53 protein-coding genes (2 of these 53 cut by a window edge) are annotated in these 56,374 nt (G+C 64.7%); 41 read left to right on the top strand and 12 right to left on the bottom strand.

The annotated features are described in order from the left end of the window. The 14 genes from L0U82_RS15715 to pyrF form a co-directional block, all read left to right on the top strand. On the top strand, window positions 1–1,626 hold the 3' portion of the coding sequence (locus tag L0U82_RS15715; RefSeq protein ID WP_233832141.1) for a ribonuclease catalytic domain-containing protein. The gene continues 525 nt to the left of window position 1, outside the view; only the last 1,626 of its 2,151 coding nucleotides appear in the window; the start codon falls outside the window, past its left edge; the stop codon is at window positions 1,624–1,626. Then, complete coding sequence (aroE, locus tag L0U82_RS15710) at window positions 1,623–2,486, top strand: shikimate dehydrogenase (protein WP_233832140.1); 864 nt, start codon at window positions 1,623–1,625, stop codon at window positions 2,484–2,486. The genes L0U82_RS15715 and aroE overlap by 4 nt, the downstream gene beginning before the upstream one ends. 63 nt (window positions 2,487–2,549) lie before the next feature. Further along, entirely contained in the window at window positions 2,550–3,284 is a 735-nt protein-coding gene (mtgA, locus tag L0U82_RS15705) for a monofunctional biosynthetic peptidoglycan transglycosylase (RefSeq protein ID WP_233832139.1), read from the top strand. Window positions 3,285–3,721: 437 nt separating this feature from the next. Beyond that, on the top strand, window positions 3,722–4,747 hold the full coding sequence (locus L0U82_RS15700) for an IclR family transcriptional regulator (protein ID WP_233832137.1): 1,026 nt from the start codon (window positions 3,722–3,724) through the stop codon (window positions 4,745–4,747). Continuing rightward, a complete protein-coding gene (locus tag L0U82_RS15695; RefSeq protein WP_233832136.1) occupies window positions 4,744–5,883 on the top strand; it encodes a 2-dehydro-3-deoxygalactonokinase in 1,140 nt (379 codons plus the stop codon). The genes L0U82_RS15700 and L0U82_RS15695 overlap by 4 nt, the downstream gene beginning before the upstream one ends. A 53-nt stretch (window positions 5,884–5,936) precedes the next feature. Continuing rightward, on the top strand, window positions 5,937–6,617 hold the full coding sequence (locus L0U82_RS15690) for a 2-dehydro-3-deoxy-6-phosphogalactonate aldolase (protein WP_233832135.1): 681 nt from the start codon (window positions 5,937–5,939) through the stop codon (window positions 6,615–6,617). Next, window positions 6,614–7,390: an SDR family oxidoreductase gene (locus tag L0U82_RS15685; protein ID WP_233832134.1), complete on the top strand. Its 777-nt coding sequence runs from the start codon at window positions 6,614–6,616 to the stop codon at window positions 7,388–7,390. Before L0U82_RS15690 ends, L0U82_RS15685 begins: the two co-directional genes overlap by 4 nt. Window positions 7,391–7,557: 167 nt before the next feature. Further along, window positions 7,558–8,556, top strand: a complete 999-nt coding sequence (locus L0U82_RS15680; RefSeq protein ID WP_233832132.1) for an arabinose ABC transporter substrate-binding protein — start codon at window positions 7,558–7,560, stop codon at window positions 8,554–8,556. A 103-nt stretch (window positions 8,557–8,659) separates the two neighbouring features. Beyond that, a complete protein-coding gene (araG, locus tag L0U82_RS15675) occupies window positions 8,660–10,228 on the top strand; it encodes an L-arabinose ABC transporter ATP-binding protein AraG (RefSeq protein ID WP_233832130.1) in 1,569 nt (522 codons plus the stop codon). A 52-nt stretch (window positions 10,229–10,280) separates the two neighbouring features. Further along, complete coding sequence (gene araH, locus L0U82_RS15670; RefSeq protein ID WP_233832129.1) at window positions 10,281–11,297, top strand: L-arabinose ABC transporter permease AraH; 1,017 nt, start codon at window positions 10,281–10,283, stop codon at window positions 11,295–11,297. A gap of 64 nt (window positions 11,298–11,361) precedes the next feature. Beyond that, window positions 11,362–12,162 (top strand): SDR family NAD(P)-dependent oxidoreductase, encoded by an 801-nt coding sequence (locus L0U82_RS15665; RefSeq protein WP_233832128.1) that lies wholly within the window; start codon window positions 11,362–11,364, stop codon window positions 12,160–12,162. Then, on the top strand, window positions 12,159–13,088 hold the full coding sequence (locus L0U82_RS15660; RefSeq protein WP_442793622.1) for an SMP-30/gluconolactonase/LRE family protein: 930 nt from the start codon (window positions 12,159–12,161) through the stop codon (window positions 13,086–13,088). The genes L0U82_RS15665 and L0U82_RS15660 overlap by 4 nt, the downstream gene beginning before the upstream one ends. 222 nt (window positions 13,089–13,310) lie before the next feature. Further along, window positions 13,311–14,372 carry an aldose 1-epimerase gene (locus L0U82_RS15655; protein WP_233832126.1) on the top strand — a complete coding sequence of 354 codons (1,062 nt, stop codon included), beginning with the start codon at window positions 13,311–13,313 and terminating at the stop codon, window positions 14,370–14,372. A gap of 262 nt (window positions 14,373–14,634) precedes the next feature. Then, complete coding sequence (gene pyrF, locus L0U82_RS15650; protein WP_233832125.1) at window positions 14,635–15,450, top strand: orotidine-5'-phosphate decarboxylase; 816 nt, start codon at window positions 14,635–14,637, stop codon at window positions 15,448–15,450. On the opposite strand, the gene L0U82_RS15645 is transcribed toward pyrF, so the two are convergent. From L0U82_RS15645 to thiL, 4 genes are all read right to left on the bottom strand, one after another. Then, window positions 15,447–15,980 (bottom strand): cupin domain-containing protein, encoded by a 534-nt coding sequence (locus L0U82_RS15645; RefSeq protein WP_233832123.1) that lies wholly within the window; start codon window positions 15,978–15,980, stop codon window positions 15,447–15,449. The two genes, pyrF and L0U82_RS15645, sit on opposite strands and share 4 nt — an antisense overlap. 46 nt (window positions 15,981–16,026) lie before the next feature. Then, window positions 16,027–16,527, bottom strand: a complete 501-nt coding sequence (locus L0U82_RS15640; RefSeq protein ID WP_233832122.1) for a CinA family protein — start codon at window positions 16,525–16,527, stop codon at window positions 16,027–16,029. Between the two features lie 72 nt (window positions 16,528–16,599). Next, window positions 16,600–17,151, bottom strand: a complete 552-nt coding sequence (locus L0U82_RS15635; protein ID WP_233832121.1) for a phosphatidylglycerophosphatase A family protein — start codon at window positions 17,149–17,151, stop codon at window positions 16,600–16,602. After that, window positions 17,141–18,142 (bottom strand): thiamine-phosphate kinase, encoded by a 1,002-nt coding sequence (thiL, locus tag L0U82_RS15630; protein WP_233832119.1) that lies wholly within the window; start codon window positions 18,140–18,142, stop codon window positions 17,141–17,143. Before thiL ends, L0U82_RS15635 begins: the two co-directional genes overlap by 11 nt. A gap of 124 nt (window positions 18,143–18,266) precedes the next feature. On the opposite strand from thiL, the gene L0U82_RS15625 reads away from it, so the two are divergent. The 3 genes from L0U82_RS15625 (at window position 18,267) to L0U82_RS15615 (ending at window position 22,019) form a co-directional block, all read left to right on the top strand. Continuing rightward, a complete protein-coding gene (locus L0U82_RS15625) occupies window positions 18,267–20,606 on the top strand; it encodes an NADP-dependent malic enzyme (RefSeq protein WP_233832117.1) in 2,340 nt (779 codons plus the stop codon). A gap of 422 nt (window positions 20,607–21,028) precedes the next feature. Further along, window positions 21,029–21,442 carry a ribonuclease gene (locus tag L0U82_RS15620; protein WP_233832115.1) on the top strand — a complete coding sequence of 138 codons (414 nt, stop codon included), beginning with the start codon at window positions 21,029–21,031 and terminating at the stop codon, window positions 21,440–21,442. 16 nt (window positions 21,443–21,458) lie between these two features. Beyond that, window positions 21,459–22,019 carry a barstar family protein gene (locus L0U82_RS15615; RefSeq protein ID WP_233832114.1) on the top strand — a complete coding sequence of 187 codons (561 nt, stop codon included), beginning with the start codon at window positions 21,459–21,461 and terminating at the stop codon, window positions 22,017–22,019. Window positions 22,020–22,189: 170 nt separating this feature from the next. Here the strand turns inward: L0U82_RS15615 and L0U82_RS15610 are convergent, their stop codons facing one another. The 3 genes from L0U82_RS15610 to speE all read right to left on the bottom strand — a co-directional run bounded on the left by L0U82_RS15610 (window position 22,190) and on the right by speE (window position 24,406). Beyond that, on the bottom strand, window positions 22,190–22,930 hold the full coding sequence (locus tag L0U82_RS15610) for a 16S rRNA (uracil(1498)-N(3))-methyltransferase (protein ID WP_233832112.1): 741 nt from the start codon (window positions 22,928–22,930) through the stop codon (window positions 22,190–22,192). A 19-nt stretch (window positions 22,931–22,949) separates the two neighbouring features. Next, complete coding sequence (locus tag L0U82_RS15605) at window positions 22,950–23,363, bottom strand: VOC family protein (RefSeq protein ID WP_233832110.1); 414 nt, start codon at window positions 23,361–23,363, stop codon at window positions 22,950–22,952. Window positions 23,364–23,521: 158 nt separating this feature from the next. Then, a complete protein-coding gene (gene speE / locus L0U82_RS15600) occupies window positions 23,522–24,406 on the bottom strand; it encodes a polyamine aminopropyltransferase (protein WP_233832109.1) in 885 nt (294 codons plus the stop codon). Between the two features lie 326 nt (window positions 24,407–24,732). On the opposite strand from speE, the gene tkt reads away from it, so the two are divergent. Both tkt and gap read left to right on the top strand, forming a co-directional pair. Next, complete coding sequence (tkt, locus tag L0U82_RS15595; RefSeq protein WP_233832107.1) at window positions 24,733–26,754, top strand: transketolase; 2,022 nt, start codon at window positions 24,733–24,735, stop codon at window positions 26,752–26,754. 107 nt (window positions 26,755–26,861) lie between these two features. Next, entirely contained in the window at window positions 26,862–27,872 is a 1,011-nt protein-coding gene (gene gap / locus L0U82_RS15590; protein ID WP_233832105.1) for a type I glyceraldehyde-3-phosphate dehydrogenase, read from the top strand. 84 nt (window positions 27,873–27,956) lie between these two features. On the opposite strand, the gene L0U82_RS15585 is transcribed toward gap, so the two are convergent. Further along, window positions 27,957–28,643 (bottom strand): FadR/GntR family transcriptional regulator, encoded by a 687-nt coding sequence (locus tag L0U82_RS15585; protein ID WP_233832104.1) that lies wholly within the window; start codon window positions 28,641–28,643, stop codon window positions 27,957–27,959. 236 nt (window positions 28,644–28,879) lie between these two features. Between L0U82_RS15585 and L0U82_RS15580 the strand changes: the two genes are divergently transcribed. From L0U82_RS15580 to L0U82_RS15570, 3 genes are all read left to right on the top strand, one after another. After that, entirely contained in the window at window positions 28,880–30,208 is a 1,329-nt protein-coding gene (locus tag L0U82_RS15580; RefSeq protein WP_233832102.1) for a C4-dicarboxylate transporter DctA, read from the top strand. A gap of 132 nt (window positions 30,209–30,340) precedes the next feature. Next, window positions 30,341–31,363, top strand: coding sequence for an allantoicase (gene alc / locus L0U82_RS15575; protein WP_233832100.1), 1,023 nt, complete (start codon window positions 30,341–30,343; stop codon window positions 31,361–31,363). 24 nt (window positions 31,364–31,387) lie between these two features. After that, window positions 31,388–31,900 carry an ureidoglycolate lyase gene (locus L0U82_RS15570; protein ID WP_233832099.1) on the top strand — a complete coding sequence of 171 codons (513 nt, stop codon included), beginning with the start codon at window positions 31,388–31,390 and terminating at the stop codon, window positions 31,898–31,900. A gap of 108 nt (window positions 31,901–32,008) precedes the next feature. Here the strand turns inward: L0U82_RS15570 and fur are convergent, their stop codons facing one another. Further along, complete coding sequence (gene fur, locus L0U82_RS15565) at window positions 32,009–32,437, bottom strand: ferric iron uptake transcriptional regulator (protein ID WP_179734383.1); 429 nt, start codon at window positions 32,435–32,437, stop codon at window positions 32,009–32,011. 154 nt (window positions 32,438–32,591) lie between these two features. On the opposite strand from fur, the gene L0U82_RS15560 reads away from it, so the two are divergent. The 9 genes from L0U82_RS15560 to L0U82_RS15520 all read left to right on the top strand — a co-directional run bounded on the left by L0U82_RS15560 (window position 32,592) and on the right by L0U82_RS15520 (window position 42,563). After that, window positions 32,592–33,431, top strand: coding sequence for an outer membrane protein assembly factor BamE (locus L0U82_RS15560; RefSeq protein ID WP_233832098.1), 840 nt, complete (start codon window positions 32,592–32,594; stop codon window positions 33,429–33,431). A 398-nt stretch (window positions 33,432–33,829) separates the two neighbouring features. Then, a complete protein-coding gene (gene dapB / locus L0U82_RS15555) occupies window positions 33,830–34,627 on the top strand; it encodes a 4-hydroxy-tetrahydrodipicolinate reductase (protein ID WP_233832096.1) in 798 nt (265 codons plus the stop codon). Between the two features lie 78 nt (window positions 34,628–34,705). After that, complete coding sequence (locus L0U82_RS15550; protein ID WP_233832095.1) at window positions 34,706–35,428, top strand: MotA/TolQ/ExbB proton channel family protein; 723 nt, start codon at window positions 34,706–34,708, stop codon at window positions 35,426–35,428. Between the two features lie 84 nt (window positions 35,429–35,512). Further along, window positions 35,513–35,944, top strand: coding sequence for an ExbD/TolR family protein (locus L0U82_RS15545; protein ID WP_233832093.1), 432 nt, complete (start codon window positions 35,513–35,515; stop codon window positions 35,942–35,944). A gap of 190 nt (window positions 35,945–36,134) precedes the next feature. Then, window positions 36,135–38,726 (top strand): leucine--tRNA ligase, encoded by a 2,592-nt coding sequence (gene leuS, locus L0U82_RS15540; protein WP_233832091.1) that lies wholly within the window; start codon window positions 36,135–36,137, stop codon window positions 38,724–38,726. 89 nt (window positions 38,727–38,815) lie between these two features. Next, window positions 38,816–39,367, top strand: a complete 552-nt coding sequence (locus L0U82_RS15535; RefSeq protein WP_233832090.1) for an LPS-assembly lipoprotein LptE — start codon at window positions 38,816–38,818, stop codon at window positions 39,365–39,367. A gap of 80 nt (window positions 39,368–39,447) precedes the next feature. Further along, window positions 39,448–40,569: a DNA polymerase III subunit delta gene (holA, locus tag L0U82_RS15530; RefSeq protein WP_233832088.1), complete on the top strand. Its 1,122-nt coding sequence runs from the start codon at window positions 39,448–39,450 to the stop codon at window positions 40,567–40,569. 268 nt (window positions 40,570–40,837) lie between these two features. Next, window positions 40,838–42,109: a glutamate-5-semialdehyde dehydrogenase gene (locus tag L0U82_RS15525; RefSeq protein ID WP_233832086.1), complete on the top strand. Its 1,272-nt coding sequence runs from the start codon at window positions 40,838–40,840 to the stop codon at window positions 42,107–42,109. 37 nt (window positions 42,110–42,146) lie between these two features. Then, window positions 42,147–42,563, top strand: coding sequence for a CopD family protein (locus L0U82_RS15520; protein ID WP_233832084.1), 417 nt, complete (start codon window positions 42,147–42,149; stop codon window positions 42,561–42,563). A gap of 155 nt (window positions 42,564–42,718) precedes the next feature. Here the strand turns inward: L0U82_RS15520 and L0U82_RS15515 are convergent, their stop codons facing one another. After that, entirely contained in the window at window positions 42,719–43,564 is an 846-nt protein-coding gene (locus L0U82_RS15515) for a MurR/RpiR family transcriptional regulator (protein WP_233832083.1), read from the bottom strand. Window positions 43,565–43,881: 317 nt separating this feature from the next. Between L0U82_RS15515 and edd the strand changes: the two genes are divergently transcribed. The 4 genes from edd (at window position 43,882) to L0U82_RS15495 (ending at window position 48,638) form a co-directional block, all read left to right on the top strand. After that, window positions 43,882–45,852, top strand: coding sequence for a phosphogluconate dehydratase (gene edd / locus L0U82_RS15510; RefSeq protein ID WP_233832081.1), 1,971 nt, complete (start codon window positions 43,882–43,884; stop codon window positions 45,850–45,852). 2 nt (window positions 45,853–45,854) lie between these two features. Beyond that, a complete protein-coding gene (gene eda / locus L0U82_RS15505) occupies window positions 45,855–46,496 on the top strand; it encodes a bifunctional 4-hydroxy-2-oxoglutarate aldolase/2-dehydro-3-deoxy-phosphogluconate aldolase (RefSeq protein WP_233832079.1) in 642 nt (213 codons plus the stop codon). Window positions 46,497–46,750: 254 nt separating this feature from the next. Beyond that, complete coding sequence (locus L0U82_RS15500; RefSeq protein ID WP_233832077.1) at window positions 46,751–48,133, top strand: GntT/GntP/DsdX family permease; 1,383 nt, start codon at window positions 46,751–46,753, stop codon at window positions 48,131–48,133. A 10-nt stretch (window positions 48,134–48,143) separates the two neighbouring features. After that, window positions 48,144–48,638 carry a gluconokinase gene (locus L0U82_RS15495; RefSeq protein WP_233832075.1) on the top strand — a complete coding sequence of 165 codons (495 nt, stop codon included), beginning with the start codon at window positions 48,144–48,146 and terminating at the stop codon, window positions 48,636–48,638. A gap of 124 nt (window positions 48,639–48,762) precedes the next feature. Here L0U82_RS15495 and purB read toward each other — a convergent pair whose 3' ends face one another. Then, window positions 48,763–50,151: an adenylosuccinate lyase gene (purB, locus tag L0U82_RS15490; protein WP_233832074.1), complete on the bottom strand. Its 1,389-nt coding sequence runs from the start codon at window positions 50,149–50,151 to the stop codon at window positions 48,763–48,765. 161 nt (window positions 50,152–50,312) lie between these two features. Here purB and L0U82_RS15485 point away from each other — a divergent pair, with 161 nt between their 5' ends. The 6 genes from L0U82_RS15485 to L0U82_RS15460 all read left to right on the top strand — a co-directional run bounded on the left by L0U82_RS15485 (window position 50,313) and on the right by L0U82_RS15460 (window position 56,084). Next, window positions 50,313–51,269 (top strand): LysR family transcriptional regulator, encoded by a 957-nt coding sequence (locus L0U82_RS15485; RefSeq protein ID WP_233832072.1) that lies wholly within the window; start codon window positions 50,313–50,315, stop codon window positions 51,267–51,269. Window positions 51,270–51,418: 149 nt separating this feature from the next. Then, window positions 51,419–52,732: a Glu/Leu/Phe/Val family dehydrogenase gene (locus L0U82_RS15480; protein WP_233832070.1), complete on the top strand. Its 1,314-nt coding sequence runs from the start codon at window positions 51,419–51,421 to the stop codon at window positions 52,730–52,732. A gap of 226 nt (window positions 52,733–52,958) precedes the next feature. Beyond that, window positions 52,959–53,852, top strand: a complete 894-nt coding sequence (locus L0U82_RS15475; RefSeq protein ID WP_233832068.1) for a glutamate/aspartate ABC transporter substrate-binding protein — start codon at window positions 52,959–52,961, stop codon at window positions 53,850–53,852. A 92-nt stretch (window positions 53,853–53,944) separates the two neighbouring features. Then, a complete protein-coding gene (locus L0U82_RS15470; protein ID WP_233832066.1) occupies window positions 53,945–54,685 on the top strand; it encodes an amino acid ABC transporter permease in 741 nt (246 codons plus the stop codon). Further along, window positions 54,685–55,362: a glutamate/aspartate ABC transporter permease GltK gene (gene gltK, locus L0U82_RS15465; protein WP_233832064.1), complete on the top strand. Its 678-nt coding sequence runs from the start codon at window positions 54,685–54,687 to the stop codon at window positions 55,360–55,362. The genes L0U82_RS15470 and gltK overlap by 1 nt, the downstream gene beginning before the upstream one ends. Continuing rightward, complete coding sequence (locus tag L0U82_RS15460) at window positions 55,359–56,084, top strand: amino acid ABC transporter ATP-binding protein (RefSeq protein ID WP_233832062.1); 726 nt, start codon at window positions 55,359–55,361, stop codon at window positions 56,082–56,084. Before gltK ends, L0U82_RS15460 begins: the two co-directional genes overlap by 4 nt. Before the next feature lie 138 nt (window positions 56,085–56,222). Here the strand turns inward: L0U82_RS15460 and L0U82_RS15455 are convergent, their stop codons facing one another. Beyond that, window positions 56,223–56,374 carry the 3' end of a class II glutamine amidotransferase gene (locus L0U82_RS15455; protein WP_233832060.1) on the bottom strand. It continues 808 nt past the right edge of the window, so the window shows 152 of its 960 coding nt (coding positions 809–960); the start codon falls outside the window, past its right edge; the stop codon is at window positions 56,223–56,225.

Below are 56,374 nucleotides of genomic sequence, written 5' to 3'. Positions count from 1 at the left end.
ACGATCGAATACAAGGCGCTCGAGGGCGCCGCCGCCGCGCGCGGCATTTCGCAGGCGCGGCTGATGCTCGAATGCGGCGCGATCGCGTCGCCGCGCGCGCTGCACGAGGCGAAATTCCTGTCCGAATTCTTCCCGCACGGCACCGGCTTTCCGCCGGTCGCCGCCGCGAACGTGCCGGACGATCTGCCGCAAGTCGATGTCCAGGCATTTTCGATCGACGACATCACCACCACCGAAATCGACGACGCGTTCTCGGTCGAGCATCTGGCCGACGGCCGCGTGCGCATCGGCGTGCACATCGCCGCGCCGGCGCTCGGTATCCAGCGTGGCGATGAAGTCGACGCGATCGCGCGCGCGCGTTTGTCCACGGTCTATATGCCCGGCGACAAGATCACGATGCTGCCCGACAGCGTCGTCGAAACTTTTACGCTCGCCGAGGGCGGCTATCGCCCGGCGCTGTCGCTGTATGTGATCGTCAATCGGGAAACCCAGGAAATCGTCGCGAGCGAAACGCGCGCCGAACGCGTGTTCGTGAAGAGCAATCTGCGTCACAACACGCTCGATGAGGTCGTCACCGAAGCGTCGCTCGCCGACGGCAGCGGCGAATATCCGCATAAGGACGACATCGCGGTGCTGTGGCCGTTTGCGCAGGCGCTGTTCGAAAAGCGTCAGACCGCGCGTGCCGGCTACGGTCTGCGCCGCGAAGTGCAGCGCAACACCGACTTCAATTTCTACGTGGACGGCGAGCACATCACGATCACGCCGCGTCGGCGCGGCTCGCCGCTCGACACGATCGTCGCCGAACTGGCGATTCTCGCGAACTCGTCGTGGGGCGCGTTTCTGCACGATCACGGCGTGCCCGGCATCTACCGCACGCAGCGCGCATTCGGCACGCCGAGCGGCCCGAAGCGCACCCGCATGCAGACCAACGCGGCGCCGCACGAAGGTCTCGGCGTCACGCAGTACGCGTGGAGCACGTCGCCGCTGCGCCGCTACGTCGACCTCGTGAACCAGTGGCAGCTGATCGCGTGCGTGCAGCACGGCGTGACCGCGAAGCTCGCCGCGCCGTTCAAGCCGAAAGACGCCGACCTGTTCGCGGTCGTGCAGGGCTTCGACGATACCTACTCCGCGTATGCCGACTATCAGCGCCGCATGGAGTACTTCTGGTGCCTGCGCTGGCTCAAGCAGGAGAACCGCAAGCAGGTGGTCGCGTCGGTCGTGAAGGACGATCTGGTGCGTCTCGAAGAGATCCCGCTGCTGCTGCACGTGCCGGCCCTCGGCGTGCATGCGCGCGGCACGCGCTTGCAGATGGAAGTGATGTCGATCGACGAACTGACGATCGAAGCGTCGGTGCGTCTGCTGCACGTGCTCGACGCGCCGGCCGTGACGAGCGGCGCTGAAGCCGAAGAAGCGGATGACGGCGAAGACGAAGAACTGCTCGACGCCGCCGACGACAGCGCCGAAGGCGAAGCGGAGGCGCAGGCCGAAGCGCAGACTGGCGACGACCCTGCCGGCAGTTCGACTGAAGACACCAACGGCGAGACAGGCAACACAAGCGGCAACCCCCAGCCCGACGCCGCAAGCACGTCCGACGACGAACAACACGTGACGGAGCCGGGACGATGAGCGGAAACGAAGCACGCGAGCGCTACGCGGTCATCGGCAATCCGGTTGGCCACAGCAAGTCGCCGTTCATTCACAGCCGCTTCGCCGCGCAAACCGGCGAGCCGGTCGACTACGGTCATCTGCTGGCGCCGGTCGATGCATTCGTGCCGCACGTGCGCGCGTTCATCGAAGCAGGCGGCCGTGGTCTGAACGTGACCGTGCCGTTCAAGCTCGACGCGCATGCGTTCGCGACCACGCTGTCGCCGCGCGCGGCGGCGGCCGGCGCGGTGAATACGCTGCGGGTCGATGCCGACGGTATCTACGGCGACAACACCGACGGCTTCGGCCTCGTGCGCGACATCGAGGTGAATCTCGGCGTGCCGCTGAAGGGTGCGCGCATCCTGCTTCTCGGCGCGGGCGGCGCCGCGCGCGGCGTGGTGCTGCCGATGCTCGATCGCGCGCCGCATTCGCTGACCATCGTCAATCGCACGGCCGAGAAGGCCGATGCGCTGGTCGACCAGTTCGCGCAGGCCGCGCGCGACGCGCAGTGCCGTCTCACCGGCGGCAGCGCGCGCGCGATCGAGGCGGCCCAGTACGACGTGATCGTCAACGCGACCGCCGGCAGCCTCGACGCGGCGCTGCCGGAGTGCGACGAGCGCGCGTTCGGCAACGGCACGCTCGCGTACGACATGATGTACGGCGCGCATCCGACGGTCTTCATGGAGCACGCGGCGAAGCTCGGCGCGCGCGGCGCCGACGGTCTCGGCATGCTGGTCGAACAGGCTGCGGAATCGTTCTACGTGTGGCGCGGCGTGCGCCCAGACGGCGCGCCGGTGCTCGCCGAATTGCGCGCGCTGCTGAGCGCGCCGTCGCCCGCGTAACGCCGGCGTTTCGTTTGATCCGATCACCTTGCGGCACTTACCCATCCGAGGACTGGACGCACGATGACAGCGACGCGGCGCGCAGGCAGCTCGCGCGGCCAGGCCGGCCCGCTGCGCTGGCTCGTCTATCTGATCGCGGTGGTGGCGATCGCGTGGCTCGCAACGCAGGCGTTCTACTTCGCGCAGATCGCGATCTGGAACGTCGTCAATCCGGGCTCGACCGCGTTCATGCGCTCGGACGCGTGGCGTCTGTCGCAGGATCGGCCGGATCTGTCGGTGCAGCGCACGTGGGTGCCGTACGAGCAGATTTCGCGCAACCTGAAGCGCGCGATCATCGCGTCCGAGGACGCGAACTTCGTCAACAACAACGGCTACGAAACCGACGCGATCCTGCAGGCGTGGGAGCGCAACAAGGCGAAGGGCAAGATCGTGCGCGGCGGCTCGACGATTACCCAGCAGCTCGCGCGCAATCTGTTTCTGTCGCGCGAGAAGAGTTATATCCGCAAAGGCCAGGAGCTGATCATCACGTGGATGCTCGAAACGCTGATGGACAAGCAGCGGATCTTCGAGATTTATCTGAATTCGGTCGAGTGGGGCAACGGTGTGTACGGCGCCGAGGCGGCCGCGCAGTATTACTACAAGACCTCGGCCGCCAAACTCACCGCCGCGCAGTCGGCGCGTCTCGCGGTGATGTTGCCGCGGCCGAAATACTTCGATGAACACCGCAATTCCGCGTATCTGACGCAGCGGTCGCGCGTGATCGCGCGGCGCATGGGCGCGGCCGAACTGCCGGACTGAACACGGGTGTGTTGTTGACGCGGCCCAACCCCAAGCTCTTGTACCTCACCCATTGAAGCCCGCCACGAGCGGGCTTTTTTGCGTCCTATCCACGCCCTATTGGCGTCCAAATCGACGCCCTATCAAGCCACGCCCCGTATCACTAAACCCTTGATCGGTAACTAAAATCCTACTATATGGACTCAACATTCACATATTGGTGATTCTCAAAAGTCGCCCTACAATCCAACCCAACACGCACCGCGAGTCAGGGCGCCGAGGCCCTCGAACGACGCGGATAGCGACAGAAAAAAACCGGAGACGAGGCGAACCATGTCAGGCAGCCAACGACAGCGGCCGCGCAAACTCGGCATCGCATGCGTGCCCGCCGCACGCATTTCCAAGCTTGTTTCCGGCCCCGCGCGCTACGCGCAAAAACCATTCGAAAGCGAATCGCCATGAACAAAGCGATGCCGACTCACGAGCTCAGCACGGCCGATGCCGCCGAGTTGCCGAATACCGCGACCAACACCGCATCCGACATCGCTGCCGGCACGAGGCCGCGCGATGCAGCCCCCGTCACGCATGCCGCCGCCAGCACTGCCGCCACCGCGCGGGCATCGCGCCCGATCTCACGCGCCGCGACCGTCGACGGGCTCGGTCTGCCCGTCACGCTGCTGGAGATCACGCCGCAACAGGCCGGCACGCAGACGCTGCTGCGCGGTCTGGCGATTCTCGAAGCCGCGGCCGCCGGCGTGCGCGATCTGCGCAGCTTCGGCGCCGCGCTCGGCACCACGCGCAGCACCACGCACCGGCTCGTCAGCAGCCTCGTGCAGGCGCGCTATCTGCGCCAGGTGCAGGGCGGCTATCTGCTCGGGCCGAAGCTGATCGAACTCGGCACGATCGCGCTCGAACAGATGCCGCTGACTGCGGTTGCACGCCCGCATCTCGAATCGCTTGCCGAGCAGACGCTCGACACGATCCACCTCGGCGTGCGCGACGGCGACGACGTGCTGTACATCGACAAGATCCCCGGCACGCGCGGCCTCGAAATGCGCTCGCGGGTCGGCCACCGGATGCCACTCGCATCGACCGGGATCGGCAAGGCGATGATGCTCGACCTCGCGCCGGATGCATGGCAGTCGCTGTTCGACGCCTCGCGCCGCGCGCTGGCCGGCGTGAGTTTCAAACCGGACAACCGACCTGACGCGCCGACCTTCATGCAGCGCATGACGAACTACGCGGCCGGCGGCTACACGTTCGATCTCGAAGAGAACGAGGCGGCGATCCGCTGCGTCGCGGCGCCGGTGCGCGATGCGTCCGGCGCGATCGTCGCGGCGTTGTCGGTCGCGAGCACGATTCCGTATATGCCGCTCGAACGCATGGACGAGCTGATTCCGGTCGTGCAGCGCGAGGCGCGCGCGATCTCGGAAGAACTCGGCTGGCGCGCTCCGCAGCCCGCCACGCGCAGGATCAAGCGATGAAACAGGCGGGCACCGCCACGCGGGCGGACCACCAGCAGGACAGCGCTACCGACGCGGGTCTGAAGGCCGGCGCGGCCGCCTCCGTCGACTCGTCGAGGGCCGCGCTGATTGCGCTCGACTGGGGCACGACGTCGCTGCGCGCCTATCTGTTCGACGCAAACGGCCGTGTGCTGGCGACGCGCGCATCGACGGCCGGCATCATGAATCTGCCACGCGACGCGGCCGACGGCGGCTTCGACGCCGCATTCGACGATGCGTGCGGCGTATGGCTCGACCAGGCGCGCGAGGTGCCGGTGATCGCGGCGGGGATGGTCGGCAGCGCGCAGGGCTGGCTCGAGGCGCCGTATGTCGACACACCCGCGAACGCCGATGCACTGGTGGCCGGCCTCGTCCGCGTGAAGGCGGCGAACGGCGCGACGCTGCATATCGTGCCTGGCGTGCTGCAACGGGGCGAATTACCGAACGTGATGCGCGGCGAGGAGACGCAGATTGTCGGCGCGCTCAGCGAACATGCATCCGATGCAAACAGTGCGAGTGCCGCGAACGGCGCGGGCGGTACAAGCGCCGCAAGCAAGCCGGCCGCCCCCAACACCCGCTCGCTGATCGGTCTGCCCGGCACGCACGCGAAATGGGCGGTCGTCGACGCCGGGCGTATCGAGCGTTTTCATACGTTTATGACCGGCGAGGTATTCGCCGCGCTGCGCGAACACACGATCCTCGGCCGCACGATGGTCACGCCCGATCGGCCGGATACCGCGGCCTTTCTGCGCGGCGTGAACATCGCGCGCGAGAAAGGTCAGGCGGGCATGCTCGCGACTGTATTCAGCACGCGCACGCTCGGCCTCACCGGTGAGCTGTCGAGCGAAGCTCAGCCCGATTACCTGTCGGGCCTGCTGATCGGACACGAACTGGCCGGTCTCGACGCGCTGCTCGCGCAGCAGCAAAGCTCGCTCGCACGGCAAAGCCTGCGGCTGATCGGCAACGACGCGCTGTGCGAACGCTATCGCGCGGCGCTCGCGCAATTCGGCTGCACCCAGGTGGAGCTGGTCAAGCACGCAACCGAACGCGGCCTGTGGCGCGTCGCCGTCGAAGCGGGGCTAGTCGAGCCGTCCGCTCACGCGGCGCGCGCGGGCTGACCGGTTAAAGGACGGCCGCGCCGCCCACGATGCTCAGGAAACAAGGAACCGACATGCAACCCCACATCAATCTGCCCGCTCCGTATATGCCGCACGCGGGTTTGATCACCGCGTTCGAAGCCTGTCCGCTGATCGCGATTCTGCGCGGCGTGACGCCCGCCGATGCGGCCGACCACGGTCAGGCGTTGTACGAAGCCGGCTTTCGCATCGTCGAAGTGCCGCTGAATTCGCCGCAGCCGTTCGACAGCATCACCGCGATCCGCAAGGCGCTGCCGGCGGATGCGATCGTCGGCGCGGGCACGGTGCTGCATCCGTCGTTCGTCGACGACGTGAAGTCGGCGGGCGGCGAACTGATCGTGATGCCGCATAGCGACCCGGACGTCGTGATCGCCGCGAAAGCGCGGGGCCTTGCCTGTTCGCCCGGCGTTGCGACGCCGAACGAGGCGTTCATCGCGCTGAAGAACGGCGCGGACGTGCTGAAGATGTTCCCCGCCGAGCAGCTCGGCTGCCAGGTCGTCAAGGCATGGCGCGCGGTGATCGCCGCGCAGGTGCCGCTGGTGCCGGTCGGCGGTATCACGCCGGACAACATGGGGCCGTTCCTCAGCGTCGGCGCGAACGGCTTCGGGCTCGGCTCGGCGCTGTACAAGCCGGGGCAGAGCGCGGCGGTGACCGCGTCGCATGCGAAGGCGTTCGTCAACGGTTTGCGGATCGCCCGCGCGGGCGCGAAGAAATGAACCGGCTTGCCGGCAAGGCCGCGTTGATCACCGGCGCCGGACGCGGCATCGGCGCGGCGATCGCGCTCGCGTTCGCACGCGAAGGTGCGGCGGTGGTGCTGGCGGAACTGGACATCGAGACGGCGCGGCGCACGGCCGCGCAGATCGAAGCGCAAACCGGCGCGCGGGTGCTCGCGATCGAAACCGACGTGACCCAGGCGGCGTCGGTGCAGCATGCGGTGAGCGAAGGCGAACGCGCCTTCGGCGCGCTCGACGTGCTGGTCAACAACGCCGGCATCAACGTGTTTTGCGATCCACTGACGATGACCGACGCCGACTGGCGGCGCTGCTTCGCGGTCGATCTGGACGGCGTGTGGAACGGTTGCCGCGCGGTGCTGCCGGGGATGGTCGAGCGCGGTGCGGGCAGCATCGTGAACATCGCGTCGACGCACGCATTCAAGATCATCCCGGGCTGCTTTCCGTACCCGGTCGCGAAGCACGGCGTGATTGGTCTGACGCGCGCGCTCGGCATCGAATACGCGCCGCGCAACGTGCGCGTCAACGCGATCGCGCCGGGCTATATCGAAACCCAGTTGACGCACGACTGGTGGAACGAACAGGCCGATCCAGCCGCCGCGAAACAGGCGACGCTCGATCTGCAGCCGATGAAGCGCATCGGCCGCCCGGAAGAAGTGGCGATGACCGCGCTGTTCCTCGCATCGGACGAGGCGCCGTTCATCAACGCGAGCTGTATCACCGTCGATGGCGGACGCTCGGCGCTGTATCACGACTGAATGTCGCGACCGAAACTCGCGACTAAGCGGCAACCCAGGGGCGCACGCCGGCTTGCCCGGCGGGCGTGAGCAGCACACCGGACGACGCGCTGGCCGCGTGTGTCAGACCGGTACAAGAAGACGCGGCCGATACCTTCTCGTTATCAATTAGTCAGGAGACACGCATCATGAAACGCAGAATTTTCCTCACGCTGGCAGCGGCCGCGGCGGGTGTTCTCTTTAACGCACCTGTTGTGCAGGCCGCCGATTCGGTCAAGATCGGCTTCCTCGTGAAGCAGCCGGAAGAACCGTGGTTCCAGGACGAATGGAAGTTCGCCGAGATCGCCGCCAAGGAGAAGGGCTTCACGCTCGTGAAGATCGGCGCGCCGTCGGGCGAGAAGGTGATGAGCGCGATCGATAACCTCGCCGCGCAGAAGGCGCAGGGCTTCGTGATCTGCACGCCCGACGTCAAGCTCGGGCCGGGCATCGTCGCGAAGGCGAAGGCCGATGGCCTGAAGATGATGACGGTGGACGACCGCCTCGTCGACGGCGCCGGCAAGCCGATCGCGTCGGTGCCGCATATGGGCATCTCGGCGTACAACATCGGCAAGCAGGTCGGCGACGGCATCGCCGCCGAAATCAAGAAGCGCGGCTGGGACATGAAGGACGTCGGCGCGATCGACGTGACCTACGAGCAACTGCCGACCGCGCATGACCGCACCAGCGGCGCGACCGACGCGCTGGTCGCCGCGGGCTTCCCGAAAGCGAACGTGATCGCCGCGCCGCAAGCGAAGACCGACACGGAAAACGCGTTCAACGCCGCCAACATCGCGCTGACGAAGAACCCGCAGTTCAAGCACTGGGTCGCCTATGCGCTGAACGACGAAGGCGTGCTCGGCGCTGTGCGCGCGGCGGAAGGCCGTGGCTTCAAGGCCGACAACATGATCGGCATCGGTATCGGCGGTTCGGACTCGGCACTGAATGAGTTCAAGAAGCCGCAGCCGACCGGCTTCTTCGGCACCGTGATCATCAGCCCGAAGCGCCACGGCGAGGAAACCTCGACGCTGATGTACGACTGGATCACGCAAGGCAAGGAGCCGCCGATGCTGACGCTGACGACCGGCATGCTGGCCACGCGCGACAACGTCGGCGAAGTGCGCGAGAAGATGGGTCTGGCGTCGAAGTAAGCGTGAAACCCGCGGTGACATGAAGTGCACCGCGGGCGAATGAAGATCTGCGGTAGACAGACGGGCCGTGCGCCGCGCGCGCGGCCCACATGAAGGAGGCGAAGTGTCAGCGACGCTACGTTTTGACAATATCGGCAAAGTCTTTCCAGGCGTGCGTGCGCTCGACGGTGTGTCCTTCGACGTCAACGCCGGCCAGGTCCATGGCCTGATGGGCGAAAACGGCGCGGGCAAATCGACGCTGCTGAAAATTCTCGGCGGCGAGTATCAGCCCGATTCCGGCCGCATGATGATCGACGGCAACGAGGTGCGCTTTCCGAGCGCGGCCGCGTCGATCGGCGCCGGTATCGCGGTGATTCACCAGGAACTGCAGTACGTGCCGGACCTGACGGTCGCGGAAAACCTGCTGCTCGGCCAGTTGCCCAATGCACTCGGCTGGGTCAACAAACGCGAGGCGAAGCGCTTCGTGCGCGAGCGGCTGGAAGCGATGGGTGTCGCGCTCGACCCGAACGCGAAGCTCAGGAAACTCTCCATCGCGCAGCGTCAGATGGTCGAAATCTGCAAGGCGCTGATGCGCAACGCGCGCGTGATCGCGCTCGACGAGCCGACCAGTTCACTGTCGCATCGCGAGACCGAGGTGCTGTTCAAGCTGGTGCGCGATCTGCGCGCCGACAACCGCGCGATGATCTATATCTCGCACCGGATGGACGAGATCTACGAGTTGTGCGACGCGTGCACGATTTTCCGCGACGGCCGCAAGGTCGCCTCGCATGCGACGCTCGCAGGCGTGTCGCGCGACACGATCGTCAGCGAGATGGTCGGGCGCGAGATTTCAGATATTTACAGCTACTCGGCGCGCCCGCTCGGCGAGGTGCGCTTCGCGGCGAAGGCAATCGAGGGCCATCCGCTCGCGCAGCCGGCGAGCTTCGAGGTGCGGCGCGGCGAGATCGTCGGCTTCTTTGGTCTGGTCGGCGCGGGGCGTAGCGAGCTGATGCACCTCGTGTATGGCGCCGAGCACCGCAAGGGCGGCGAGCTGATGCTCGACGGCAAGCCGATCAAGGTGCGCAGCGCCGGCGAGGCGATCAGACACGGCATCGTGCTGTGCCCGGAAGACCGCAAGGAAGAGGGCATCGTCGCGATGGCGAGCGTCGCGGAGAACATCAATATCAGTTGCCGCCGCCATTATCTGCGCGCGGGCGTGTTCCTCGATCGCAAGAAGGAAGCGCAGACGGCCGACCGTTTTATCAAGCTGCTGAAGATCAAGACGCCGCATCGGCGGCAGAAGATTCGCTTCCTGTCGGGCGGTAATCAGCAGAAGGCGATTCTGTCGCGCTGGCTCGCCGAGCCGGATCTGAAGGTCGTGATTCTCGACGAGCCGACGCGCGGTATCGACGTCGGCGCGAAGCACGAGATCTATAACGTGATCTATCAGCTTGCCGAACGCGGCTGCGCGATCGTGATGATTTCGTCCGAATTGCCCGAGGTGCTCGGCGTGTCCGATCGGATCGTCGTGATGCGCCAGGGCCGTATTTCTGGCGAGCTTGCGCGCAAGGACGCGACCGAGCAGTCGGTGTTGAGTCTCGCGCTGCCGCAAAGCTCGACCGCGCTGCCTGACGACCCAAACCCGGACACAAACCCGAACGCTGCCAACGACAGCACGCCGCACGCGGCCTGAACCTTATCTGGACGTGAGTCCGTAACCCGTGGGGAACGGGAGGAGTATTGAAATGCAAGCCAGAGAAAACCTCGCGCAGCAGGCCGCCAAGAGCGCGGCCGACGCGCTGATTCCGCAGAGCAGCGACAAGGCGAAATGGTGGCAGCAGATCACCGAGTACAGCCTGATCGTGATCTTCATCGTGATGTTCGTCACGATGTCGCTGACCGTCGATCACTTCTTCTCGATCGAGAACATGCTCGGTCTCGCGCTGTCGATCTCGCAGATCGGCATGGTCGCGTGCACGATGATGTTCTGTCTCGCGTCGCGCGACTTCGATCTTTCTGTCGGCTCGACGGTTGCGTTCGCGGGCGTGTTGTGCGCGATGGTGCTCAATGCGACCGGCAACACTTTCATCGCGATCGTCGCGGCGGTCGTCGCGGGCGGGGTGATCGGCTTCGTCAACGGCGCGGTGATCGCTTATCTGCGGATCAACGCGCTGATCACGACGCTCGCGACGATGGAAATCGTCCGCGGTCTCGGCTTTATCGTGTCGCACGGGCAGGCGGTCGGCGTGTCGTCGGATACGTTCATCGCGTTGGGCGGCTTGACGATGTTCGGCGTGTCGCTGCCGATCTGGGTCACGCTGGTCTGCTTCATCGTGTTCGGCGTGATGCTGAACCAGACCGTGTACGGCCGTAACACGCTCGCGATCGGCGGCAATCCGGAAGCGTCGCGGCTCGCCGGTATCAATGTGGAGCGCACGCGCGTCTACATCTTCCTGATTCAGGGCGCGGTCACCGCGCTGGCCGGCGTGATTCTCGCGTCGCGCATCACGTCGGGTCAGCCGAACGCCGCCGAAGGCTTCGAACTGAACGTGATCTCCGCGTGCGTGCTCGGCGGCGTGTCGCTGCTGGGCGGCCGCGCGACGATCTCCGGCGTCGTGATCGGCGTGCTGATCATGGGCACCGTCGAGAACGTGATGAACCTGCTGAATATCGACGCGTTCTATCAGTACCTCGTGCGCGGCGCGATCCTGCTCGCCGCCGTGCTGCTCGACCAGTTGAAGAACCGCGGCGCGCGCGACTGATTCGCGCTATTGCGCGCACCGCTGCGTCTTTCTCACCCCAACACGCTGATAAAGGAATCGAACGATGTCGTCTCCGGCCAATGCAAACGCCCGCCTCGCGGATACCGCCTACGCGCGCTATCCGAGTCTCGTCGACCGCACGGTGCTGATCACGGGCGGCGCGACCGGCATCGGCGCATCGTTCGTCGAGCACTTCGCCGCGCAGGGCGCACGCGTCGCGTTCTTCGATATCGACGCGAACGCCGGCGAAGCGCTCGCCGACCAGCTCGGCGATTCGAAGCACAAACCGCTGTTTCTGAGCTGCGATCTGACCGATATCGACGCGCTGCAAAAAGCGATCGCCGATGTGAAAGCGGCGCTGGGTCCGATCCAGGTGCTCGTCAACAACGCGGCGAACGACAAGCGCCATTCGATCGGCGACGTCACGCGCGAATCGTTCGACGCGGGCATCGCGGTCAATATCCGTCACCAGTTCTTCGCGGCGCAGGCGGTGATCGAAGACATGAAGGCCGCCAACAGCGGCTCGATCATCAACCTGGGCTCGGTTAGCTGGATGCTGAAGAACGGCGGCTATCCGGTGTACGTGATGTCGAAGTCGGCGGTGCAGGGTTTGACGCGCGGTCTCGCGCGCGACCTCGGCCACTTCAATATCCGCGTCAATACGCTGGTGCCGGGCTGGGTGATGACGGAGAAGCAGAAGCGCCTATGGCTCGACGACACCGGCCGCCGGCAGATCAAGGAAGGCCAGTGCATCGACGCTGAGCTGATGCCGTCCGACCTCGCGCGCATGGCGCTGTTCCTTGCCGCCGATGACAGCCGCATGATCACCGCGCAGGACGTGATCGTCGACGGAGGCTGGGCGTGACTGCCGGCGCGCGCAACCAGCAGGCCGCGCTGCTGCTCGACACCAAGTGCGAGCTCGGCGAAGGCGCGACCTGGTGCGCGCGCAGCGGCCGTTTCTACTGGACGGATATCGAAGGCGCGCGGCTGTGGCGCTACGATCCGGCCGATGGCCGCAGCGATTCTTTCAGCATGCCCGAGCGGCTCGCGACGTTTGCGCTGTGCGCGAATCCGCGCTATCTGTTGGTCGGACTCGCGTCGCAGCTGGCGTTTTTCGATCTGGAAACCGGCGGTACACAACGGATCGTCGATATTGAACCCGGTATCAATACGCGGGTTAACGACGGGCGCTGCGATCGCGAAGGGCGTTTCGTGTTCGGCACCAAGGACGAAAGCGGGCGCTTGCAGCCGGTTGCCGGTTTCTATCGGCTGAATCGCGATCTGTCGCTTGAACGGCTGCCGCTGCCCGCGCCGGCGATTTCGAACAGCATCGCGTTCAGCCCCGACGGCGCGACGATGTACTACTGTGACTCGCCGACGCGTGAAATCCGCGCGTGCGACTACCGCGCGGATGGCGGCATCGCGAACGATCGCGTGTTCACGCGTCTGACCGATGCGACCGGCATCCCCGACGGCTCGACCGTCGATAGCGACGGCGGTCTGTGGAATGCGCAATGGGGCGGCGCGCGGGTGGTGCGCTACGGCCCGGATGGTGTTGAAACCGAACGCGTCGACGTGCCGACCGCACAGCCGAGCTGCGTCGCGCTAGGTGGTCCGGCGCTCGGACGGGCCGACGGCGATGTGCAGCTCGATACGCTGTACATCACGAGCGCGTACGCGGAACTCGATGCGGCGGCGCGCGCGGCCGATACGCTCGCGGGCGGCGTGTTCGTCGCGACGCTCGCACGGCGCGGTGTGCCGGAACCGGTGTTTCAGGGCGCGCCCGTATAGCGCGCCATGACCCAGCAGCCCCTGCCGCGTGCCGGGGCTGCGATCATGAAGGTGACGTAGAAGCAGAAGTCGATGGCGCAGTTCCGAAGCAATGCGTTGGCAGTGAATCGGCAACAAATCGGCAGCATGCAGTTCGGACCCGAGGCGACCTGTCAGAAAAAATCGCCCACCACCCCCGTCAGCCCTGACGGCAATGTCCCAAGCCTCTCGATGGAGCCAGATATGACTGTTGCGAATCTCGTTTCAGCCTCATCCCCCACCTCGCAGAGCCGGCGCTCGCGACTTGCCGCGGCGGCCAACCCGGTGCTGGCGGGCCCGAGCACGTCGGCGGTCGCGCTTGGCGAAGGCAGCGCCGGCGATGTCGCGTGCATCACGCTCGCCAATGCGCAGTTGCGCCTCGATGTCGCGCCGACGCTCGGCGGCGGCGTGACCCGCTTCGACTGGCGCGACGACGGCGCGCTCACGCCGATCTTCCGGCGCTGCCGCCACGTCGGCCCGGACACGCAGCCGAACCAGCTCGCCTGCTATCCGCTGTTGCCGTATTCGAACCGGATCGGCGGCGGTCATTTCAGCGTCGCGGGGCGGCGCGTCGACGTGCCGCGTAATCGCGCGGACGAGCCGTTGCCGATTCACGGCGATGGCTGGATCGCCGCATGGCAGGTGGTCGAGGCGAGCCATGAGCACGTGCGTCTGACGCTCGATCGCCGCAATGGCAAACCGTACGCGTTCCGCGCGGCGCAGACCTATACGCTCGATGGCCCGACGCTCGTCGTCACGCTCGAAATCGAAAACACGGGGCGCGAGACGCTGCCGTTCGGGCTCGGTGTGCATCCGTTCTTCGTGCGCGACGCGGACACCGAGTTGTCGGCGGCGGCCGGCGGCCTGTGGCTGTCAGGCGACGACTGGCTGCCGGTGCGCCACGTGCCGGCGCCGCCCGCGTGGCAGTTCGGCGTCGCGTATCCGCTGCCGGAGGCGATCGTCAATCACGCGTTCACCGGCTGGAGCGGCCAGGCGGCGGTGGTGTGGCCGAAGCGCCGGCTGTCGCTGAATATCGCCGCCGATACCGACTATTACGTGCTGTATACGCCGCCCGGCGAAGACTTCTTCTGCTTCGAGCCGGTCGATCATCCGATCAACGCGATGAACCTCGCGGGCGGCGCGAGTGAAAACGGCATGACGCTGCTCAAGCGCGGCGAGCGTCTGACGCGGATGTTCCGCTTCACCGTCGAGCGCACGGGCTTGCGGTCGATGCCGGGCACGCGGGGCGGGCGGCGTAAGCAGTAGCGGTGTCGTGACGGGCGAAAGGGCGATCGCGCTGGCGGAGCGTGGCGGGTTGTGGCGGCTTGTGGCGGGTGATCGATGCGTAGGCGCTTGCGGCTTTGCGACCCGACGCATCGGTTCGCCGTTACCGCGGCACTGATCACCACGCGCGCGACGCGATTGTCACCGTTACGCTTTCACTCCCTTTCCTGGTGCAAACGAGCGTCATCTACTGGCAGGTAAAATACGCGCCACTTCCGACTACCGGCTCGCCGCGAGACATACCATGTCCAATTTCATCCAGACACTCAACGACGCCTGGCAGCGCACCAACTCGCTGCTGTGCGTTGGCCTCGATCCCGAGCCCAGCAAATTTCCCAGCGCGCTCGCGGGCCGCTCCGACGCTATTTTCGAGTTCTGCCGCACGATCGTCGATGCGACCGCGCGCTACGCGTCGGCATTCAAGCCGCAGATCGCCTACTTCGCCGCGCATCGCGCGGAAGACCAGCTCGAGCAGTTGATCGCTCACATCCACGCCAACCATCCGGGTCTGCCGGTGATTCTCGACGCGAAGCGCGGCGATATCGGCAGCACCGCCGAGCAGTACGCGCGCGAGGCGTTCGAGCGCTATCAGGCGGACGCGGTGACGGTCAATCCGTACATGGGTTTCGATTCGATCGAACCGTATCTCGAGCATCAAGGCAAGGGCGTGATCGTGCTGTGCCGGACGTCGAACGTCGGCGGCTCCGATCTGCAGTTTCTCGAAACCGGCGGCCGGCCGCTCTATCAGGTCGTCGCGCAACTGGCGGCGCAGAAGTGGAACGCGAGCGGCCAGCTTGCGCTGGTGGTCGGCGCGACTTTTCCGAAGGAAATCGAAATGGTGCGCGGGATCGTCGGCGATATGCCGCTGCTGATTCCGGGCATCGGCGCGCAAGGCGGCGACGTCGAGGCCACCGTGACCGCCGGCCGGACCGCGAACGGCACCGGCATGCTGATCAACTCGTCGCGCGCGATCATCTACGCGGGCAAGGGCGAGGATTTCGGCGAGGCGGCCGCGCAGGCCGCGAAGGAAACGCGCGACCGGATCAACGCGTTCCGCTAAACCACCGGCCCCAGCCGCTCGATCAACGCCGCATGCGCCGGATGCCGCGCCTTCAGCGCGTCGGCATCCGCGAGTTCGAATTCGCTGAACTCGAATCCCGGCGCCACCGTGCAGCCGACCAGCGCGAACGATGCCGGGTCGGCGCACTCCGCCGCGAACCACGAGCCCGCCGGCACGACGGCCTGATACACGGTACCGGGATGCGTGAGCGGATTGCCGAGCCGATGCGTGACGAGCGCGTCGGTTACACCAGTCACTCCGCCGTTTTCATCGAGCACATGGACGTGCAGCGGCTCGCCCGCATAGAAATGCCATACCTCGTCGGAGCGGATCCGATGCCACGCCGAATGCGCGCCGTCGCATAGCAGGTAATAAATCGCGGTCGACGCCGCGCGCGTGGCCGCCGTCTCGCCGTCGCGCAGCACGCGCGCGGCCGAACGATACGTTTCCGAGAAATAACCGCCTTCAGGATGCGGCTTCAGGTCGAAGCGGCGGATCAGTTCGTCCGCGACCGAGCGCGAGTCCGGCATGTGTTCGCCTTCGAAGAGTGACAGCAGATGAGGGATCCGACGCGGCTCAATGCTCGCGTTCGTCGAGCAGCGCGAGCACGCCGCGCAATGCGTGAGCGGCGGCCTGCACGCGAATCTGCTCGCGATCGCCCTTGAAAATCTTCGTTTCCACCGCCGTATGCAGCCGGTTGCTCCAGCCGAACGAGACCATGCCGACCGGCTTGGTTTCGGTGCCCCCGCCAGGTCCGGCGACCCCGGTGATCGATAGCGATACCTGCGCGCGGCTATTGCGCAGCGCGCCTTCGGCCATCGCGCGCGCGACCGGTTCGCTGACCGCGCCGTGCTTGTCGATCAGATCGGCCGGCACGCCGATCATTTCGCTTTTCGCCTGGTTCGAATACGTGACGAAACCGCGCTCGAACCAGCCGCTGCTGCCGGAAATGTCGGTGATCGCGGTCGCGACCATGCCCCCCGTGCAGGATTCGGCGGTGACGAGCATCAGGCGCTCGTCGCGCAGACGGTTGCTCACGCGGATCGCAAGCTGATGAACGACGGAATCGGTAGGCATGGCGTCAATCCGTAAAACGGGCCGGCCGCGAGGCACGGCAAACAGCGATGGCCTGGCGGCGGCGCGGCGAAACTACACCGACATGCGCCAGAGCGCGATCACGAGCAATGTAAAGAATGCGGCGATCAGGTCATCGAACATGATGCCGAAGCCACCTTTCAGACGGCGGTCGAAATAGCCGATCGGCGGCGGCTTGACCATGTCGAAGAAGCGAAACGTGACGAACGCCCATAGCTGGCCGGTGAGCGTGGCCGGCGTGACCATCAGCAGCACGAGCCAGAACGCGACGATTTCGTCCCACACGATCGCCGACGGATCCTCGATGCCGAGCCGTCTGGCGCTAAAGCCGCACAGCGCGATGCCGCCGAGGAAGCCGGCCGCGATCAGCGCGCCCCATTCGATCACAGTCAGATAACGGTTCAAAACCACGAACGACGCCCACGCGAACAGCGTGCCGACCGTCCCGGGCATCAGCGGCGACAGGCCGCTGCCGAAACCGAGCGCGAAGATATGTGATGGATGCGACAGCATGAAGCGCGCGCTCGCGCGGCGCGGCTGTCGCGGCGTGGGCGGCTGGCCGCCCAGAAAATCGTCGGCGGGGCCGAGCGAAGGGTCATTCTGCATGAAAGTGGTCGAAACCTTGCAACGTCAGAGTGAGCGGCGCGCCGGCGGCATTGCGCCAGGCGATGGCGGGACGATCGGTGCTCGCCGCGAGTGCGCTTATTGTACCGATGCGTGTGACCGGCACGGCGGCGTTGTGCGCCGCGGCTTGCACCGCTTCGCGCGCGGCGGTGGGCGCGGTGAAGCACAACTCGTAGTCGTCGCCGCCCGCGAGCGTGCAGCGCTGCTGGATCGCGGGCGCGAGGCGGCGCAGCGCGTCGGAGCGCGGTATCGCGTCCACGTCGACGCTCGCATTCACCGACGAGCGTTCGAGGATATGCAGCAGGTCGCCGGCGAGTCCGTCCGACAGATCGAGCGCGGCATGCGCGATGCCGCGCAGCGCGAGGCCCAGCGCGATGCGCGGTTCCGGACGCTCGAGCGCGGCGCGGAACGTGGCGGCGTCCGCGGCGTCGGCGGTCCACTCGCCGCGCTGCACGCCGAGCCCGGCGCGCGCATCGCCGAGCGTGCCGGACACCCAGATGTCGTCACCGGGCTGCGCGGCATCGCGACGCAGCGCCTGACGCGGCGGCACGCTACCGAAAACCGTAATGCACAGATTGAGCGGGCCGCTCGTCGTATCGCCGCCGATCAACTCGCAATCGTGGCGCTCGGCCAGTGCGAAGAGGCCGTCGCTGAACGCGGAGAGCCACGCTTCGTCGGCTTTCGGCAGTGAAAACGCCAGCGTGAATGCCTGCGGGCGCGCGCCCATCGCGGCGAGATCCGACAGGTTGACCGCGAGTGCCTTATGGCCGAGCGCGTGCGGGTCGACGTCGGCGAAAAAGTGGCGGCCTTCGACCAGCATGTCCGTCGAAACGGCCAGCATTTCGCCGGCGCGCGGTGTGAGCAGCGCGCAATCGTCGCCGATGCCGAGCGTGTCGCCCGGCGTAGTAGACGGCCGTGCCGATGCGGCGCGGCGGGCGAAGAAACGGTCGATCAGCGAAAACTCGGAAAGCATGATGGCCAATGGTGGGCGGTGAAAGGTGGGAGAGCGCAAACCAGGCCACATCGGCGTTTCACGCTGTTTCTGTCGCGACTGTTGTACCGGTATTGAAGGAATCGCGTAGGCAATTGGGGCTACAATGCCGTCGAACGTCTATTCTAATCTGCACTTCCAAGCCCGCCTTATGTCGACTCCCGTTAATACCAAACTCCGCGAAGCCGCCCTCGATTACCACGAGTTCCCGACTCCCGGCAAAATCGCGATCGCCCCGACCAAGCAGATGATCAACCAGCGCGACCTCGCTCTGGCGTATTCGCCGGGCGTTGCATTCGCGTGCGAGGAGATCGTCGAGAACCCGCTGAACGCCGCGCGCTTCACCGCGCGCAGCAATCTGGTCGGCGTCGTCACGAACGGCACCGCGGTGCTCGGTCTCGGCAACATCGGGCCGCTCGCGTCGAAGCCGGTCATGGAAGGCAAGGCCGTGCTGTTCAAGAAGTTCGCCGGCATCGACGTGTTCGATATCGAAATCAACGAAACCGATCCGCATAAGCTCGTCGATGTGATCGCCGCGCTTGAGCCGACTTTCGGCGGTATCAACCTGGAAGACATCAAGGCGCCGGACTGCTTCATTGTCGAGCGCGAATGCCGCAAGCGCATGAAGATTCCGGTCTTCCACGACGACCAGCACGGCACCGCGATCGTCGTCGCGGCTGCGGTGACCAATGGTCTGAAGGTGGTCGGCAAGGACATCAAGGAGGTCAAGCTGGTGTCCTCCGGCGCGGGCGCCGCGGCGCTCGCCTGTCTCGACCTGCTGGTCGACATCGGCCTGCCGCTCGAAAACATCACCGTGACCGACCTCGCGGGCGTGGTCTACAAGGGCCGCACCGAACTGATGGATCCGGACAAGGAGCGTTTCGCGCGCGAAACCGACGCTCGCTCGCTTGCCGAGGTGATCAGCGGCGCGGACGTGTTCCTCGGCCTGTCGGCCGGCGGCGTGCTGAAGCAGGACATGGTCAAGCAGATGGCCGACAAGCCGCTGATTCTGGCGCTCGCGAACCCGACGCCGGAAATCCTGCCGGAACTCGCGCTCGAAGTGCGCCCGGATGCCGTGCTGTGCACGGGCCGCACCGACTATCCGAACCAGGTGAACAACGTGCTGGTGTTCCCGTTCCTGTTCCGCGGCGCGCTCGACGCCGGCGCGACGACGGTGACGCGTGAAATGGAGATCGCCGCGGTCAACGCGATCGCCGAACTGGCGCGCCAGGAGCAGAGCGACATCGTCGCGACCGCCTACGGCATCCAGGATCTGTCGTTCGGGCCGGAGTACCTGATTCCGAAGCCTTTCGATCCGCGTCTGATCGTCAAGGTCGCGCCGGCGGTGGCGAAGGCCGCGATGGATTCGGGCGTCGCCCAGCGTCCGATCGAGGACATGGACGCGTACGAGCAGCATCTGCAGCAGTTCGTCTACCACAGCGGCACGACGATGAAGCCGATCTTCCAGCTCGCGCGCAGCGTCGAGCCGGAGAAGAAGCGCATCGTGTTCGCGGAAGGCGAAGAAGAACGCGTACTGCGTGCAATGCAAATCATCGTCGACGAAAAACTTGCCAAGCCGATCCTGATCGGCCGCCCGGCGGTGATCGAACAGCGTATTGCGCGCTATGGTCTGCGACTGGTTGCGGGCCAGGACTACACGGTGGTGAACACCGATCATGACGAACGTTACCGCGACTTCTGGAAGGAATACGCGAAGATGATGTCTCGCAAGGGCATCACCGAGCAGATGGCGAAGCTCGAAATGCGCCGCCGCACCACGCTGATCGGTTCGATGATGGTCAAGAAGGGCGAAGCGGATGGGATGATTTGCGGCACGGTCAGCACGACGCACCGTCACCTGCACTTCATCGACCAGGTGATCGGCAAGAAGGAAGGCGCGAACGTGTACGCGGCGATGAACGCGCTGGTGCTGCCGAACCGGCAGATTTTCCTCGTCGATACGCACGTGAACGTCGATCCGACGCCGGAGCAACTGGCCGAGATCACGATCATGGCGGCCGAAGAGGTGCGTCGCTTCGGTATCGAGCCGAAGATCGCGCTGGTGTCGCATTCGAACTTCGGTTCGAGCAACGCGGCGACCGCGCAGAAGATGCGCGACACGCTCGAGTTGCTGCGCGAACGCGCGCCGGATCTGCAAGTTGACGGCGAGATGCACGGCGATGTCGCGCTCGACGCGAACCTGCGCCGCGAAGTGCTGCCCGATTCGACGCTCGAAGGCGATGCGAACCTGCTGGTGCTGCCGAACATCGACGCGGCCAACATTTCGTACAACCTGCTGAAGACGGCGGCCGGCAACAACATCGCAATCGGACCGATCCTGCTCGGCGCGGCTCAGCCGGTGCACGTGCTGACGCCGTCGGCAACGGTTCGCCGTATCGTCAACATGGCCGCGCTGCTGGTGGCCGACGTCAGCGCAACCCGCTAAGCGTCGAGATAGGTCCGGGCCAACGGTGCATCGCACCGGCGGCTCGCGCCCTGGATAGAAGAAAAAAATGGCGTGCCCGCAATGGGCACGCCTCAGGGCAAGCCGGGGATAGCCGGCCCCGAAAAATGGCAATGGCACAGCCTTGCGGCTGCGGCAGTTCCAAGGCTCTCAACCGCACGAGAAAAGGGTAGCTGGCAAGCCGAAACCACCTGCGTCCCACTTTGTTTCGCACGGTTGAGCTAAGTTTAGCTTGCGCAGGCTCAATATTTTGTCAAATGTCGTAAAGGCGCCAGCCACCGGCTTCTCCGGCCATCTGGCGGCGTTCGCCGTCCCGTCGAACGTTGATTCCAAAGGCTAATAGCGATACCCTTACGACTTTCATGGTCGTCGAACTCGTGATCTGACAGCGGGAAACCTGATACATGGCACGCAACTGGCTGCGTATAAAAGGCGTGCTGATCGGTGCTGCCGCGCTTTGCGCGTTGTCCGGTTCCGCGCCATCCGCATGGGCGCGAGGCGATACGGCGTCAGCGCAGGCGAATGCGCAGTTGGGCACCGTCGCACTCGCGCAATTACCGCGCGAGGCGGTCAATACGTTGAACCTGATAGCCGCCGGCGGGCCTTATCCGTATCAGAAGGACGGCGTCGTATTCGGCAACTACGAGCGGGTGCTACCTGCCCATCGGCGCGGTTATTACCACGAATACACCGTTCCCACGCCTCACGCGCGTAATCGCGGGGCGCGCCGCATCGTCTGCGGAGGTCCGCCACAGCGAACCGACAATTGTTACTACTCGGACGACCACTACACCAGTTTTAATCGTATTGTTGAATGACATCGGGATGAACGGCATGAGCGACAACATCTACGCGCACGATTCCGGAGTCGCGACGGATCTTTTCGCGGCCGGCGACGGCAATTTGTTCCAACGCGTCATGAAGATGCGCGCCGGCGAGCAGGGTCGCGACACTCACAGCGAGGCTGGCACGGTGGTTTCATCGAACGAGGAGCCCATGAGCCTTTTCAGGAGCGTGCGACCGAACATCGTGCAATCCATCCGCGCGTTCCGCGTACAGGATCTCGCCGACGAGGCCAACCAGCTCGGCCAGCACTTTCTGTATGCCTATTGCGCGAACGCGGCGTCCAAGCAGGAAGTGCTCGAGACGATCGCAACGTCCTTTCTGTTTCCGAAGCATTTCGGCAAGAACTACGACGCGCTCTACGACTGTCTGACCGACCTCGTGCATAAGGCGGGCGCGCAGCCGGGTTTCGTAATCGTGCTCGAACAGTTGCCGGTCGCGCAGAAGTTCGACAAGGAAGGGCGCGAGACGCTGCTCGACGTGTTCCGTGAAGCAGCCGAGTTCTGGGCCGAGCGCAAGGTGGCATTCCGGGTGTTTTACTCGTTTGCCTGATTTTTTGCCTGCGCAGGCACTGGCGTCATGATTTGACGCCAAACTTCGCGGTAAAGACGGCAAAAGCCCGCCAATTGGCGGGCTTTTGCTTTTATGTTTGCTATGTTCTTGCCACCCTTACGAGGCGGCATCTCTCAAAACTTCGCGCAACTAGCTGCGAAACCCCCCGCCTACCAGCCGCCCCAGCGTGCCGCGAGCGCCGCAAGTACCGCGATCCCCGCTGTTTCGGTGCGCAAAATCCGCGGCCCGACGCCTACCGCGGTAAATCCGCGCTCGACAGCCGCAGCTTCCTCGTCGGCGGAAAGACCACCTTCGGGGCCGATCAACACCGTTACTCCGCCTTGCGGCGGCGCGTCAGGCAACGCTGAAAAGCCGATGCTCGCGCGCGGCGACAGCAGCAGGCGCAATTCCCCCGGCGCTGACTCGCGCGGCAGCGCATCGAGCCAGGCGCCGATCTCCTGCACCGGCATCACCTCCGGCAGACGATTGCGCCCGCATTGTTCGCACGACGCCCGCACGACGCCTTGCCAGTGCTGCTGCCGCCGTTGCGCGCGCTCGCCCGCGAGCCGCACGACGCTGCGGGCGGTGGAAAGCGGCACGAAGCCCGACGCGCCGAGTTCGACCGCCTTCTCGATCAGCCAGTCCATCTTGTCGCCGCCCGCGATGCCTTGCGCGAGCGTGAGCCGGTACGGCGGTTCGACTTCGATCGCGCGGAATTCGCGAATCTTCACGCGGGCCGAGCGACGTTCCACCTCGACGAGTTCGGCGCTGTATTCGCCGCCCTCGCCGTTGAACAGAGTGATTGAATCGCCGGGCTGCAGACGCAGCACGAGCACATGACGCACGACGTCATCGGGCAGAGCTACGACATCATCGGGATAAAGCGGTGTGGCGACGAAAAAACGGGGCATCGACGAAATACTCATTGACTCAGGAAAGGTGGCGCGCGAGCGCCCAGCGGTAGCCGTCGATATCTTCGACCTGCGCGAAGCGGTCGCCCCAGAACTGGTCCTGCGGCTCGCTCAACGATTTCGCGCCGGCCGCGAGCGCCCGCGCATAAACGGCGTCGACATCCTCGACATAGACATAGAACGATTGCGGCGCGATCGTGCCGGCGCTTTTCGGCGTTTTCGCGGTCGAGCCGAACGCGCCTTCGGGCGCGAACATCACGATCAACTGATCCTGATAGGTCATCTCGACGTGCATCACGGCGCCGTCATCCTGCACGCTGTCGCGCACTTCGAAACCGAACGCCGCCGAAAAGAACGCCATCGACGCACGCGCGTCGCGCACCGTCAGGTAAGGGGTCAGCCAGGGCACACCGGCGGGGCGGGAGGCGGTCATGGAGTTCTCCGGATCTCGAGGGTTGGCGGGATGCATGCCGCGAATCGCGACTGGCGGCCGGCTATCGGGTTCGACAAGCCGTGCCGGATCGCGCGCCGGCGAACACACGCAAAAAACGCTGGCATCGATCGAACCGATTCGTACAAGGTGTCCACGCGTCAACTGGATGGCTTCGACAATGGGCTCAGTTTATCGCGCAGCGCCCGCGATGCCGAGAACAGTGCCGCGTGCTGCGCCGGATCGTAATGCCGTAGCGAGTCGATCCCTCGCGCGGCGAGACGTTCGGCGAGCGTGTCCGCGGTCAGCGCGGTGGCGTCGAGCGTGTCGCTTGCGACGGCCATCATCCATAGCGAACCGTAGAGCGGGACGAAGGCGCTCATCGTGCGCACGTGCGTGAACGCGGCGCGCAGATCGGCGAGCAGCGCGCTCACGCGCGGCGCGTGAAAATACGGCGAGCCGAGATGCAGCGACAGCGCGGCGTCGGCGCGCAGCAGCCGTTTGAGCCGCGCGTAGAAGGCGGGAGTGTACAGGCCGGCGGCGGGTGAATCCGGCGGCGTCAGGTCGAACACGACCAGGTCGAACTGCGCGGCGGGTGTCGCCGCTGCGGCCGCGTCGACGTAATGCGCCGCGTCGCCGATCACGAGTTCGACGCGCGGATCGTCGAACGCACCACCGTGCACGTCCGGCAGATGCTGGCGCGTGAGGCGCACGACTTCAGCATCCAGTTCCGCCACGACGATCTGCTCGATACCCGGATGCTTCAGCAATTGTCTGGCGGCGCCGCCATCGCCGCCGCCGAGCACGAGCGCCGCACGCGGCGCCGGATGGACGAGCGCGGCCGGGTGCACCATACATTCGTGGTAAATGAATTCGTCGCCGGCGGAGGTCATCGGCCGGCCGTCGAGTGTGAACAGCCGGCCGAGTTGCGGCGTATCCCAGATCTCGATCGTCTGATACGGCGATTCGACACGCTCGATCAGGCGCGCGTCGGCGAAGCCATAGACGGCATCGGGACTGGGCTGGAACAACAGCGAAGCATTCACGGCGGACGGGCTCGGCGAGAGCTTGGCGGGGCAGGTGAGCGAATTGTAAGGGCGCTCGCGCGCCCGCGCCCGGCTACGCGCGGGTGCGTGCGAGTGCGTGCGAGTGCGTGCGAGTGCGTGCGAGTGCGTGCGTTGAACCACACGGCCAGACGGCTTGGCGGCCGGGCGCGGGTTAACCTTCTGTTAGAATGTGACGCTTTCAGCCTTGTCCGTTTGCTCTGCCCGTTTCGCGTCTTCTGGCGCCGCATCGTGCGCCGTAGCGAACTCGTCGCCGAGCTTCCGGGCCTCTCGCGCCCCGCTTTCTGACTTCGTCTCCGGACTCGACAATGACGACCCCGTCTCCCGCACCCACCTCCCTGATGGCTAACGCGATCCGCGCGTTGGCGATGGACGCCGTTCAAAAGGCGAACTCCGGCCACCCTGGCATGCCGATGGGCATGGCCGAAATCGGCGTCGCGCTGTGGTCGCGTCATCTGCGCCATAACCCGAAGAATCCGCACTGGGCCGATCGCGACCGCTTCGTGCTGTCGAATGGTCACGGCTCGATGCTGCTGTACTCGCTGCTGCATCTGACCGGCTACGATCTGCCGATGGAAGAGCTGAAGAACTTCCGCCAGATGCATTCGAAGACGCCGGGTCACCCTGAATACGGCATCACGCCGGGTGTCGAGACCACCACCGGCCCGCTCGGTCAGGGTCTTGCGAACGCGGTCGGTATGGCGCTCGCCGAGTCGCTGCTCGCCACCGAATTCAACAAGCCGGACGCGAAGATCGTCGATCACCACACGTACGTGTTCGTCGGCGACGGCTGCCTGATGGAAGGCATCTCGCACGAAGCGTGCTCGCTCGCGGGCGTGCTGAAGCTGAACAAGCTGATCGCGTTCTATGACGACAACGGCATCTCGATCGACGGCGAAGTGGTGCACTGGTTCCACGACGACACGCCGAAGCGCTTCGAAGCGTACGGCTGGAACGTAATTCCTGGCGTGGTCGGCCATGACGTCGACGCAGTCGACGCGGCGATCAAACAGGCCAAGCAATCGGACAAGCCGACGCTGATCTGCTGCAAGACCGTGATCGGCGAAGGCGCGCCGACCAAGGCCGGCAGCCACGATTCGCACGGCGCACCGCTCGGCGACAAGGAAATCGCGGCGACCCGCGAGGCGATCGGCTGGAAGTGGGAGCCGTTCGTGATTCCGCAGGAAGTTTACGCAGCATGGGACGCAAAGGAAGCGGGCGCGCGCTTCGAATCCGACTGGGACAAGGCGTTCGCGGCCTACGCGGCGAAGTATCCGCAGGAAGCGGCCGAGTTCAAGCGCCGCAGCGACAAGCAACTGCCGGCCGACTGGAAAGAGAAGGCGAAGGCGATCATCGCCGGCGCGAACGAGCGCGCTGAAACCGTCGCGACGCGTAAGGCTTCGCAGCAGGCAATCGAAGGCTTGTCGGCTGTGCTGCCCGAACTGCTCGGCGGCTCCGCCGACCTGACTGGTTCGAACCTGACCAACTGGAAGGCCGCCAAGCCGGTGCGCGTGAATGCCGAAGGCCGTGCCGCCGGCAACTACGTGAACTACGGCGTGCGCGAATTCGGCATGAGCGCCGCGATCAACGGCCTTGCGCTGCATGGCGGTTTCAAGGCATTCGGCGGCACCTTCCTGACGTTCTCCGACTACAGCCGCAATGCGCTGCGCGTCGCCGCGCTGATGAAGTCGCAGTCGATCTTCGTGTTCACGCACGATTCGATCGGCCTCGGCGAAGACGGCCCGACCCACCAGTCGATCGAACACGTCGCGAGCCTGCGTCTGATCCCGAATCTGCAAACGTGGCGTCCGGCCGACACCGTCGAAACCGCGGTGGCCTGGACCCATGCGATCGAGCATGAAGGTCCGTCGTGCCTGATCTTCAGCCGTCAGAACCTGCAGTTCAACGAGCGCACCGACGCGCAGATCGCCAACATCGAGAAGGGCGGCTACGTGCTGCGCGATTGGGATGAAGAAATCGTCGCGCGCAAGATCATCCTGATCGCCACCGGCTCGGAAGTCGAACTGGCGATGAAGGCCGTCGAGCCGCTCGCGCGCGAAGGCATCGCCGCGCGTGTCGTGTCGATTCCGTCGACGACCGTGTTCGACAAGCAGGACGCCGACTACCGCGAGCGCGTGCTACCGCACGGCGTGCGCCGCGTCGCGATCGAAGCGGGCGTGTCGGATTTCTGGCGCAAGTACGTGGGTCTCGAAGGCGGCGTGGTCGGCATTGACACGTTCGGCGAATCGGCCCCGGCAGGCGTGCTGTTCAAGCATTTCGGCTTCACCGTCGAGCACGTGGTGGAAACGGTCAAGGCCGCGCTCGGCTGATCTGGTGCAGGCGTTGCCGTCCGCGCCCGTCATGTGGCGGCGCGTTGCGGCAACCCCGCCGGTCAGGCGAACAGAAACGTATTTTTTTAGTCATCAGGAGATACATCATGACGATTCGCGTCGCAATCAACGGCTACGGCCGGATCGGCCGCAACACCCTGCGCGCCTTCTATGAAAACGGCAAGAAGCACGATATCGAAATCGTCGCCATCAACGACCTCGGCGATGCGAAGACCAACGCCCACCTGACGCAATACGACACCGCGCACGGCAAGTTCCCGGGCGACGTGTCGGTGGACGGCGACTACCTCGTCGTGAACGGCGACAAGATCCGCGTTTTGGCAAATCGCAACCCGGCCGAACTGCCGTGGGGCGAGCTGAACGTCGACGTCGTGCTGGAATGCACGGGCTTTTTCACGACCAAGGAAAAGGCCAGCGCGCACATCAAGGGCGGCGCGAAGAAGGTCATCATCTCGGCGCCGGGCGGTAAGGACGTCGATGCGACGATCGTCTACGGCGTGAACCACAATGTGCTGAAGGCATCGGACACGGTGATCTCGAACGCATCGTGCACGACCAACTGCCTCGCGCCGCTGGTCAAGCCGCTGAACGACAAGATCGGCCTCGTGAACGGCCTGATGACGACGATCCACGCGTACACGAACGATCAGGTGCTGACCGACGTCTATCACGAAGACCTGCGCCGCGCGCGCTCGGCCACGCACAGCCAGATCCCGACCAAGACTGGCGCTGCTTCGGCGGTCGGCCTTGTGTTGCCGGAACTGAACGGCAAGCTGGACGGTTACGCGATCCGCGTCCCGACGATCAACGTGTCCGTCGTCGATCTGTCGTTCATCGCCGCGCGCGACACGACGGTCGAAGAAGTCAACGCGATCATGAAGGAAGCGTCGGAAGGTTCGCTGAAGGGCATCCTCGGCTACAACGACGCGCCGCTGGTGTCGATCGACTTCAACCACAACCCGGCTTCGTCGACGTTCGACGCAACGCTGACCAAGGTGTCGGGCCGTCTCGTCAAGGTGTCGAGCTGGTACGACAACGAGTGGGGCTTCTCGAACCGCATGCTGGATACGGCTGTGGCGCTCGCGAACGCGAAGTAACTCGCACAAGACAGGCATCACGCTGCATGAAAAAGCCGCTCTTCGGAGCGGCTTTTTTTCGTCCACGGTTTTAGCTGGCTACGCCTACGGCGTCGGGAAATACACGCCGGCGCGCTGCGCGGCATTCGCAATGTGCGTCTCGATCGCCTTGCCCGCGGCGAGCGAGTCGCGGGCCTTCAGCGCATCCAGAATCGCGCGATGCTCGGTGTACGTGGACAACACCCGCTCGCGCCGATAGAACGGCATCCGCTGGCTCTCCTTCATGATTTCCGCGCTGCTGCGCAGGATCGATTCGATTGCTGCATTGCCGGCGATGCTGACGATCCGCATGTGGAATTCGTAGTCGAAGCGCGCGGCTTCATCGAGTTCGTCGCAGGCGAGCGCGGTTTGCATCGCGGTGACGTTTTCCTCGAGCCAGTGGAGGTCGCTATCGCTGACCGCGAGCACCGCCATCCGCGCGACGAAGCCTTCGAGCGCATAGCGCATCTGATAGGTGTCGGGCAGCGACGACTGCTCGGCGAAACGCCATGTCTGCGCGTTTTTCGCCTCAGCGCTTTCGACATACACGCCTTTGCCGGGACGGATCACGAGCAGGCCGAGCGCTTCGAGCGTCGACAGCGCTTCGCGCAACGAGGCGCGGCTGATCGACAGTTCATCGGAAAGCTGGCGTTGCGCCGGCAGCAGACTGCCCACCGGATAGACGCCCGCTTCGATCCGCTCGCGAATGGTCGCGATCGCGGCGTCGGTGACGGTATGCGGCACGTTTTTCATGACGGCTCACTCGCTGGCGTGGTCTGACCAGCATTGTAGTACGCGATTCAGACGGGCGCGCCGCGCGATGGCGAGGCACTGGAATCCGACCCGAAATCGCCGAAAAAACAACGGGTAAACACTGTTCGACGAATCCTTGACGTGAGTATATCGGCTTCCTACTATTCGCCATAACAGTACTGGTCCGACCAGTCTGAACAGAATCAACCCAGAGACATCTTCTTCAGGAGGAAGCCGTGTTGAAGTTCTTCAATTCGCTATTTGGGCGGGTCGTCATCGCGCTCGTGGTGGGCATCGTGCTCGGTGCCGTTTTTCCGCATTTCGCGCAGTCGTTGCGTCCGCTCGGCGACGGTTTTCTGAAGCTCATCAAGATGGTGATCGGGCCGATCGTGTTCTGCGTCGTCGTGAGCGGTATGGCGCACGCGGGCGACCTGCGCAAAGTCGGGCGCGTTGGCGTGAAGGCGGTGGTCTACTTCGAGGCGATGACGACGATCGCGCTGGTGATCGGCGCGGTGCTAGCCTATGCGACGCGTCCCGGCGCCGGCATGAACATCAACCTCAATTCGCTCGACGCGGCCTCGCTCGCGAGCTACACCGAGCACGCGAAGAGCCTGAAGGACACCGCGGGCTTTCTGCTGAAGATCATCCCCGAGACCGCGATCAACGCGTTCGCGACTGGCGACATCCTGCAGATTCTCGTGTTTTCGGTGCTGTTCGGCTCCGCGTTGTCGCTGCTCGGCAAACGCGCGCAGCGGGTCAGCGGGTTGATCGACGAGTTGTCGCAGGTGTTCTTCCGCGTGATGAGCTTCATCATCAAGCTCGCGCCGCTCGGCGTGCTCGGCGCGATCGCATTCACGACCGGCACCTACGGCGTCGAGTCGCTGAAGCAACTCGGCATGCTCGTACTGGTGTTCTACCTGAGCTGCATCGTGTTCGTCGCCGTCGTGCTCGGCGCGGTGATGCGGCTCGCGGGCTTCAGCATCTTCAAGCTGATTCGCTATCTGCGCGAGGAACTGTCGATCGTGCTCGGCACAGCATCGTCCGATGCCGTGTTGCCGCAGATCATGCGCAAGCTCGAATGGATGGGCGTCAAGGATTCGACGGTCGGCCTCGTGATTCCGACAGGCTATTCGTTCAATCTCGATGGCTTCTCGATCTATCTGACCCTCGCGGTGATCTTTATCGCGCAGGCGACCAACACGCCGCTGTCGATGCACGACCTGATCGTCGTCGTGCTGGTGTCGCTGGTGACGTCGAAGGGCGCGCACGGTATTCCGGGCTCGGCGATCGTGATTCTGGCGGCAACCCTGTCCGCGATTCCGGCCATTCCCGTGCTCGGCCTCGTGCTGATTCTGCCGGTCGACTGGTTCGTCGGCATCGCCCGCGCGCTGACCAACCTGATCGGCAACTGCGTGGCGACGGTGGTCGTTGCAGTGTGGGAGAACGATATCGACAGAGCGCGCGCGCATCGGGTGCTGAACCGCGACGCCGCGCTGCGCTACGTGCCCGCCGTCGACGACACGCTCGCCGAGCCGGTCGGCGGTGAACACGCGCCGGCGGTCTGACCAGCGAGCGCGTATCGCTATCGCGTTGCAATGAGATTTCGCGCGCCATCGCCGCGCGCACTCCCCGCGCCGGCGGATGCCTCGACTCCGCCGGCCGTTTTCTGAATAACCTTTCGCTACCCGACCAACATCATGGCCAATCCGATCCTCGACCCGAACGCTCCCGCCTTCACGCGCCGCTACATGAACCTCGCCGATCCGCGTCTCGGCGCGCAGGCGCTGTTCGCCAGCGACGAATTCTTCGCACCGAAAGAGCGCATGCTCGAACCGCAGCCGGCGGTGTTCATCCCCGGCAAATACGACGACCACGGCAAGTGGATGGACGGCTGGGAAACGCGCCGCAAGCGCACGACCGGCCACGATTACTGCGTGATCCGGCTCGCGCGGCCGGGCGTCGTGCACGGCGTCGATCTCGATACCAGCCATTTCACCGGCAACTTTCCGCCGGCCGCGTCGATCGACGGCTGCTATGTCGAGGGTAGCGCTGACGGCGAAGCGCCGCCCGATCACGCCGACTGGCAGACGCTCGTGCCGGCCACCACGCTGCAGGGCAACCAGCACCACTATGTGGAAGTGAACGATGCGCGTCCGTTCACGCATCTGCGCGTGAACCTGTATCCGGACGGCGGGCTCGCGCGTCTGCGTGTATACGGTCAGCCGCAGCGCGACTGGAGCCGCGTCGAGCGCGGCACGCTGCTCGATCTCGCGGCGATCGAAAACGGCGCGTACCTGGTCGCCGCGAACAATCAGCATTTCGGCCCTGCGACGCAGATGCTGATGCCGGGCCGCGGCGTCAACATGGGCGACGGCTGGGAAACGCGCCGCCGCCGTGAGCCGGGCAACGATTGGGCGATCGTCGCGCTGGCGCGTCCCGGCGTGATCCGCAAGGTCGAAGTGGACACCGCGCACTTCAAGGGTAATTTCCCCGACCGCTGCTCGCTGCAGGCGGCTTCGGTAACGGGCGGCACCGACGACTCGCTCGTCACGCAGGCGATGTTCTGGCCGATGCTGCTCGACGAACAGAAGCTGCAGATGGATCACGTGCACACGTTCACCGATGGGCTCGCGGCGCTCGGGCCGGTCACGCACGTGCGCTTCAATATCTTTCCCGACGGTGGCGTGTCGCGTCTGCGCCTGTGGGGCGAGATCGCGTAACGCGGCGAACTGGGAGCAATGCGTATGAAGACCTTGCAGATCGAGCGCCTGACGCGCGCGGCGTTCGCGCCGTTCGGCGACGTGATCGAACTCGACGGCGCGCGCCATTTTCCGATCAACGGCGGCACGACCGAGCGTTATCACGACCTCGCCCGCGTCGACGTCATGGAGCAGGGCGGGCGGCCGCTGATCAACCTGTTTCGCGCGCAGCCGCGCGCACTGCCGGTCGACATCACGATGATGGAGCGGCACCCGCTCGGCAGTCAGGCGTTCGTTCCGTTGCAGGCGGGGCGCTATCTGGTGGTGGTCGCCCCGGCGGGGGAATTCGATCCCGCGTGCATGCGCGCGTTCTGGACCGATGCGTGGCAGGGCGTCAATTACGCGAAAGGGGTCTGGCACCATCCGCTGCTCGCGCTCGATCGGGTCAGCGATTTCGTCGTGATCGATCGCGGCGGTGAGCAGCCTAATTGCGATGAGTTGCAACTCGCCGAGCCGTGGCGGCTTGCATTCGAGACGAGCGTCGAGGCGTTGGCCTGACGGCCCTTGTGCTGGCAGTACCGCAAAGAAAAAGACCCGGCCGATTTCCATCGGCCGGGTCTTTTTTTGATGTGCCGGACCGCCTACTCCCGCGCGGCCGGCGGCGCATCAGTGCTTGCGATGCGGGCAGTTCTCCTTCGTACACACTCCATACAGTGCGAGCGCGTGTTCCTGCAGCTTGAAGCCGCGTTCCTTGGCGATGGACTGCTGGCGGCTTTCGATTTCGGAATCGAAAAATTCTTCGACGAGGCCGCAATCGAGGCACACGAGGTGGTCGTGGTGCGACCCTTCGTTCAGTTCGAACACCGCCTTGCCCGACTCGAAATTGCTGCGCGAAAGCAGGCCGGCCTGCTCGAACTGCGTCAGCACCCGATAGACGGTGGCGAGACCGATATCGAGTTCCTCATGCAGCAGGTTGCGGTACACGTCTTCGGCGGTCAGGTGGCGCACCGGGCTGTGCTGGAAAATCTCAAGGATTTTGAGGCGCGGAAGGGTCGCCTTGAGCCCGATATTCTTGAGATCGGTTGGATTGGTCATGACAAGGGATCCCTAGAGTACAATGCTGGGCTCTCATAGTAATGTGTTTTTGCCGTTCTGGTCATCTTCGATGGAATGAAGCGCGGCTCGTCAGCGGGCCCGCACGGTGAGTGAAATGATTTCTAAATCTGAATTGATTTACCGGGGGAGCCGCATGCGGGGTACCTTGATCGCTGTTGCGACTGTCGCGGTTCTTGCCGGATGTTCCACCTACGACAGCCTGACCCAGCGCATCGCTCAGAGCATTACGCCGTATCGCATTACGGTTGTGCAAGGTAATTTCGTGTCGCAGGAAATGGCTGACCAGATGAAGGTCGGCATGTCGCGCGCGCAGGTGCGCCAGTTGCTCGGCACGCCGTTGCTGACCGACATGTTCCACGCCGATCGCTGGGATTACGTGTTCTACTTCAAGCGCGGCTCGACGGCGATCGTCCAGCAGCGCGACTTCGTCGTGTTCTTCTCGGGTGACCTCGTGACCCACTGGACCGGCGGCGAAGATCTCCCGACCAATCTCGAATTGCTGGCCGAAATCGACGGCGACCGGCGCGGCCGCCGGCCGAACGCGGCGCCGGTGCGCGCGACGAGCGCAGCCGAAGCGGCGAACGCGGTGGCCGCGAGCGACGCCGCCGCGGCAGCGGCACCCGCTACGGTCGACACCACGCGCTCGCCGTCGGTCGACGGCGCGGTAGAGGCGGCTCAACCGTCGATGGACGCCAACGCGGAAGCCGCACAGGCCGCCAATCGCGCGACCAGCGCGGCGTCGCCGTCGGGCGGCGCGCCGTCCGTGCGCTCCGGCGTGCCGACCGTGAACGCTGGCGGCATCCCGACGCAAGGGCCGACGGCAGGTGGTCAGCCGCAGTTCCAGTTCCATCGTCCGCCGCCGCCAGTGCCGGCTAATCAGAGCAACCCGGTCGGGCCGACCGGCTCGCAGAGTAGCGGTAGCCCGAACACACAGTCTGGCGGCTCCGCGGCTCCGTCGGGAACGAGCAACTAATCCCGTCTGCCGGCGTTGCGCGACGCTTGCTTGAATGGCTGCTCGTCTCGTGGCGTTATGTCCCGGGGCGAGTTGCTCTAGTGAATTGCGCGGGCGGTCGACTGGTCAAGGTTGGCTGAGAAAGTTGCCTGAACGGTTTGCCCGAGCGTGCGACCGTACGTAGGCGGCCTAGGCAGCGCTAGGCGGGTGTCATGGTTCACGGCCCGCTGTTTGATTTGCCGTCCCGGCGTACTTTGGCCTGCGTCGCCCGCAGCCGCTGGTGCCTGTATTAGCCGGCCGTGCTCGCCGAACCGCGCATGCCGATGCCTATCAAGTGCCTTTCCGGCGCGTTCGCCGACGCATTGGCTGGGCGCATTTACCGGGACATCCCCGGTCGTATCTTTCGAATTCTCATCGTCATGAAAATTGCCATTGCTGGCGCATCGGGCCGTATGGGCCGCATGCTCATCGAAACCGTCCTCAACGATGCCGGCGCCACGCTGTCCGGCGCGCTGGATCGCGCGGACGCAGCGCAGATCGGCCAGGACGCCGGTGCGTTTCTCGGCAAGCAGACCGGTGTGCTGCTCACCGACGACATCGAGCGCGTCTTCGCCGACTCCGACTACCTGATCGACTTCACTCGCCCCAACGCGACGCTCGCGTACCTTGAAGCGGCGCAGCGCCATAACGTGAAAATGGTGATCGGCACGACCGGCTTCGACAACGAGCAGAAAGCACAGCTGCGCGCGGCGGGCGAGAAGATCGGCGTCGTGTTCGCATCGAACATGAGCGTCGGCGTGAACGTGACGCTGAAGCTGCTCGAATACGCGGCGCGGCACTTCGCAACCGGCTACGACATCGAGATCATCGAGGCGCATCATCGTCACAAGGTCGACGCGCCGTCCGGCACCGCGCTGACGATGGGCGAAGTGATCGCCAACGCGCTCGGCCGCAATCTCGACGATTGCGCGGTCTACGGTCGCGAAGGCGTGACCGGCGAGCGCGATCCGTCCACGATCGGTTTTTCGGCGATTCGCGGCGGCGATATCGTCGGCGATCATACGGTGCTGTTCGCAGGCATCGGCGAGCGCATCGAAATCACACACAAATCGGGCAGCCGTCTGTCGTATGCTCAAGGCGCGCTTCGTGCTGTACGCTTTCTCGAAGGGCACGCAACCGGCTTCTTCGATATGCAGGACGTGCTCGGCCTGCGTTGAGCGTGGCCTGTCGTTGCGCAACAGGCGGGGCGGCGTCCGGCGCGCCCTTCTGAAGTCACTTTCCTACGGCGAGGTCAGATGGCAGGCAGCAGCGGCATCATCCATTACCTGCAAACGAGCGATGCGATCACGCATGGTGTCGCGTATGTGCTGCTGGCCATGTCGATTGCGAGCTGGTGTTTTCTGATCGTCAAGAGCTGGATTCTCACGCGCGCGAAGCGTCAGGCCCCCCGGGCGATCACGCAGTTCTGGCAGGCACCGACGCTTTCCGAAGGCGTCGCGGTGTTGCGGCGCGCTGACCGCGAGCGCGTATTCACGCCGCTTGCCGAAGCGGCGCTGCATGCCGCCGAGGTCGATATTCCGGGCGCGCTGCTCGCCCGCGTCGATCGTAGCGAACGGGTGCTGCGGGCGTTGCGCCAGGCGCTCAACGCATCGCAGCGGCGGCTCGAATTCGGCCAGGTGCTGCTCGCATCGGTCGGCAGCACCGCGCCGTTCGTTGGTCTGCTCGGCACCGTGTGGGGTATCTATCACGCACTCGGCAGCATCGCGGCGAGCGGCCAGGCGCAGATCGAGAACGTTGCCGGGCCGGTCGGCGAAGCGCTGATCATGACCGCGTTCGGCCTCGTGGTCGCGATTCCGGCGGTGCTCGCGTACAACGTGCTGGGGCGGCTCGTACGGCAATTGTCGGAGGAACTCGACGGCTTCGCGCACGATCTTCACGCCTACGTGTGCGGACCGGTCGAGCAGACTCACGCGCCGGCGCGCGCTCAGCCGGCTTCGGCCCACGAGACTCAGCGCTGACACGCCGCGCGTGCGGGCCCGCTAGTCGCCCACGAAGAACGCCAGCGCAGGCCCCGCGCAACTCAGACGCAAGGAGAAAGCGACATGGCATTCGGCGGACTCGAGAAAAAACAGACGGCCGCGCCGATGGCCGAGATCAACATGACACCGTTGATCGACGTGATGCTGGTTCTTCTGGTCATCTTCATCATCACCGCGCCGTTGTTCTCGCACGCGATCCGGCTCGATCTGCCGAAGGTCGCGGCGGCGCCCGCGCGTCAGACCCCGCAAACCATTGCTCTATCGATCGACGCGACTGGCCGGCTCTACTGGAACAGCCAGCCGATCACGCTCGCGCAGATGCGCGAGCGTTTCACCGCGGCCGGCAAGCAGGCGGACCAGCCGGAGATCCAGCTGCGCGCCGAGCGCTCGACACGCTACGAAGTGATCGCGCAGGTGATGGGCGCCGCGCAGCAGGCGGGGCTCGAACGGCTCGGCTTCGTCACCGATCCGCCTCCTCCGGGCGCGCAGCACTGACGGGGCGCCCGCCCCTGAACGTCCACGAACACCCGTGAACGCCCCTGAACGCCGCCGCCACGCCGCGCGGCGCGCCGGTCCGCGAACGGTATAATCAGCCCTTTCCCCGCCAGAGGGGAAACGACGCAATCACATCCTGCAGAGCACCCGGCCGGTGCGAAAGCACCGAACCTAGCGATCCCATCACACCATGCACGAAAAATACGTTCCCTCCGACGTCGAAGCCGCCGCGCAAGGACAATGGCGCGCCATCGACGCCTACAAGACGACGGAAGCCACCGACAAGCCCAAGTTCTACTGCGTTTCGATGCTGCCGTATCCGTCGGGCAAGCTGCACATGGGGCACGTACGCAACTACACGATCAACGACGTGATGTACCGCTATCTGCGGATGAACGGCTACAACGTGCTGATGCCGATGGGCTGGGACGCGTTCGGCATGCCGGCGGAAAACGCCGCGATGGCCAACAACGTGCCGCCCGCGCAGTGGACCTACGACAACATCGCTTATATGAAGAAGCAGATGCAGTCGATGGGCCTCGCGATCGACTGGTCGCGCGAAGTCGCGACCTGCAGCCCCGACTACTACAAGTGGAATCAGTGGCTGTTCCTGAAGATGCTCGAAAAGGGCATCGCGTACAAGAAAACCGGCACCGTGAACTGGGACCCGGTCGACCAGACCGTGCTCGCGAACGAGCAGGTGATCGACGGGCGCGGCTGGCGCTCGGGCGCGCTGGTCGAAAAGCGCGAAATCCCGATGTACTACATGCGCATCACGCAGTACGCGGACGAACTGCTGAACGATCTCGACGGCCTCGGCTGGCCCGAGCGCGTGAAGATCATGCAGCAGAACTGGATCGGCAAGAGCTTCGGCGTGAACTTCGGCTTCCCGTACGAAATCGACGGCGAGCATAAGCTGCTGCGCGTGTTCACGACGCGCGCCGACACGATCATGGGCGTCACGTTCTGCGCGGTCGCCGCCGAGCATCCGCTCGCCACGCGTCTCGCGCAGGACAAGCCGGAACTGCAAACCTTCATCGAAGAATGCAAGCGCGGCGGCGTTGCCGAAGCCGACGTCGCGACGATGGAAAAGAAGGGCATGGCCACCGGCTTCTACGTTACGCATCCGCTGACGCAGGAAAAGGTCGAAGTGTGGATCGGCAACTACGTGCTGATGAGCTACGGCGAAGGCGCGGTGATGGGCGTGCCGGCGCACGACGAGCGCGATTTCGCGTTCGTGAAGAAGTACGGCATCCCGGTCAAGCAGGTGGTGGCGGTCGAAGGCAAGGAGTTCTCGACTGAAGCGTGGCAAGAGTGGTACGGCGAGAAGACCGGCACGCTGATCAACAGCGGCAAGTACGAAGGTCTCGCGTATGACGCGGCGGTCGATCGCATCGCAGCCGACCTGAAAGAACTCAGCCTCGGCGACAAGCAGATCACTTGGCGTCTGCGCGACTGGGGCGTATCGCGCCAGCGCTACTGGGGCACGCCGATTCCGATCATCCACTGCCCGACCTGCGGCGACGTGCCGGTGCCGGAGAAGGATCTGCCGGTGGTGCTGCCGGAAGACCTCGTGCCGGACGGCACGGGCAATCCGCTCGCGAAGTCCGAGGCGTTCGTGAACTGCACGTGCCCGACCTGCGGCGGCGCGGCCAAGCGCGAAACCGACACGATGGACACCTTCGTCGATTCGTCGTGGTACTTCTACCGCTACGCGTCGCCGGACGCGAAGACGATGGTCGACGAGCGCACCGATTACTGGGCGCCGATGGATCAGTACATCGGCGGCATCGAGCACGCGATCCTGCACCTGCTGTACTCGCGTTTCTGGGCGAAGGTGATGCGCGACCTCGGCCTCGTCAAGTTCGGCGAGCCGGCCAAGAACCTGCTGACCCAGGGCATGGTGCTCAACGAAACGTATTTCCGCGAAAACGAAGCGGGCAAGAAGACCTGGTACAACCCGGCCGACGTCACGGTATCGTTCGACGACAAGGGTCGCCCGGTCGGCGCGGTGCTGAACGCGGACGGTCAGCCGGTCGTGCTCGGCGGCGTTGAAAAGATGTCGAAGTCGAAGAACAACGGCGTCGACCCGCAGATGCTGATCGACCAGCATGGCGCGGATACCGCGCGTCTGTTCGTGATGTTCGCCGCGCCGCCCGAGCAGCAGCTCGAGTGGTCGGGCTCGGGTGTGGAAGGCGCGAGCCGCTTCCTGCGCCGCGTGTGGAACTTCGGTCACGCGAACGAAACCGCGCTGCGCTCGGGTGGCCAGTTCGACGCTGCCCAGATGGCCGAAGTCGACAAGGCGCTGCGCCGTGAAATCTATAGCGTGCTGAAGCAGGCCGATTTCGACTATCAGCGTCTGCAGTACAACACCGTGGTGTCGGCCGCGATGAAGATGCTCAACGCGCTCGACGGCGCGAAGGGCGCCCAGCCGGCCGTGCTGCGCGAAACCTATGGCGTGATGCTGCGCGTGCTGTATCCGGTCGTGCCGCATCTGACGTTCCAGCTGTGGCAGGAACTCGGCTACGCGGACGAATTCGGTCCGCTGCTCGACGCATCGTGGCCGAAGGTCGACGAGAAGGCGCTCGAACAGGCCGAGATCGAACTCGTGCTGCAGGTGAACGGCAAGGTGCGCGGTGCGCTGACGGTCGCGAAGGACGCCTCGCGCGAAGCCATCGAGCAGATCGCGGCCGCGCACGAAATGGTTGCGAAGTTCAGCGAAGGCAAGGCGCCGAAGAAGATCATCGTGGTGCCGGGCCGTCTCGTGAACGTGGTCGTTTGACGACCCACGCCATCATCCGGCAGGGGGGAGCGCCGTCCGCGTGGCGGCGTTTCACGGCACCGCGAATCCACTGCGAACCAGGAGCGAATGTGACTCGCAGATCGTTTTTGACGCTCGCTTGCAGCGTAATGATGTTGTCGGCCTGCGGCTTCAAGTTGCGCGGCCAGCAGGACTACGCGTTCAAGCGTCTCTACGTGGTCGGCGGCTCGGCCGCGGCTAGCGCGCGGCTCACGCGCATCGTGCAGGGCGGCAGCGATACGGTGGTCGTCAGCTCGATCGCCAATGCCGACGCGATCCTGCAGATCACGCAGAACCGCAACATCAGCACGCTGACACTGAACTCGCTGGGCGTGGTCGCCGAGTACCAGCTGAATCTGCAGATGACCTACCAGCTGACCGGCAAGGACGGCACGATGCTGATCCCGCCGAGCGTGATCGCGCTGAATCGCGCGATGACCTATAGCGACCAGTTCTCGCAGGCGAAGGCGGCCGAGTCCGACATCCTGTTCGCCGACATGGAGAACGACGCGATCGATCAGTTGATCCGCCGTCTGGGCGTGGTGCGCTCGCTGCATCCGGCGCCGGGCGAGGCCGTGCCGGCGGTGGCGCCGCGCGCGCCGCTGCCGCCGCCGCCGCTGTGAGCGGTGGCCTGTTCATCGCCGCTATTCGTGATCGCCGTTCCTGATGTGCCGCAATTCATCCATCCCGCCAACCGTTAGCCATGCAACTGCGACCTGACGCGCTTGAAGCGCATCTCGCCAAGGGCCTCGCCGGACTGTACGTCGTGCACGGCGACGAGCACCTGCTCGCGCAGGAAGCGAGCGACCGCATCCGCGCGGCCGCGCGCGCGGCGGGCTTCACCGACCGCTCGGTGTTTACGGTTGAGCGCGGCTTCGACTGGAGTTCGCTGCTGGGCGCGAGCCAGTCGATGTCGCTGTTCGGCGATCGCCAGCTCGTTGAGTTGCGCATTCCATCGGGCAAACCGGGCAAAGAAGGCGCGGATGCGCTGAAGGCGCTCGCGGCCGCCGTCAACGACGACGTGCTGACAATGATCACGCTGCCGCGCCTCGACGCCGCCACGCAGAAGTCCGCGTGGTTCAGCGCGCTCGCCGACGCGGGCGTCGCGCTGAAGATCGATCCGGTCGAGCGCGCGCAATTGCCGAACTGGGTCGGCCAACGGCTCGCAGCCCAAGGCCAGCGTGTCGCGGCCGGCGAGGAAGGGCGGCGCGCGCTCGCGTTCATCGCCGAGCGTGTCGAAGGCAATCTGCTTGCCGCGCATCAGGAAATCCAGAAGCTCGGGCTGCTGTATCCGTCCGGCTCGTTGAGCTTCGATCAGGTTCAGGACGCGGTGCTCAACGTCGCGCGCTACGACGTGTTCAAGCTCAACGAGGCGATGCTCGCGGGCGACGTCGGCCGGCTGGCGCGCATGCTCGACGGGCTGCGCGGCGAAGGCGAAGCCTCCGTGCTGGTGTTGTGGGCGGTGGTCGAGGAAGTGCGCACGCTGCTGCGGATCAAGCGCGGCGTCGCGGCCGGCAAACCGCTCGCGATGCTCACGCGCGAGAACCGCGTGTGGGGCCCGCGTGAGCGGCTGATCGGACCGGCGTTGTCGCGCGTCAGCGAGGCAGCGCTGGAGAAGGCGCTGGCGCTGGCCGCGCGCCTCGATCGTCAGGTGAAGGGTTTGTCGGGCGGTACGCCGGGCAATCATCGCAACGATCCGCCGCCCGATCCGTGGGATGGGCTCTTCGAGCTCGCGATGACGGTGGCCGCGCCCAAACCATCGGCAGCGGCGCCCGTGCCGCCATCACGACCTCGGACTCCGACTGCCACGCCAGCGCGTAGGTAGGTCAGTCTGAAGCGCGAAGCGAAGCAGGGCGGCGAGCGTCGTCGCGCGTGCCGGTGACAGTTTCGCGCACGCTCGCGTTGTCTGGCCGACCGCCTGTTCGTACGCCGCGCTTGCTCCGACCGCCGACCACCGGGCGAATCCGCGACACGGCGGCGCACTCACCGGCTACGCATAAGCAAAGCCCCTGCACCCGACTTACAATCGCTTGACCTTTCGCTAATCCCCCGACTTTCCGCACGCCGTAGTGCGGGGCATCACGAGAATGACCATGGATATCGACCAGTACATGACCGACCTCGGCCGCCGCGCCCGCCAGGCTTCGCGTGCGATGGCGCGCGCGTCGACCGCCGCGAAGAATGCCGCGCTGGCGGCTGTCGCCGAGGCTATCGAGCGCGATGCCGGGCTGCTGAAAGCGGCTAACGCGCGCGATCTCGAGCGCGCCCGCGATAAGGGCCACGACGCCGCTTTCATCGACCGTCTGACGCTGTCGGACAAGGCACTGAAGACGATGGTCGAAGGTCTGCGCCAGGTCGCGGCGCTGGCCGATCCGATCGGTGAGATCAGCAACCTCAAGTACCGGCCGAGCGGCATCCAGGTCGGCCAGATGCGCGTGCCGCTCGGCGTGATCGGCATCATCTACGAATCGCGCCCGAACGTGACGATCGACGCGGCCGCGCTGTGCCTGAAGTCCGGTAACGCGACGATCCTGCGCGGCGGCTCCGAGGCGCTCGAATGCAATACCGCGCTCGCGAAGCTGATCGGCGAAGGGCTCGAGAAGGCTGGCTTGCCGCAGGACGCGGTGCAGGTGGTCGCGACCGCCGACCGCGCGGCGGTCGGCAAGCTGATCACGATGACCGAATACGTCGACGTGATCGTGCCGCGCGGCGGCAAGAGCCTGATCGAGCGCCTGATCAACGAAGCGCGCGTGCCGATGATCAAGCACTTGGACGGCATCTGCCACGTCTATGTCGACGATCGGGCGGATCTGGCGAAGGCGCTCAACGTCTGCGACAACGCGAAGACGCACCGCTACGGCACCTGCAACACGATGGAAACGCTGCTGGTCGCGCGCGGCATCGCCGCCGACGTGCTGCCGCCGCTTGGGCATTTGTATCGGGCCAAGGACGTCGAGCTGCGCGTCGACACGGCGGCGCGCGCGGTGCTCGCCGATGCGGGCGTCGGCCCGCTCGTCGACGCGACCGAAGAAGACTGGCGCACCGAATATCTGGCGCCGGTGCTGGCGATCAAGGTGGTCGACAATCTGGACGCGGCGATCGACCACATCAATACCTACAGCTCGCAGCACACCGATGCGATCGTCACCGAAGACCACGATCGCGCGATGCGCTTCCTGCGCGAAGTCGATTCGGCGAGCGTGATGGTCAATGCATCGACGCGTTTCGCGGACGGCTTCGAGTTCGGCCTTGGTGCCGAGATCGGCATTTCGAACGACAAGCTGCACGCGCGCGGCCCGGTCGGCCTCGACGGGCTGACGTCGCTGAAGTACGTCGTGCTCGGTCACGGCGAAGGCCGACAGTGATCGTCGCGCCGCGCGCCACAACAACAAGGAACCACCGATGCTCTGGGTAAAGACGTTTCACATCGTATTGATTGCCTCCTGGTTTGCCGGCCTGTTCTATTTGCCGCGCATCTTCGTCAATCTGGCGATGGAAACGGAGCCCGCGGCGACCGCGCGTTTGCTGATCATGGCGCGTAAGCTGTTTCGCTTCATGAGCTTCATCGCGGTGCCGGCGATTGCCTGCGGCTTGTGGCTATGGCTCGTGATCGGCATCGGCAGCGGGGAGGGGTGGATTCACGCGAAGGTCGGCGTGGTCGTGCTGCTGGTGATCTATCACATTTACTGCGGCGTGCTGCTGCGGCGTTTCGAGCGCGGCGAGAATCGCCGCTCGGACAAGTGGTATCGGATGTTCAACGAGCTGCCGGTGCTCGGCATGCTGGCGGCGGTCGCGCTGGTGGTGATCAAGCCGTTCTGAGCGGCTGACGGCGGTTAATGCCGCCGTGCTCGGAAAAGCGAAAGGGCGGTGTGCCGGACAACCGGTACACCGCCCTTGTTGTATCTGGCGCGCGCAATACGTATGGGTATCGCGCTTCGATTTGCCTTCGTGCGTCGTTTGACGCCGCGCTTCCGTCACCCCTGCGAATCCACCCGCCGCCGGTGAATCACCTCCTTCGTCTGCGCAAGCTTTTCCACCAGTTCCGGCCCACGGCTCAGCGCGACGCCGACCGCGAGAATGTCGCCGATCGCCAGATGCGATACGCGCGAGGTCATCGGCGAAAAAATGTCGGTGTCTTCGTCGACGTTCGCAAATAGACCTACCGTTGCAAGCCGCGCGAGCGGCGAATTTCCGTGCGTGATCGCGATCACTTTCGCGCCCGCATGGAGCGCAGCCTTCGCGGCATCGATGATGTCGCGTGTGCGGCCGGTGTTCGAGATCGCGACGACCACGTCGCCCGCGCCCAGCAGCGCCGCCGACATCAGGAACGTATGCGGGTCCGAATACGCGACGCTCGGCATGCCGAGACGAAAGAACTTGTGCTGCACGTCGAGCGCGGCGATGCCCGAGCCGCCCGCGCCGTAAAACTCGATGCGCCGCGCCTTCGCGAGGATATCGATTGCCGCGGCGACGCTGTCCGACGACAGATTGTTGCGCACCTGGATCAGCGCGCCGATGGTGCGGTCGAGCACCTTCGCGGCGACGCCGGGCGTCGGCTCGTCGGGCCGCACGTCGCGGTAGACCGCGGGCACCTCGGCGGCGATTCCCTGCGCAAGCCGGATCTTGAATTCGCGAAAACCCGAGAAACCGAGCGCGTGGCAGAAGCGCGCGATCGTCGGCTGGCTGACGCCGGCGCGCGCGGCGACCTCGGTCATCGACAGATCGAGCACCTCGCGCGGCGCCTCGATCACGTAATCGGCCAGCTTGCGCTCGGACGGGCGCAACTGGTCGCGCATCTCTTCCACCTGGGACAGCATCATCGGAAAACTCGCACTATGCTGAAGAACGTGTGGACTATATCCGATTGCCTGGCGACGCACCAAATCTTGTACAAAAACTACATATCGACGTCTAGGTGTAATCCCTGAGTTTTGATCGCTGAGTGCTGAAGCATAACCCGTAAGGCGAAGCGGCATATCGCAAGATATCGCGGTGCAACAGAAATCGTCATTGTGATGATGTAGTTTTTCTACTAAGATGGCGTCGTTCGATAGCAGAACCCCTGACAATCCGCGACCACCCCGCGATACCGCCTGGCCTCATGCGTGTGTCAGCCGCCAGCGACGAAGGAGCTCCGATGGTTTCCCCGCATTCGCAATTGTTGAAGGTCACGCGCCGCGTGATCGAGCGCAGCAAGCCCACCCGTGACGCGTATCTGGCCCGCATCCATCACGCGCAAGGGCGCTTCCCGGCGCGCGGCGCGCTGTCGTGCGCGAACCTGGCCCACGGCTTCGCGGGTCTGGAGGGCAATGACAAGCTCGCGATCAAGCAGATCCGCCAGCCGAACATCGGCATCGTGTCCTCGTACAACGAGATGCTGTCGGCCCATGCGCCGTACATCAGCTATCCGGACATCATCAAGCAGGCCGCGCGTGAAAACGGCGGCGTCGCGCAATTCGCGGGCGGCGTGCCGGCGATGTGCGACGGCATCACGCAGGGCAACGCCGGCATGGAGCTGTCGCTGTTCTCGCGCGAAGTGATCGCGATGAGCACGGCGGTCGCGCTGACGCACAACATGTTCGACGCGGCGCTGTGCCTTGGCATCTGCGACAAGATCGTGCCGGGTCTCTTGATCGGCGCACTGCAATTCGGCCATCTGCCGACCATTTTCGTGCCGGCCGGTCCGATGGCGAGCGGCCTGTCCAACGACGACAAAGCGAAGACGCGCCAGCTGTTCGCGACCGGCCAATGCGGCCGCGACGCGCTGCTCGAAGCGGAAGCCGCCGCATATCACAGCCACGGCACCTGCACGTTCTACGGCACCGCGAACAGCAACCAGATGCTGATGGAAGTGATGGGCCTGCATCTGCCGGGCTCGGCCTTCGTGCATCCGCACACGCCGCTGCGCGACGCGCTGACCGCGCAAGCCGCGCGCCGCGTGCTAGATCTGACGGTCGAACGCGGCAACTACATGCCGATCGGCCACGTGATCGACGAGAAGGCGATCGTCAACGGCATCGTCGCGTTGCTGGCAACCGGCGGCTCGACCAATCACACGCTGCACCTCGTCGCGATCGCGCGCGCGGCCGGCATCGTGATCGACTGGGACGACTTCGACGCGCTGTCGCAGGCGGTGCCGCTGCTCGCGAAGATCTATCCGAACGGCAAGGCCGACGTGAACCACTTCCATGCGGCGGGCGGCGTCGCGTTCCTCGTGCGCAATCTGCTCGAAGGCGGTCTGCTGCACGACGACGTGAACACCGTCGCGGGCCGCGGCCTGAAGCACTACACCGAGGAACCGAAGCTGATCGACGGCAAGTTGCAATGGGTCGCGGGCGCCGACGCGAGCGCCGACACCGCAGTGCTGCGCGGCATCGGCGAACCGTTCCAGCCGGACGGCGGGCTGCGGTTGATGCAGGGCAAGCTCGGCCGCGGCGTGATCAAGATTTCGGCGGTCGCCGCGCAGCATCGCAAGGTCAAGGCACCCGCGATCGTGTTCGATTCGCAGGAAGCGGTGCAGGAGGCTTTCGACAAAGGCGAGCTGAAGCGCGACTTCATCGCGGTCGTGCGCTTCCAGGGCGCGCGTGCAAACGGCATGCCCGAGCTACATCGTTTGACGCCGCTGCTCGGCGTGTTGCAGGATCAGGGTTTCCACGTCGCGCTGGTGACGGACGGCCGTATGTCGGGCGCGTCCGGCAAGGTGCCGGCGGTGATTCATCTGTCGCCGGAAGCGTTGCTGCAAGGCCCGATCGGCAAGGTCCACACGGGCGACATGCTGGTGATCGACGCCGAAGCTGGCGTGCTCGATATCGACATCGACGAGGCCGAGTGGGCGGCGCGCCAGTGCGACGCGCCGAAGCATCAGGCGGACAACGAAGTCGGCTTCGGCCGCGAGCTGTTCGGCGTATTCCGCGCGGCGGCGGCACCGGCGGAGCAGGGCGCGTCGGTGTTCGGCCGGATGGTCGGCGAGGGCGGCGCGCATGATGGTCAACACGGCCATGGCGGCCATCACAAACACGGCGAGCAGCACGGCCACGATCACCAGCACGGCGATCAACACACGAGCACCGCGCAAGCTGGCGCGGCGCTGCAGAAACAAGGAGTCTGACCATGACGGCGAAAACAGTAAGCGATATCGTGCGCCTCGGCCCGGTGATTCCGGTCCTCGCATTCGACACGGTCGAGCAGGGTGAGCACGTGTCGCGCGCGTTGCACGCGGGCGGCGTGAAGGTGCTGGAAATCACGCTGCGCACGCCGGCGGGCATCGGCGCGATCGAGCGCGCGAGCGAACTCGCCGACGACATCGTGGTCGGCGTCGGCACGATCACGAAGCCCGAGCACTGCCTGCAGGCGAAGAAAGCGGGCGCGCAGTTCGGCGTGTCGCCGGGCCTCACCAAAGAGATGCACCAGGCTGCTCAGGATGCGGGCCTGCCGCTGCTGCCGGGCGTGATGACACCGTCCGACATCATCCAGGCGCTCGAACTCGGCTACGAGATCGTGAAGTTTTTCCCGGCGCAGCAAGCAGGCGGCGTGCCGATGCTGCAGGCGTTCAACGGCCCATTCCCGACGCTGAAGTTCTGCCCGACCGGCGGCATCACGCCGGAAACGGCGCCGCATTTCCTGTCGCTGCCGAACGTGGTTTGCGTTGGCGGTTCGTGGCTCACGCCGAAGGCGGCACTGGCCGCGCAAAACTGGGACGAAGTCACGCGCCTCGCGCGCGCGGCGAGCCAGTTGGCTGCGCCGGCTCATTAACAACGATATCGGGCGCCCGTTACCGTAAGCGGCCGATACTGCGAGTCTCGTCGATACAGCCGTCCGCGGCTGTCGCGCCGAGGCTCTTTTTTTGCTGGATATGCGTGCTGGTTTCGGCGCGCGTTGGGTAAACAAACAGTAAAATTCAGCGACCGCGCGGCCAGCCGGGGTTTCAGGCATCGCACAGGTTGCCCTGAGACGAAATAGCGGCCGTGGTCCGCACTCACAATCAATAACTCAAAAGGAGGAGCTTCATGGAAGCCCACGGCAGCATGCTGCTGATTTACGCGCTGATCGCAATCGCATTGCTGATCCTGATGATCACGCGCTTCAAGGTTTATCCGTTCCTCGTCCTGATCATCGTGTCGCTGCTGCTCGGCCTCGTTGCCGGCATGCCGATGCAAACGATCGTCAAGTCGTTCGAAACCGGTAACGGCAACACACTCGGCCATATTGCGATCGTGGTCGGTCTCGGCACGATGCTCGGCAAGATGATGGCCGAATCGGGCGGTGCCGAGCGCGTCGCCACCACACTGATCAACTGGTTCGGCGAGAAGCACATTCACTGGGCCATGATGGTCGTCGCGATCATCGTCGGCTTGCCGGTGTTCTTCGAAGTCGGCTTCGTGCTGCTGATTCCGATCGCGTTCAACGTCGCCAAGCGCACCAACAAATCGCTGTTGCTGGTCGGCCTGCCGATGGTCGCGGGTCTGTCCGTCGTGCACGGGCTGATTCCGCCGCACCCGGCCGCGCTGCTCGCGGTGCAGGCATATCACGCGGATATCGGCAAGACGATCGCCTATGGTCTGATCGTCGGCATCCCGTGCGCGATCGTCGCCGGCCCGCTGTTCGCGCTGCTGGTGAGCCGCCATATCCAGTTGCCGAAGGAAAATGCGCTGGCCGCGCAGTTTCTCGGGAGCGATGCAAACAACGGTAACGGCGCGAAGGCTGCTACGCCGAAGCGCGAGCTGCCGAGCTTCGGCATCACGCTGGTCACGATCCTGTTGCCGGTGGTACTGATGCTGGTCGGCAGCTGGGCCGACCTGGTGTTCGAGCCGAAGACGCTGCCGAACGATCTGCTGCGCTTTTTCGGCAACACCGACGTCGCGCTGCTGACGGCCGTGCTGGTCAGCTTCTGGACCTTCGGCGCGAGCCGCGGCTTCAACCGTGAGCAGATCCAGAAGTTCTGCGGCGAATGTCTGGCGCCGATCGCGGGGATTACACTGATCGTCGGTGCGGGCGGCGGGTTTGGCCGCGTGCTGATGGATAGCGGCATTTCGAAGGAAATCACCAATGTGGCGACCGCGCTGCATATGTCGCCGCTGCTGTTCGGCTGGCTCGTTGCGGCGATGATCCGTCTCGCGACCGGTTCGGCGACCGTTGCGATGACGACCGCCTGCGGCATCGTCGCGCCGATCGCGTTGGCTGGCGGCGTGCAGGTCAAGCCGGAACTGATGGTGCTCGCAACCGGCTCGGGCTCGCTGATCTTCTCGCACGTGAACGACGGCGGCTTCTGGCTGATCAAGGAGTATTTCGGCATGACGGTGGGGCAGACCTTCAAGACCTGGTCGCTCCTCGAAACTATCATTTCGTTGCTGGGGCTGGCCCTGACCTTCGCGCTCGCGGCGGTCCTGTAAGGAGTTTCAGATGATTCTGATCGCGATGGGCGTGTCGGGCGCCGGCAAGACGAAGATTGGCGAAATGCTGGCCGAGCGCCTGCATTGCAGCTTCACCGACGGCGACGCGTTTCACAGCGCCGCCAACAAGGAGAAGATGCATCACGGCATCCCGCTCACCGACGAAGACCGCTGGCCGTGGCTGAAAACGATCCGCGCGGCGATCGAAGAAAAGCAGAAGGCGGGCGAGACGGCGGTATTCACGTGCTCGTCGCTGAAGCGCTCGTATCGCGACATCCTGCGCGCCGGCGATCAGGACGTCTGTTTCGTTTATCTGAAGGGCTCGCGCGAGGTGCTCTCCGAGCGTCTCGGGCATCGCACCGGGCATTTCTTCGATCCGTCGCTGCTGCAAAGCCAGCTCGATACGCTGGAAGAACCGGGTGACGACGAGGCGATCACGGTCAGTATCGATCTGACGCCGGAAGAGATCGTCGATGACGTGCTCAAGCAGATCGAGCAGCGTTGACGGACTGAAGAACTAGCAAGCCTGCGTTATGGACGCAAAAAAGCCGCTCCTTGGAGCGGCTTTTTTTTCGCCTCGCCGGCACAACCACGCTGCGAGGCTCGCCTGCATCGATCAAGAACGCGGCTTAGCCGATCCGCTTCGCCAGCTCGACGGCCTTGCCGATGTACGACGCGGGCGTCATCGCGAGCAGACGATCTTTCGCATCCTGCGGAATCGCCAGACCGCTGACGAAGCTCTGCAGCGCTTCACGCGTGATGCCCTTGCCGCGCGTCAGTTCCTTCAACTGCTCGTACGGATTCTCGATGCCGTAGCGGCGCATTACCGTCTGCACCGGCTCGGCGAGCACTTCCCAGCAGTTGTCGAGGTCGTCGTTCAGACGCTGCGCGTTCACTTCGAGCTTGTCGAGACCGCGGATCAGCGAGTCGTAGGCGAGCAGCGAGTAACCGAACGCGACGCCGATATTGCGCAGTACCGTCGAGTCGGTCAGATCGCGCTGCCAGCGCGACACCGGCAGCTTGTCGGCGAGATGGCGCAGCGTCGCGTTCGCGAGACCGAGATTGCCTTCCGAGTTTTCGAAGTCGATCGGGTTGACCTTGTGCGGCATCGTCGACGAGCCGATTTCGCCGGCCTTCGTGCGCTGCTTGAAGTAACCGATCGAGATGTAGCCCCACACGTCGCGGTCCAGATCCAGCAGGATCGTGTTCGCGCGCGACACCGCGTCGAACAGTTCGGCCATGTAGTCGTGCGGTTCGATCTGGATCGTGTACGGATTGAACGTGAGCTTCAGACGGTTTTCGACGACGTCCTTCGAGAACGCTTCCCAGTCGAATTCCGGATACGCGGACAGGTGCGCGTTGAAGTTGCCGACCGCGCCGTTCATTTTGCCGAGCAGTTCCACCTTCGCGATACGCTCGATCGCGCGCGCGAGACGCGCGGCGACGTTGGCGATTTCCTTGCCGAGCGTGGTCGGGCTGGCCGGCTGGCCGTGCGTGCGCGACAGCATCGGCTGCGCGGCCTGCGCGTGCGCGAGCGCGACGAGGCGCTGATGCACCGAACGCAGCGCCGGCAGGATCACGTGTTCACGCGCGCCGGCGAGCATCAGGCCGTGCGACGTGTTGTTGATGTCTTCCGACGTGCAGGCGAAGTGGATGAACTCGCTCGCGCGTTCCAGTTCTTCCTGACCCTTGACCGATTCCTTCAGCCAGTACTCGACCGCTTTCACGTCGTGGTTCGTCACGCGCTCGATTTCCTTGATGCGCGCGGCGTCGTGCGCGGTGAAGCGCTCGGCCAGTTGCAGCAGGAATTGCTCGGAGGCTTCGGAGAAGCGCGGCACTTCGGCGAAGCCGACGCGCGACAGCGCGATCAGCCAGTGGATTTCAACCGTCACGCGATTGCGCATGAAAGCGGCTTCCGAAAGCCAGTCGCGCAGGGCTTCGGTTTTCGATGCATAGCGGCCGTCGAGCGGGGAGAGCGCGTTCAGCGCGAACAGGGTATCGGGGCGGGTGTCGGACATGATGGGACTGGGTGGAAGCGTTGAGCGCCCAAAAGAGCGCTGCGGGAACGGAGGGAACCGCGTATTTTACCACCGTGCGTGAAGCGCCCCGCTGTGCCTCGCGCCGTACCCCGCGCCGCTAGAATGCAGACTTCTTCCCTCCCGCCGGCAAGCGCAATCGCATGGAACTGAAATGGCTCGAAGACTTCATTTCGCTCGCGGAAACGCGTAGTTTCAGCCGCTCGGCCGAATTGCGGCACGTCACGCAGCCGGCTTTTTCGCGCCGCATCCAGGCGCTGGAAGCGTGGCTCGGCACCGAACTGATCGACCGTTCGGTTTACCCGACGCGGCTCACCGCCGCGGGCCAGGTGTTCACCGAGCAGGCGCTCGCGATGCTGTCGCAATTCCACGAGGCCCGCGTGCTGCTGCGCGGCCACACCGCGGCGCCGCAGGCGACGATCGAATTCGCGGTGCCGCATACGTTGTCGCTGACCTATTTCCCGCGCTGGCTGCAGCGCATCGAAGCGCGGACCGGTGCAATCCACACCCGGCTGCGCGCGCTGAACGTGCACGACGCGGCGCTCGCGCTGGTGGAAGGCGGCTGCGATCTGATGATGGGCTATCACCATCCAAGCCATCCGGTCGCGCTCGACCCCGGCCGCTACGACATGCTGACGCTCGGCCACGAGCCGATCAGCCCGTTTTCGGCGCCGGGCCGCGCGGGGCGTCCGCGTCACACGTTGCCGGGCACCCCCGACGCCCCCGCGCCGTATCTGTCGTACACGCCGAACGCGTATCTTGGGCGCATGACCGAGGTGATTCTCGCGAACGCGCCGGAGCGCCTCTATCTCGACCGGCTGTATGAAACCGACATGGCCGAAGGTCTGAAGGCGATGACGCTCGCCGGCCACGGCATCGCTTTCCTGCCGCATAGCGCGGTGGAGGATGCGGTCGCCGAGGGCCGGCTCATCCGTCTCGATCGCGCGATGCGCGGCACCCCGGAAGGGCAGCTCACCTTGAGCATGGAAATCCGTCTGTACCGCGACAAGCTCGCGGCGAAAAGCGACGACTCGCGTCAACTGCTCGTGCGGCAGTTATGGGATGTGGTCTCGGAGGAATTGCGGCGCGGCACGGCATAAAAGGAAGCCGCCAGCCTGCGTGCCGACGACACGAATTTGCGGCTTTCCCAACGTTATGCAAGAAAAGCATAACGGGATAAGGAAACGGCATTGGATTTCAAAACGGCGTTTTTCCACAATGCACGCATTCGTCCAACGCCGGAGCGTTCATGTCATCCCAGCAAGAAGCCGCACAAATCGCCACCACGCTGCAGTCCGTTCCCTCCTATCTCAATAGCGAAAACCTTGGCCCCTGGGGCAACTACCTGCGCCAGGTCGACCGCGTCGCGCCGTATCTCGGCTCGCTGTCCCGCTGGCTCGAAACCCTGAAGCGCCCGAAGCGCATCCTGATCGTCGACGTACCCATCGAACTTGATAACGGTACCGTCGCGCACTTCGAAGGCTATCGCGTGCAGCACAACGTTTCGCGCGGTCCGGGCAAGGGCGGCGTGCGCTATCACCAGGATGTGACGCTGTCGGAAGTGATGGCGCTGTCCGCGTGGATGTCGGTGAAAAACGCGGCGGTCAACGTGCCGTACGGCGGCGCGAAGGGCGGTATCCGCGTCGATCCGCGCACGCTGTCGCGCGGTGAGCTCGAGCGCATGACGCGCCGCTACACCAGCGAAATCGGCATCATCATCGGACCGAACACCGACATTCCCGCGCCGGACGTGAACACGAACGACCAGATCATGGCGTGGATGATGGACACGTACTCGATGAACCAGGGCCAAACGGCGACCGGCGTCGTGACCGGCAAGCCGATTACGCTCGGCGGCTCGCTCGGCCGCCGCGAAGCAACCGGCCGCGGCGTGTTCGTGGTCGGTAGCGAAGCGGCGCGCCGCATCGGCTTCGACATCGAAGGCGCGCGTATCGCGGTGCAGGGCTTCGGCAACGTCGGCGGGATCGCCGCGCGTCTGTTCCAGGAAGCGGGCTCGAAGGTCGTCGCGGTGCAGGATCACACGGGCTCGATCTACAAATCCACCGGTATCGATGCGGCCGCGCTGCTCGACTACGTGGCGAAGCACGGCGGCGTCGGCGGTTTCCCGGAAGCCGATGCGATCACGGGCGAAGAGTTCTGGACGGTCGAATCGGACATCCTGATTCCGGCGGCGCTCGAAAACCAGATCACCGAAAAGAACGCCGGCAAGATCAAAACGAAGATCATCGTGGAAGGCGCGAACGGCCCGACCACGACGGCGGCCGACGACATCCTGCACGATCGTGGCATTCTCGTGATTCCGGACGTGGTTGCGAATGCGGGCGGTGTGACAGTGTCATATTTCGAATGGGTGCAGGACTTCTCGAGCTTCTTCTGGACCGAGGACGAAATCAACGAGCGTCTCGAGCGCGTGATGCGCGAAGCATTTGCGGCGGTATGGCAGGTGTCGAGCGAGCAGAAGGTGTCGGTGCGGACCGCGGCGTTTATCGTCGCGTGTAAGCGGATTCTGCAGGCGCGCGAAATGCGCGGCCTGTACCCCTGATTCGCGCCGATCGGCCACGGCTGATGCGGTTTTGACACGGCTTCAGGTCGTCTGAAAAGGCGGGCGGCATCGCGAGCGATGCCGCCCGCCTTCGCATGTCCGCGAAAGGCCCGCGCGCTGGTGCCGCGAAGCCTTCGCGGCGTGCGCGCAACAACATGGTTAATAGCGATACTTTCAGAAAAATTACTTTGCTAAACTGGCGCCGGTTCTTGCCAAGGAGATCAAGATGAAGGTTAAAAAAGCTGCGCTGCTGCTCGCGACTCTCGGACTGTTTACGGTCGGCGCGCATGCGCAAGACTCGGGCACGCTGAAAAAGATCAAGGACACCGGCGTGATTGCGCTGGGCCACCGCGAATCGTCGATTCCGTTCTCGTATTACGACGACAAGCAGAACGTGATCGGCTACTCGCAGGAATTCGCGATGAAGGTGGTCGATGCGGTCAAGCAGAAACTGAACATGCCGAACCTGAAGGTGAAGATGGTTCCGGTCACGTCGCAAAACCGCATTCCGCTCGTGCAGAACGGCACGGTCGACATCGAATGCGGCTCCACCACCAATAACCTCGAACGCCAGCAGCAGGCCGCCTTCACGAACACGATCTTCGTGATCGGTACGCGCCTGATGACCAAGAAGGATTCCGGCATCAAGGATTTCCCGGATCTGAAGGGCAAGACGGTCGTCACGACCGCCGGCACTACGTCCGAGCGCCTGCTTCGCAAGATGAACCAGGACAAGAACATGGGCATGAACATCATCAGCGCGAAGGACCACGGCGAATCGTTCCTGACGCTGTCGACGGGCCGCGCGGCCGCGTTCATGATGGACGACGCGCTGCTCGCGGGCGAACGTGCGAAGTCGAACAATCCGAACGATTTCGTGATCGTCGGCACGCCGCAATCGCGTGAAGCGTATGGCTGCATGCTGCGCAAGAACGATCCGGAGTTCAAGAAGGTCGCCGACGACGCGATCGCGAAGGTGCAGACTTCCGGCGAAGGCGACACGATCTACAAGCGCTGGTTCGAATCGCCGATTCCGCCGAAGGGCCTGAACCTGAACTTCCCGATGAGCGACGACATGAAGGCCCTGTTCAAGAACCCGAATGACAAGGCAATCGACTAAACCTGATAGCAGCCTTTCGACACTTTCGAAACGCTGAACGAAACGGAAGGGGCCACGTGCTTCTTCCGTTTCTTTTTGCTGGAGTCTTGGTCATGTCATATCACTGGAACTGGGGCATTCTGCTGAGTCCCGTCTCCACGGGCGAGCCGACCACCTATCTTGGCTGGCTGCTGTCGGGGCTGTGGGTGACGGTCACCGTGTCGCTGTCGGCGTGGGTGATCGCGCTGATCGTCGGCTCGCTGTTCGGCGTGCTGCGCACGGTGCCGAACAAGTGGGCGTCGGGCATCGGCACCGTCTACGTCGCGATCTTCCGCAATATTCCGCTGATCGTGCAATTCTTCGTCTGGTATCTGGTGGTGCCGGAGCTGCTGCCCGCTTCGATCGGCAACTGGTTCAAGCAGCTGCCGCCGGGTGCGCAGTTCTTCTCGTCGTCGATCATCTGTCTCGGGCTCTTCACCGCCGCGCGCGTCTGCGAGCAGGTGCGCTCGGGCATCAACGCGCTGCCGCGCGGCCAGCGAGCCGCGGGTCTCGCGGTGGGCTTCACGCAATGGCAGACCTATCGCTACGTGCTGCTGCCGGTCGCCTACCGGATCATCGTGCCGCCGCTCACCTCCGAGTTCCTGAATATCTTCAAGAACTCCGCGGTCGCCTCGACGATCGGTCTGCTCGACCTGTCCGCTCAGGCGCGTCAGCTGGTCGACTACACGTCGCAGACGTATGAGTCGTTCATCGCGGTCACGATCGCGTACATGATGATCAACCTGATCGTGATGCAACTGATGCGTTGGGTCGAATCGCGAACCCGGCTGCCCGGCTATATCGGAGGCAAGTGATGCATCATTTCGACTGGAGCGGTATTCCGGCCGCGCTGCCTACGCTGTGGACCGGCGCCATCATCACGTTCAAGATCACGCTGATCGCGATCGTGTTCGGCATCGTCTGGGGCACCATACTCGCGTTGCTCCGGCTGTCGTCGATCAAGCCTCTCGAGTGGTTCGCGAAGTTGTACGTGACGATCTTCCGTTCGATCCCGCTCGTGATGGTGCTGCTGTGGTTCTTCCTGATCGTGCCGCAAGTGCTGCAAAACGTGCTCGGTCTGTCGGCGGATATCGACATCCGGCTGGCGTCGGCGATGGTTGCGTTCTCGCTGTTCGAGGCCGCGTACTATTCGGAGATCATCCGCGCCGGCATTCAGGCGGTGCCGCGCGGCCAGGTCAACGCGGCGTTCGCGCTCGGCATGACCTATTCCCAGGCAATGCGCCTGATCGTGCTGCCGCAGGCGTTCCGCGCGATGGTGCCGCTGCTGCTCACGCAGGGTATCGTGCTGTTTCAGGACACCTCGCTCGTCTATGTGATCAGTCTTGCCGACTTCTTCCGCACCGCCACGAATATTGGCGATCGTGACGGCACGAATGTCGAGATGGTACTGTTCGCGGGCGCGGTGTATTTCGTGATCTGCGTGATCGCGTCGAGCCTCGTCAAAGGTCTTCAGAAAAAGGTCGCAAGATGATCTCTATCAAGAATGTTTCGAAGTGGTACGGCCAGTTCCAGGTACTGACCGACTGCACGACGGAAGTCAAAAAGGGCGAAGTGGTGGTGGTGTGCGGGCCGTCGGGTTCGGGCAAATCCACACTGATCAAGACCGTCAACGGGCTCGAGCCGTTCCAGAAGGGCGAGATCGTGATCAACGGCGAATCGCTGACGGACAAGAAAACCAATCTGTCGAAGCTGCGCTCGAAGGTCGGCATGGTGTTCCAGCACTTCGAGCTGTTCCCGCATCTGTCGATCGTGCAGAACCTGACGCTCGCGCAGATCAAGGTGCTCGGCCGCTCGAACGACGAGGCGACCGCGAAGGGGCTGAAGCTGCTCGATCGCGTGGGCCTGCGCGCACATGCGGACAAGTATCCGGGGCAGTTGTCGGGCGGTCAGCAGCAGCGCGTGGCGATTGCGCGCGCGCTGTCGATGGACCCGATCGCGATGCTGTTCGACGAGCCGACTTCCGCGCTCGATCCGGAGATGATCAACGAAGTGCTCGACGTGATGGTCGAACTGGCGCAGGAAGGCATGACGATGATGTGCGTCACGCACGAAATGGGCTTTGCGAAGAAGGTCGCGCACCGCGTGATCTTCATGGACAAGGGCTTGATCGTGGAAGACGACCGCAAGGAAGACTTCTTCGCGAATCCGAAGTCGGATCGCGCGAAGGACTTTCTGGCGAAGATCCTGCACTGAGGTACTGATGGTTCGCGGGCCTGGCTTGTCGCCTGGCTCGCACGTTGGACGCAAAAAAGCCGCTCTTTTGGAGCGGCTTTTTCGTTGGTGGCGCCTGTTTTTCGACGGGCGACAGGTATTGCTGTGGCGCTTGCCCGCTTACGACTCGAAGGCGGCTGCGTCGTCGGCGGCTTCGAGGTCGGCTTCGCTATCGGCCGGGATCATGGCCGCGTGGGTGCCGACTCGCTGCGCGCCGCCCGATGCGGCGATCGTCGTGGCCGACGCCGATGCATCGAGCGCCGGATTGCGCA

The organism is Paraburkholderia sp. ZP32-5 (assembly GCF_021390495.1).
Classification (GTDB): Bacteria; Pseudomonadota; Gammaproteobacteria; order Burkholderiales; family Burkholderiaceae; genus Paraburkholderia.
Note: the sequence above shows the minus strand (reverse complement) of the source record. Positions and strands in the feature narration are given on the sequence as shown.

What these genes read in the sequence shown, in the direction of transcription:
- aroE (WP_233832140.1), top strand. Translation starts at nt 1,623, where the DNA reads ATGAGCGGAAACGAAGCACGCGAGCGCTACGCGGTCATCGGCAATCCG.
- mtgA (WP_233832139.1), top strand. Translation starts at nt 2,550, where the DNA reads ATGACAGCGACGCGGCGCGCAGGCAGCTCGCGCGGCCAGGCCGGCCCG.
- L0U82_RS15700 (WP_233832137.1), top strand. Translation starts at nt 3,722, where the DNA reads ATGAACAAAGCGATGCCGACTCACGAGCTCAGCACGGCCGATGCCGCC.
- L0U82_RS15695 (WP_233832136.1), top strand. Translation starts at nt 4,744, where the DNA reads ATGAAACAGGCGGGCACCGCCACGCGGGCGGACCACCAGCAGGACAGC.
- L0U82_RS15690 (WP_233832135.1), top strand. Translation starts at nt 5,937, where the DNA reads ATGCAACCCCACATCAATCTGCCCGCTCCGTATATGCCGCACGCGGGT.
- L0U82_RS15685 (WP_233832134.1), top strand. Translation starts at nt 6,614, where the DNA reads ATGAACCGGCTTGCCGGCAAGGCCGCGTTGATCACCGGCGCCGGACGC.
- L0U82_RS15680 (WP_233832132.1), top strand. Translation starts at nt 7,558, where the DNA reads ATGAAACGCAGAATTTTCCTCACGCTGGCAGCGGCCGCGGCGGGTGTT.
- araH (WP_233832129.1), top strand. Translation starts at nt 10,281, where the DNA reads ATGCAAGCCAGAGAAAACCTCGCGCAGCAGGCCGCCAAGAGCGCGGCC.
- L0U82_RS15665 (WP_233832128.1), top strand. Translation starts at nt 11,362, where the DNA reads ATGTCGTCTCCGGCCAATGCAAACGCCCGCCTCGCGGATACCGCCTAC.
- L0U82_RS15655 (WP_233832126.1), top strand. Translation starts at nt 13,311, where the DNA reads ATGACTGTTGCGAATCTCGTTTCAGCCTCATCCCCCACCTCGCAGAGC.
- pyrF (WP_233832125.1), top strand. Translation starts at nt 14,635, where the DNA reads ATGTCCAATTTCATCCAGACACTCAACGACGCCTGGCAGCGCACCAAC.
- L0U82_RS15645 (WP_233832123.1), bottom strand. Translation starts at nt 15,980, where the DNA reads ATGCCGGACTCGCGCTCGGTCGCGGACGAACTGATCCGCCGCTTCGAC.
- L0U82_RS15640 (WP_233832122.1), bottom strand. Translation starts at nt 16,527, where the DNA reads ATGCCTACCGATTCCGTCGTTCATCAGCTTGCGATCCGCGTGAGCAAC.
- L0U82_RS15635 (WP_233832121.1), bottom strand. Translation starts at nt 17,151, where the DNA reads ATGCAGAATGACCCTTCGCTCGGCCCCGCCGACGATTTTCTGGGCGGC.
- thiL (WP_233832119.1), bottom strand. Translation starts at nt 18,142, where the DNA reads ATGCTTTCCGAGTTTTCGCTGATCGACCGTTTCTTCGCCCGCCGCGCC.
- L0U82_RS15625 (WP_233832117.1), top strand. Translation starts at nt 18,267, where the DNA reads ATGCCGTCGAACGTCTATTCTAATCTGCACTTCCAAGCCCGCCTTATG.
- L0U82_RS15620 (WP_233832115.1), top strand. Translation starts at nt 21,029, where the DNA reads ATGGCACGCAACTGGCTGCGTATAAAAGGCGTGCTGATCGGTGCTGCC.
- L0U82_RS15615 (WP_233832114.1), top strand. Translation starts at nt 21,459, where the DNA reads ATGAGCGACAACATCTACGCGCACGATTCCGGAGTCGCGACGGATCTT.
- L0U82_RS15610 (WP_233832112.1), bottom strand. Translation starts at nt 22,930, where the DNA reads ATGCCCCGTTTTTTCGTCGCCACACCGCTTTATCCCGATGATGTCGTA.
- L0U82_RS15605 (WP_233832110.1), bottom strand. Translation starts at nt 23,363, where the DNA reads ATGACCGCCTCCCGCCCCGCCGGTGTGCCCTGGCTGACCCCTTACCTG.
- tkt (WP_233832107.1), top strand. Translation starts at nt 24,733, where the DNA reads ATGACGACCCCGTCTCCCGCACCCACCTCCCTGATGGCTAACGCGATC.
- gap (WP_233832105.1), top strand. Translation starts at nt 26,862, where the DNA reads ATGACGATTCGCGTCGCAATCAACGGCTACGGCCGGATCGGCCGCAAC.
- L0U82_RS15585 (WP_233832104.1), bottom strand. Translation starts at nt 28,643, where the DNA reads ATGAAAAACGTGCCGCATACCGTCACCGACGCCGCGATCGCGACCATT.
- alc (WP_233832100.1), top strand. Translation starts at nt 30,341, where the DNA reads ATGGCCAATCCGATCCTCGACCCGAACGCTCCCGCCTTCACGCGCCGC.
- L0U82_RS15570 (WP_233832099.1), top strand. Translation starts at nt 31,388, where the DNA reads ATGAAGACCTTGCAGATCGAGCGCCTGACGCGCGCGGCGTTCGCGCCG.
- fur (WP_179734383.1), bottom strand. Translation starts at nt 32,437, where the DNA reads ATGACCAATCCAACCGATCTCAAGAATATCGGGCTCAAGGCGACCCTT.
- L0U82_RS15560 (WP_233832098.1), top strand. Translation starts at nt 32,592, where the DNA reads ATGCGGGGTACCTTGATCGCTGTTGCGACTGTCGCGGTTCTTGCCGGA.
- dapB (WP_233832096.1), top strand. Translation starts at nt 33,830, where the DNA reads ATGAAAATTGCCATTGCTGGCGCATCGGGCCGTATGGGCCGCATGCTC.
- L0U82_RS15550 (WP_233832095.1), top strand. Translation starts at nt 34,706, where the DNA reads ATGGCAGGCAGCAGCGGCATCATCCATTACCTGCAAACGAGCGATGCG.
- L0U82_RS15545 (WP_233832093.1), top strand. Translation starts at nt 35,513, where the DNA reads ATGGCATTCGGCGGACTCGAGAAAAAACAGACGGCCGCGCCGATGGCC.
- leuS (WP_233832091.1), top strand. Translation starts at nt 36,135, where the DNA reads ATGCACGAAAAATACGTTCCCTCCGACGTCGAAGCCGCCGCGCAAGGA.
- holA (WP_233832088.1), top strand. Translation starts at nt 39,448, where the DNA reads ATGCAACTGCGACCTGACGCGCTTGAAGCGCATCTCGCCAAGGGCCTC.
- L0U82_RS15525 (WP_233832086.1), top strand. Translation starts at nt 40,838, where the DNA reads ATGGATATCGACCAGTACATGACCGACCTCGGCCGCCGCGCCCGCCAG.
- L0U82_RS15520 (WP_233832084.1), top strand. Translation starts at nt 42,147, where the DNA reads ATGCTCTGGGTAAAGACGTTTCACATCGTATTGATTGCCTCCTGGTTT.
- L0U82_RS15515 (WP_233832083.1), bottom strand. Translation starts at nt 43,564, where the DNA reads ATGATGCTGTCCCAGGTGGAAGAGATGCGCGACCAGTTGCGCCCGTCC.
- edd (WP_233832081.1), top strand. Translation starts at nt 43,882, where the DNA reads ATGGTTTCCCCGCATTCGCAATTGTTGAAGGTCACGCGCCGCGTGATC.
- eda (WP_233832079.1), top strand. Translation starts at nt 45,855, where the DNA reads ATGACGGCGAAAACAGTAAGCGATATCGTGCGCCTCGGCCCGGTGATT.
- L0U82_RS15500 (WP_233832077.1), top strand. Translation starts at nt 46,751, where the DNA reads ATGGAAGCCCACGGCAGCATGCTGCTGATTTACGCGCTGATCGCAATC.
- L0U82_RS15495 (WP_233832075.1), top strand. Translation starts at nt 48,144, where the DNA reads ATGATTCTGATCGCGATGGGCGTGTCGGGCGCCGGCAAGACGAAGATT.
- purB (WP_233832074.1), bottom strand. Translation starts at nt 50,151, where the DNA reads ATGTCCGACACCCGCCCCGATACCCTGTTCGCGCTGAACGCGCTCTCC.
- L0U82_RS15485 (WP_233832072.1), top strand. Translation starts at nt 50,313, where the DNA reads ATGGAACTGAAATGGCTCGAAGACTTCATTTCGCTCGCGGAAACGCGT.
- L0U82_RS15480 (WP_233832070.1), top strand. Translation starts at nt 51,419, where the DNA reads ATGTCATCCCAGCAAGAAGCCGCACAAATCGCCACCACGCTGCAGTCC.
- L0U82_RS15475 (WP_233832068.1), top strand. Translation starts at nt 52,959, where the DNA reads ATGAAGGTTAAAAAAGCTGCGCTGCTGCTCGCGACTCTCGGACTGTTT.
- L0U82_RS15470 (WP_233832066.1), top strand. Translation starts at nt 53,945, where the DNA reads ATGTCATATCACTGGAACTGGGGCATTCTGCTGAGTCCCGTCTCCACG.
- gltK (WP_233832064.1), top strand. Translation starts at nt 54,685, where the DNA reads ATGCATCATTTCGACTGGAGCGGTATTCCGGCCGCGCTGCCTACGCTG.
- L0U82_RS15460 (WP_233832062.1), top strand. Translation starts at nt 55,359, where the DNA reads ATGATCTCTATCAAGAATGTTTCGAAGTGGTACGGCCAGTTCCAGGTA.